Here is a 57,671-nt window from a genome sequence, read left to right on the forward strand (position 1 = left end):
GAGAGCTCAATACAAAGGAGTAATTCATGTCGGCAACAATCGGATATTTAGATACGTTAAAACGCGCTTTAAAACCAGCTCTTGGCTGTACTGAACCGCTGACCGTTGCGTTAGCCGCGGCCCATGCTCGTCATCATTGCCCCGGTGCGCTACTGTCGATGCAGATCTGTGTGAGTGCGAACCTGTTTAAAAATGCAGCCGGTGTATTTGTCCCTGGAACAGGCATGACAGGACTTGCCATTGCCGCTGCGACGGGATGGTTTTGTGGCAATAGCGAGGCTGGATTAGAAGTGCTTGCGAAGCTTTCCCCTGAGGGGTTGGATGCGGCCAAGCAATTGATCGACAAGCAACAGATCACACTCAACTATATCGATCATGACGATGTTTTTTATACTTGCCTTGAGGTGACAACTGATCAGTCAAAAGCAAAAGTGGTGATGGGGCAACAGCATGATGGTGTGCTAAGTATCGAAGTCGATGGACAGTGTTGCTATCAGGATGCATCGAACCGCTCAGCGGTATGCGAGCGCGTACCTGCTGAGGGGTGGTCAGTGCGGCAAATCGTTGAATTTATTACTCAAGTCGATCTTGCTGAACTGCATTTTATCGAGCAAAGCGCCACTTTAAACCAAGCGCTTAGCGATGTGGGGCTTACTGAGAAATTGGGACTTGCAGTTGGTGCATCCCTCTACCAGCAGCAGCAAGCAGGATGGTTGAGCGATGATTTAGCGAGTCGCGCGATGATCCTGAGTGCTTCAGCCAGTGATGCACGTATGGCTGGTGCGCCAATGGCTGCGATGAGTAACTCTGGAAGTGGTAACCAGGGAATTGCAGCAACCATGCCGGTGGTTGCGGTTGCACAAATATTACAGGTTAGCAATGAGCAGAGGTTACGCGCGCTGGCGATGAGTCATCTATTAGCAGTGTATATCAAAAAAATGCAGTCACCCTTGTCGGCTCTGTGCGCGGCGACAACTGCAGCGATGGGCTCAGCTGCTGCCATTAACTGGTTACTCGGTGGCGATGTGTCACAAATTGAGCAAACTATTCGCTATATGATCGGTGATATTAGTGGCATTTACTGTGATGGTGCCAAACCCGGCTGCGCATTGAAAGTCTCAACTGGAGCATCGGCAGCGGTTAAAGCTGCCCTGTTAGGCTTAAATGGTGGGAGTGCTCGCAGCGATGGTATGTTGGAAAGCTCTGTGGATGATTCATTAAGAAACCTTGGAGAGTTAACTTGGAAACCCCTTCAAGCGACCGATCAACAAATTGTCCGTTGGATTGCTGCGCGCCAATAACTCTATTGCATAAATAGCGCACTTTTTATCTTGCGATTGGCGCTGCTTTTTGGATAATGCGGCCATGATTTTCGACTGACCAGAGATAAGTGATGAGTGAAACAGACGAACAAGCGCCAACCGCAGATGGCAAAATCAAGCGACAGATCCGCAGTTTTGTTAAACGAGAAGGGCGCTTAAGTAATCGTCAGGCTCATGCGCTAGATAATTTGTTGCCTGTTTATGGATTGACACACCAATCCCAACCGTATGATCTAGACGCTATTTTTGGTCGTCAAGCGCCGCGGGTTGTAGAGATCGGCTTTGGTATGGGTAAATCCTTAGTGGAGATGGCACAATGCAATCCACAATGGGATTTTATCGGGATCGAAGTTCATCGCCCCGGAGTTGGCGCTTGTTTGGCCGATCTCTTTGATCTGCAACTGAGCAATTTGCGAGTGGTTGAACATGATGCTGTGGAAATTTTAAAGGATTGCATCAGCGATAATAGTTTGGATAAATTGCAGTTGTTTTTCCCAGATCCATGGCACAAAAAACGCCATCATAAGCGACGTATTGTACAACCTGATTTCGCTCAATTAGTACGGCGAAAGCTACATGTTGGTGGCATCTTCCATATGGCAACAGATTGGCAAAATTACGCCGAACAGATGCTAGAAGTGATGTCTCAAGCCGAAGGTTACCAGAACTTATCTGCCCATGGGGACTATGTTGAACGCCCGCAGTGGCGTCCGTTGACGAAGTTTGAAAACCGAGGCCAAAAGCTTGGCCTCGGCGTATGGGATTTAATGTTCGAAAACCGCGAACTATTCCACCAAAAATAGATCAAGTAGATCGTTTAAAAAGAGTCGACCATGCGCACTTACTTGCCAATGGTCCGTTGTGTTACTCATCAAACCCAGTTGTTGAGCGCGTTGTATTGCAGGTTCAACAAGGCTAAGCGGCTGGTCGGTGAGTGCACGAAATTCTGCTTTGGGGATCGCCTCATACAGTCGTAACCGATTTAAAAAATATTCAAAAGGGCGCTCTGATGTGGCAATTTCCCAGCTCTGGTCAAGTTTATTGCGATCCTTTTCTAAATAGCCTTTGGGGTGTTTGACCTTGACTCGACGTTTTAAGCTATTTTGTGTTAAATCGGTGAGCTTGCCATGGGCTCCGCAGCCAATCCCAATATAATCGCCAAAACGCCAGTAGTTTAAATTATGGCGCGCACGATCATCGCCTAAGCCATAAGCGGATACTTCATACTGTTGGTAGCCATGGTCGGCTAAACGCGCTTTACCAGCCGTTTCGATATCCCATAAGCGATCTTCATCGGGTAATGGCGGGGGTTTGCTGGCAAACGCAGTGTTGGCTTCAATGGTTAGTTGGTACCAACTGATATGCGTCGGTTCTAAGGCGATGGCCTGTGCTAAATCAGCTTGCGCTTGCTGAGCATTTTGATAAGGAAGGCCATGCATCAAGTCTAAATTAAGACGTTCAAATCCTGCTTGGCGCGCCATTTCTGCGGCTGCAATTGCTTGGCGGCTATCATGAATACGCCCTAAGCGGGTGAGTTGCGCGTCATCAAAGCTTTGTATTCCTAAAGACAATCGGTTCACGCCTGCGGCAAAGTAACCGGCAAAACGAGCCGCTTCAGCAGTACCTGGGTTGGCTTCCATGGTCACTTCCATATCACGCTCACAGATGAATCTAGCGCTGACTCCATCTAAGAGCCGAGCAATTGCTTGAGCACTCAATAAACTTGGGGTGCCACCGCCAATAAAAATACTGTGCAGCGCGCGTCCTTGCACCAAAGCCAATTCATCATCTAAATCTGCCAGCAGTGCGCTGATATAAGCTTGTTCGGGGATGTCACTTTTTTGTGCATGTGAGTTAAAGTCGCAATAAGGACATTTTTGCACGCACCATGGAATGTGAATATACAAGGACAGTTTGGGTAGCGCTAACATGCCACCTCCAAGTGTTGCAGTAACTGAGCGAGTGCTTGGCCGCGGTGACTAATCCGATTTTTTTCGCTAGCATCAAGCTGAGCGGCACTTTGCTGATAGCCTGCAGGGATGAATATTGGATCATAGCCAAAACCTTGTTCACCTTGAGCGCTGCGACTGATATGTCCCTGCCATTGCCCATGGCAGATCAGTGGGGTGGGATCATCATCACTTCGCATATAGACCAAAACACAGTGAAAGCAGGCTTGTCGTTTCTCGGCGGGCGTGTCATTGAGTGCTTCGAGTAATTTTGCAATGTTGCTCTGATCTGTGGCTGAGTCACCGCTGTAGCGCGCTGAATAGATACCGGGAGCACCGCCTAGCGCCTCAACGGCTAACCCTGAATCATCGGCAATCGCGGCCAGGCCCGTTTGGTGTGCAGCGTGGCGGGCTTTGATAATAGCGTTTTCAACAAAGGTTGTACCTGTTTCATCGGCGTCAACGAGAGCAAACTCGGACTGCGCAATGATGGTTAGGCCGCATTGCTGCAGTAGCGATTGCAGTTCGGCGACTTTGCCGCGATTCGAGGTTGCCAATACAATATTAGCCATAGAGGTATTTCCTGATAGATAAGCGTCTGCGGATCATAACTAAGTGCTCCGCAGATGCAACCTGTCTTAGAACGACGTGCGTTTATAGCGTCGGTATTCAGGGGTCCAGTAGTTGTTGTCAATCGATTGTTGAAGGTACTCATCGCTGACTCGCGGGGCTAACCCTTCATTGATAGCTTGTTTGGCAATCGAAAAAGCAATGGCTTTGCTGAGCTCTTTGATGTCGTTCAGTGGTGGCAATAAACTTCCTTTTCCATTGCGTACAACGGGTGAAAACTCCGCTAAAGTACGGCTGGCAGACATTAGCATTTCATCACTGATTCGCGTCACCTTCGCCGCGATCACTGCAAGACCAATACCTGGGAAAATATAACTGTTATTGCATTGGGCGATAGGGTAGCTCTGGTCGGCGAAATTAACGGGTGGAAATGGACTCCCTGTAGCGACTAAGGCTCGACCATCACTCCAGCGTAAAATGTCTTCAGGACGCGCTTCAACACGACTGGTTGGGTTGGACATTGGAAAAATGATCGGTCGTTTGCAATAGCTGCTCATACTGCGAATTGCTTCCTCGGTGAAGATACCGCCGACGCCCGATACACCGATAAGAATCGTCGGCTGAGCGTTATCAATCACATCTTGTAGCGAGATGTTATCGCTCTCAATTTGCCACTCTTGCGCTAGTGCCGAACTTTGGCTTAGTGGGGTTTGAAAGCTTTGCAAATTTGGCATGTTATCTTGCAGTAATCCCCAGCGGTCAATCATATAGATCTGGCGATGAGCTCTGTCTTTGTCAATCCCTTCGTCAACCATCGCGCGGATAATTGCTTGTGCGATACCGCAGCCCGCTGAGCCAGCACCCACAAAACAAACACGCTGGTCGCTTAATTTTTCATGATTGGCCTGACAGGCCGCAATCAATGATCCGACCGCTACCGAGGCGGTACCTTGAATATCATCATTAAAGCAGCAGTATTGGTTGCGGTAGCGGCTCAATATGGGATTGGCGTTAGCTTGCGCGAAATCTTCAAACTGGATCAGCGCGTCTGGCCAGCGGATATTCACTGCTTGCATAAATTGTTCGACAAAATCGTCGTAGTCAGTACCGCTAATACGCGGATGACGCCAGCCCATGTACATCGGATCGTCGAGTAAGTTTTGGTTATTGGTACCGACATCTAATACGATAGGCAAAGTGTAAGCGGGGCTAATTCCACCACAAGCCGTATAGAGCGCCAATTTACCAATTGGGATCCCCATTCCTCCAATTCCCTGATCGCCTAACCCTAAAATACGTTCACCATCGGTCACAACGATCACTTTGACAGTATGGCGCGTTGCGTTATTGAGAACCTCTTCGATGCGGTTTCTGTCAGGATAGCTGATAAATAACCCCCGTGAGCGCCGATATATATTGGAAAATTGCTCACAAGCCATCCCCACCGTTGGGGTATAAATGATAGGCATCATTTCTGCGATATTTTCGGTCACCAATTTGTAAAATAGGGTTTCATTAGTGTCTTGAATATTACGCAGAAAGATATGTTTGTTCATATCACTATGAAAACTGCGATATTGCTTTAATGCTCGCTGAGTTTGCTCTTCAATGTTTTCAATGGCTTGAGGAACCAGCCCTTCGAGGTTAAATTCTGTGCGTTCTTCTTCGGTAAAAGCGTTCCCTTTATTGAGTAAAGGTGTTTCAAGCAGAGCGGGGCCAGAGTAGGGAATATATAAAGGGCGTTTTGTATTTGTCATAAGGTATCCCATGGTTAAGGTTTTATCAGAAACAGGGTTATGAGGTTAAGCTATCATCAACTGATATATTGTGTTGATAGGCTCAGAGCATCATCGAAACATCAATATAGGTGGTTCGACAGGGACGCTTAGAACTTGAATATTGATCTGTCGGTAGACAGATGAGCATTATCATAACGCGTTCAGTTTAATAATAAAGAGGCAGGCAAATGATCTGGGCCGAGAGAAGGAATATAACCAGTTTATACAACGTATTGACCTGACTAACTGTTGATAAGCAAGTACAGGTTAAAAAGCCGCTCTTAATGAGCGGCCAGTGATCAGGTTAGCTTACATTAAGCGCCAATATGGGATCTGAGTGGTCAATAACATATTAACAAAATTAAGTATAATAAATAAAACCAAGACTGACAGGTCTAGTCCACCCATAGCTGGGATAATGCGTCGAATGGGGGCTAAAAATGGCTCAGTGAGTTGCATAAAAACATATTCAATAGGGCTTCGGCCTTGACTAATCCAGCTTAAGACAGCCCGTACCAGTAGGATCCAAAACAATAAACTGCCCGTTTGTTTAACAACGGTAAGTAGCGCAAATAGAGGGATAAAGCTCCAAGATATAGCACCTTGTGCTAATTGCATTACTGCAGCCCATTTGGCGGCTGCAACCAGCAGCGCCAACACAATGCCAGCACAATCAACACCCGCAAAACCGGGGATGATCCGCCGCAAGGGTTTGAGCAAAGGGTTGGTTGCCCTAACAACAAATTGACTAAACGGATTATAAAAATCAGCTCGGGCGAATTGCAGCCAGACACGCAAAATGATGACCATCAGATAGAGGTCAAACAATGTCGTTATTAAATAATTAAAAGCCATCATAAAATTAAACTTGTTCTCTGTTAAAGTTGATCTTCGAGTTGCTGACTGCGCTCAATGGCAGCTTGCATCGCTTTTTTAACCGTAGTGTGTATATCTGCTTGGTTAAACACTCGGACAGCTTCTGCGGTCGTTCCCCCTTTAACGGCCACATTCTGGCACATTTGGGCAAGAGTGGTACCCGGGTCGCTCATCGCCAATGTGGCGCTCCCAAGCGCAGTTTGGGTGACAATGTTCCTTGCATCTTTTTCACTAAATCCTAGTGATTGAGCATATTGCTGTATTGCATCCATAAACAGGAAGAAATAAGCAGGAGCACTACCCGCTGCGGCAATAATATGATTGATTCCTTCCTCTTTTTCTACCCAAATCACTGCTCCGACACATTCAAGTGTTTGCTCGGCAATTTTACGTAGCTCGGCATTGGTGTCGACACTGGCATAAAGTCCACTGACTCCCAGCCCTACTTTTGCGGGTAAATTTGGCATACAGCGCACGATCGGAACATCACCTAACCACTTTTTAAGATGGGAGCAGGTAATCCCAGCCGCAACGGATATGAACAATTTGCCAGAAACATCGCCATCTTGCTTGAGCGTTTCACACAAAGCTTGCATCACTTGAGGTTTGACTGCTAAAACAATGACATCGGCGGAGTTTAATGCGCTTAGGCTATCAGAATAAACTTGAATACCATAGTGAGATTGTAACTGTTCGAGTTTGGGTGGATTATGATCACAGGCGCCAATAAATGCGCTGTCCATACCTTGTTTAATCATTCCACCGATTAAACTCCCAGCCATGTGGCCGGCGCCAATAAAGACAATTCTAGGTGTTGCCATAAGTCTCCTATTGTTGTAACTAGATACTGACGAACATAACTAATGATGATAATCACGCTCACCAAATATTGCGCTACCGATACGTACTAATGTGCTGCCATATTGAATAGCTTGCGCCATATCGGCCGTCATGCCCATTGAGAGTGTATCGATTGCAGGATAATGCACTTTGAGTTTTTCAAAAATTTGTTGCATTAACGGAAATTCTTGTTGAGCGTTGCCAGGTGTCCCGATCGTCATCAATCCGCGGAGGCGCAACTGAGGAAGCGTACCAATGAGCTCAGCTAAAGACTCAACCTCAGTGAGTGCGATGCCTGATTTGCTGGCTTCACCGCTGATATTAATTTGGATACAGACATTCAAAGGGGGTTTATCAACAGGGCGCTGCTCGTTGAGGCGCTGCGCAATTTTAGCCCGATCAATAGTTTGAACCCAATCAAAGTGTTCCGCGACCAAACGACTTTTGTTCGATTGCAAAGGGCCAATAAAATGCCATTCAATGGGGGACTCTAACCATTGAGCTTGCTGACATGTGATGATCTTATCCACCCCTTCTTGGACATAGTTTTCGCCAAAAGCGCGCTGTCCGACTTGATAAGCTTGTTTAATGGCTAGTATCGGTTTGGTTTTGCTAACAGCGAGTAACGTCACTTGTCCGGTTCGCTGACAAGTGTGTTCCGCTGCAGCGATTTGCTGGCGAACTGTTTTAATCTGTTGGTCAATATCATTCATGGTGTAACAACTAACGTCAAATCACAAACACATACATGATAATTAGTGTAAAGCATAACGCTGAGGAACTACACCTTTTCTGATGATAGCAACACGTATCGATAAGGGGCATCTTAAGGTGTAAATCATGCGGATTCAGCATTGTTGGCTTATTGCGATGTATATGGATTGATTTTCAACGGGTGTTTCGTTCTCTGAATAAATGCTACGCGTAGACGTATCTTGGGTGATCTCTTTGCATCGATTAGACGTCACTGGTTTTGACAGGTACACTCAGAACAATAATAAAATACATAAGGACACGGGGATGTTAGCGGTTATTTCACCTGCGAAAAGTTTAGATTTTGCTACGCTTGCGCCTGATGGGGTGTATACCCAACCTCAATTGCTCGAGCACAGTCAATTACTTATTGATCGAGCCAAGCAGTTAACACCAGCGCAAATTGCATCGCTGATGAAAATTAGTGATAAATTAGCCGGGCTTAATGCGGCCCGTTTTGACCAATGGCAGGTACCATTTGAGGTCCCCAGTGCCAAAGCGGCACTCTATGCCTTTACGGGGGATGTTTATACAGGGCTGGATGCGGTTAGCCTAACTGATGACAATAGACATTATGCCAGCGCTCACCTGCGGATCTTGTCAGGGTTGTATGGGGTGATCCGACCGCTTGACTTGATTATGCCTTATCGATTGGAAATGGGGATCAAGTTGGATAATCCGCAGGGAAAAGATCTTTATACATTTTGGGGCGATCTGATAACTCAAGTCTTGAACCAAGCACTAGCAGATAATGGGGACAGATTTTTAATCAATCTAGCATCGAATGAGTACTTCAAAGCGGTGAAACCGAAGCAGTTGCAGGGAGAGATTATTACCCCTGTTTTTAAAGATTATAAAAACGGCCAATATAAAATAATAAGCTTTTATGCCAAAAAAGCCCGCGGCATGATGGTGCGTTATATGATTGATCAACGCTTAGATACACCGCAACAATTGCTTGGCTTTGACCAAGGTGGGTATTGTTATTGTGAAGCTGAATCAACGGCACTAAAACCTGTGTTTAAGCGCCGATTGGTTGATTAACATTAACTCACAAATATAGACAATCATCGAACCGTTCAAAGGTGTTATTCCTGATCTTGGTAGATATAGTCACGCGTAAGCGGCAATACATAGTGGCCTGCTTTGGTCGCAACCACTTGATGCAGTTCCACCCAGTTTTGATGGAAGGCATGGGCACAACCTGCTAGATACACTCGCCAGATCCGAAAATGGCGTTCATCGACCATGGTTTTCAGTTTTTCACTTTTAGCTTCAAAGCGCGCGGCCCAATGTTCTAAAGTCATCGCATAATGGCGACGTAAGTTTTCAATATCAGTCGCTTCTAAACCTGCTCGAGTCATTTGCTCTAGGACTAAACTAATGTGAGGGAGTTCGCCATTTGGAAAGACATATTTGTCGATAAATTCCCCGCCACCTGCTGGTGCACCACCTGAGTTAGGATCGCTTGAGGTGATCCCGTGATTGAGAATAATGCCCTCGTCACTAAGTAGAGAATTGAGTTTTGAAAAATAGGACTGAAGATTGTTAAGCCCAACATGTTCAAACATACCTACACTGGTGATGCGATCAAATTGGCCAGTAATATCTCGATAATCTTGAAAACGAACTTCGCAGCAATCATCGAGTCCTGCAGCGTGGATCCGTCGTTTGGCTTCCTCATATTGTTGTTCAGAGATGGTCACGCCCAGTGCTTTCGCACCATATTTTTGGGCCGCTCTGATAATCAGTGCTCCCCAACCACAGCCAACATCTAACAATGTTTGTCCTGGTTGCAAGCGGATTTTATTAAGAATATGATCGATTTTTTGTTCCTGAGCTTGCTCCAGTGTGTCATCGAGTGCGTGAAAATAGCCGCAGGAATAAACCATGTTTGTATCAAGCCATTCGCGATAAAAGTCATTTGATACATCATAATGATAAGCAATTGATTCAGCATCAATTTTGCGAGAGTGGCGAAACCGTTTCGATTTACTATGTTCTAAGGCACCCCCGGTTGACGCTTCTACAAGTTGGCTGGCAACATCGATGATATCGGTCACTGTGCCTTCTACTTGTAATTTACCTTCTACATAAGCTTCACCTAGTGAATTTAAAGTGGGTTTAATCAGATGTCGTAAGGATGCAACAGACGGTACTTCAACAATCACTTTGGGGCTTTCGGAAAGATCAATTTGTTTACCGTTCCATAAATGAATACCCATCGGTACTTGATGTTCCGATGACAGTTGTGTGACAAATTCATCGAGTTTTCGTTCCCAAAACATAGTCAACCTCCTTAGATAAATCGGATAGGGTCGGTGTGCTCTGATACCCTAACGCCTATCGACTTAGACCAATTACGCATCGTAAAAATCACGTGTTAGGAAATATCTATACATCCCCATATGTTCCGAAATTATCCTACTCCTTCTTAGAAAAAAGATCGATAGGTTGTAATAGGCAGCTAATTTTTATTGACATCCGCATATGATAATAGAATTAGGCATATGTTAATGACTATTTTCCACTGCGAGCGGCGTGGCTCATCGTTTTATGTTTTGCTGCTGGCGGTAAGATTTTCTAAAAAGATAAAGTGATCTGTATTTTTTGTGGGGCATTGCAACGCTAGGTAAATCAGTCAAAATATTGCAAATTTGTCACCTTTTTTGAAAGGATAAAACACCTTATATCGAGTTGAATCAAATCGATATAATATTTAGGTGACTCTCTATAAAAAGTGATTTTAATGAAAAGGTGGTTGAGCGAAAAAAGTATTTATCATGATAATAATTTTATAAAAGTCTTATAAAAGACTTATAAATTGATAGGTAAGAATATCAAAATTAGTTAGTATATGGCCGTTTTTACCTTCGTCTGATGATTTACTCCGCCTATAACAGATTTGTGACACAGCAAATTTAGGGCGTTGAGTGGGTTGTTTGACTATACTGATGAAACTATTTCTTATACATCGTGTACATATAATCAGTAAGATCGGTGAGGTGTTGGAGCATGCAATCACACCTGCATGTGGTGCTTGAAGCTTGAGGAGACAAGTTTTTTTTGCAAAACGGATTTTGATTCTGAGGTGGTCTACTTGACTGGTCGTTTCATGAATATTGGCGAGAATTTTCCCGCATTTGCCACTTGGTGGTCCTCTGTTGCCGTTGCCGCAATTTTTGCAATGGCATTGATGGTGAACAGTGGCTACAGTTATGGCGCATCGATGTTGCTTTTGGCCGCGCTGGTCATGTTAGTCACCCGTTTTCGGCATATAAATGTGTGCATTGATCGCGGCGATCGATGGTTATTACTGACTTTTGTTATTTATGGCGTGGTATTAATCGGTTGTCGCTTTATACACGTTTTTGAAATAATCGGTTTAGATAAGCCTTCGCGTTTTATTATTGGGGCATTGGTCTACTTATTTTTACGCCGCTATCCATTTAAGATTGTTTGGTTTTGGTATGGCTTAGCAGTGGGCGCTTTTATTGGTGTGCTTATCGCATTCTATCAGCGCTTTATACTTGATCTTGATCGAGCTAACGCGTGGATGCATCCTATCATGTTTGGTGATATAGGGATGTTAATGGGGATGTTGTGCCTAGTTGGCATTCTTTATTTTAAGGCGAAAGGGTCTTTGCCTTCCATGATGTTGATGGCTTTAGGGAGCGTGAGTGGGATTCTGGTATCTATTCTGTCAGGTTCTCGCGGTGGCTGGATAGCCATGCCGATGACGCTGTTTTATATTTTTTGGCAAGGCCGTGAATTTATTGGACTGTATTACGCCAAACGTTGTGTTGTCGCATTTATACTAGGGGCCGTTGTATTAGTCAGTGTGCCACAATTTGGAGTTAAGTCGCGCATTGAGACAACCATAACCAACGTTATAGCGTACCGTCAAGGAACCCATGTTGATACATCGATTGGAATGCGCTTTGAAATGTGGAAAGCGGCGCTGTATATGTTTTATGCGCATCCCGTTCTGGGGGTTGGCAAATATGACTTACATCAGTATAAACAGAAATTAGCCGATCGTGGGCTTATTGATCCATCAGTAATCCCTTTTGATCATGCCCATAATGAATATCTGACAAACTTAAGTGAGTATGGCATGAGTGGTTTTATCCTGCTGATACTTGTCTATTTTGTGCCGCTGCGGCTGTTCTCTGCTAAGGTAAAGCGCTATTCTGATGACTGGCCGATGAAGAGTTTGGCGATGGCGGGGGTACTAGTGCCAGTGTGTTATATGGATTTTGCCCTGAGCCAATCGATGTTTTCGCATAACTCTGGCGTGATGATGTATATTCTAACCATTTTGGTGATTTGGTCAGCTATTCGAGCATGCGAAGAGGCTGCAGTTAAGGACTAATTTTATGTTACAAGGGCAATTAGATAAGCTTGATTTAATCCAACCCATCGCGCCAAAGCTTGCGCAAATTTTACGTGAACTTTCAACGCAACTCGTCGCTGATGCGCCACTAGGGCGCTGTGACGTACGTGGGGAGCAGTTGTTTTATACTGTCTCGCTGGATACCACGGAGCCACAAACGCATCGGCGCTGTGAATTTCATCAAAGCTATTTAGACATTCAAGTCGTTTTAGATGGTGAAGAGCGCTATGGTTACGCGACGGTGCCACTGGTTGATATTGATGAGGATAAACTGCAAGCGTCTGATGTCGCCTTTGGTCAGCCTGTGAATGAGCGGTTCGTAACGTTGTCATCGGGAGATTTTATTGTGTTCGCACCATATTGTCCCCATCGACCATTGGTCGCTGTAGATGCGCCGCAAAAAGTGAAAAAAGCAGTGATCAAAGTACACCGCTCACTACTTGATTAAAACGCATGATCGTGTGTGATGAGCCCTCTTGCCAAGCAAAATCAATGGATGGTTTGGGGGACGTTTTAGTGAATAATAAGACGCTGTCCAGTCGTTGGGTCAAACAGTAGTATTCGCTCAGGGTCAACCATTAGGGCGAGTTGTTGGCCTACCTTTATGTCCGAATGAAGCGTCAATCTAGCTTTTATCTGCTGGTTTGCCCGCGTTACTGTGACTTCTTGATCAAAACCTAATTGCTCTATAAGTTCAACTAAGTAGTTACCCATGGGGTGTCGACTTGTGATTTGGTTTTGACGGGCATCTTCTAAAAACTCGGGTCGGATCCCTACCAGTAGTTGTTCTGGGATACTGTCTAATTGCGACTCCCATGAGTGGGGGAGTGTGATGCTGTACTGTTGGTCAAATACCAGATGATTTTTGCTGAGTTTTGCTGGCAGCAGATTAATCGCGGGTGAGCCAATAAAACTTGCAACAAATGTATTGGCAGGATAAAGATATAGCTCCATCGGGGAGCCAACTTGCTCTATTTTACCCTCTCGCATGACGATGACGCGATCGCCTAACGTCATTGCTTCGGTTTGATCATGAGTGACATAAAGTGCTGTCATTTGATATTGGTGTTGTAATCTAGCTATTTCGCTGCGCATATGGTGGCGTAGTTTTGCATCTAAGTTAGATAAGGGCTCATCAAATAAGTATAACTTGGCATCACGTGCCAGCGCTCTGCCCATGGCAACCCGCTGACGTTGACCACCAGAGAGCTCTGCCGGTCGACGCTCTAAATACTCGTTTAATTGCAGTACTTGGCTAACATTTTTCAATTGTGTTTGGATGAATGAAGTGCTGGCGCCTGATTTTTTAAGGCCAAAGCAGATATTCTCGCGCACACTCATATGTGGGTAGAGTGCATAGTTTTGAAAAACCATTGCAATATTGCGAAGATGTGGGGGGCGTTGTTCCATCGCTTGTCCGTCAATCATTACTTGCCCATGACTGATGGATTCAAGTCCTGCCACCATTCGCAATGTAGTGCTCTTTCCACAGCCACTTGGGCCTACGAGGACGACAAATTCACCATTATCAATGGTAAGATTAAAATCATCGACAACAGTGGTTTTGCCAAATTGTTTGCGTAAATGACTTAACTCAATATGACTCATCATGCTCCCTTACTCTTTGACGCCACCATCGGTTAACCCGCGACTGAGGTGGCGGCTAGCTAACATAAAACAGATAATAACAGGGATGAGCGTGAGGACCGATGCGGCCATAATTCGTCCCCAAATTGCATTCTTAGAGGTGAATAAGGACTGCAATGCTAATGGAATAGTCTGAAAATCCTGATACTGTCTTAAAAAGACCGACGCGAACAGGTACTCATTCCAAGCAATCACAAAGCAGTAGACAAATACAGTAAATAACATGGGTTTAGAAAGCGGCAAGATGATGACACGAAAGGCTTCAAATCGTGAACAGCCGTCGATCATTGCGGCTTCTTCCAATGCGACCGAGATGGTGCGAAAGTAGTTTCCTAACATATACATTGCAACGGGTAGTGTCTGCACTAAGTAAATAAGTAAAATACTCAATAGCGTGCCGGTTAGCGTGTGTGTTAAACCAACAGCAACACTCATTTGATATAATGGAACCATAAGCAGCACGCCACCAATCATATAGACAAATAGTACGCTGTTAGCAATCATGCTGCGTCCGACAAAGCGTAAGCGTGCTAAGGCGTAGGCTGCGCTAGCGGCGAATGCCGTAGAGAGTGTACTGGTGAGCAAGGCCAACAGTAAGCTGTTGAGCATATAACGACCGAAGGGGAAAATATCCTTGTCACGACTAAACTGTTGGCGAAGTTGTTGGCGCTGCACCTTGCTAAGTGCTGGATTATCCAGAAGCTGTTGGATACTCTGCGGAAGTTTTGTAGGGACTTTCGTTTTCAGACCCAGAAGCTCTTCATAGGCATCCCAGTGGATGACTTTAGGAATTAATGACGGATTGCCCCAATCAATGGGGTGTTTAAGTGATGTCGAGACGATTTGTGCAAATGGGAACAAACAAAAAACCAACAGGAGCGATACCGCGCTATAGATACCTACTAACTGACCTAACCGTCGAGCGATAGTCTTCATCTTGTCACCATTTTAGTATCTTCTTCACATAGAGCCAGATTAATCCCGTCAGGACCAACAGCTGGAGCATTGAGACGCTTGCCGCTAGCCCTTGATCTATGATCCCAGTAAAAGCGTGATAGTAGGTAAAAATAGGCAAAGTCTGCACGTTAGGAGCGAGTAGAAAAACGTCCTCAAAGCGGTTTAAATTCCAGATCATGCGCAGTAATACAACAGTTGCCAATACGAAGCGAAGCTGCGGTAAGGTAACATGAATAAAGCGGTACCAAGCATTACAGCCATCTATCGCGGCGGCTTCATAAAGGCTTTTCGGGATGCTTTGTAATCGCGCGAGCAGCAGTAGATAGGCAATGGGAAAATGTTTCCAAATATCAAATAAAATGACAACGGCAAGTGCACTTTGAGGGTCGCCAATCAGGTTGTAACGCATTGTTGACCAGTGCAAAATATCGACCACGATGTGATTATAGATCCCATTGACTGGATCAAAAATAAACTGCCAGCCAAACACGACTGAAATGACCGGTGCAAAATAAGGCAGCAAGATCAACATTCGCACCAAACTGCGCCCATAAAATGGCTCATTTAGTAGTAAGGCTACGGCAAGTCCCAGTAACGTTGTTCCTGCAACAGAGCCGATGAGGTAAAGTGTCGATACCCCAATTGAATGATAGAAGTTGTGGTCGCCCAGTAGTGTTTGGTAGTTGACTAACCCAACAAAATGTTTAGTCCCATTTAGTTGTACATCAAAAAAACTAAGATACCCATTAAATAGAATTGGATAAATGACCAGTAGCCCGATTAGGCCGACAGCTGGTAAAACCATCTTCCAAGCCAGAGACTGCTGTGAATAGTGATCCATCATTTGTTTTGCGCTTGACGCAATAATTGTTGTATCTGCGTGGTAGCAATATCCAGTGATTGCTTCGCTGGCATCTTCTCGATGGTCGTGCGATAGATCATTTTAGGAATGATCTGTTTGGCGAAGATGGTGCCTGATACAGGGATGGTTTTGCCATCAACAAGCGAAAAGGATCGAATATGAGACAACCCACCGAGTATTTGTGTCAATTGCTGGGGGTCATAAAGCTTCATAACTCCGTTCGGATCATTGAGAAACGATGCTTGATTGGCGATCCCCTGCAAAACAGGGTTCATTCCTCCTGGCGCCATGTGTAAAAAAGTGATGTAGCTCGCTGGTTGGTAGAGAAATTGGATAAATTGACGCGTTGCTGCGGCTTGTTGCGGCGTTGTTTTTAAAGCCACTAACCCTGACAATGTGCCATAAGAGGCCGCTGAACGATGATTGATGGTGGCGATAAACCCTGTGTTTTTTACTAAAGTTGGATCAAAACTACCCCCTCTAAGATCTTTGAAATGATCGGCACTAAGAGAGTTTTTAGCCACTTCAGCTAGCGCTAGGTCATCCATGATAAAGGTCGAGTAGAAAAACATACCCAATTTACCTTGTAGATAGTAGTCTCGGGCTCGCCAAGTTTGTGGCCCTGGCGGCGTATAAGCGGCTAATTGACGGTAAAACTTCAGTGTCTCGAGCATTGCTGGGCTATTAAAGACGAGTTGCCCCTTACTATTAAACTCTTGAGCGTTATTCGACAATGCTAGTTGGGTAAACACCTGCTCAGCATAGCTGTCAATTTTAGTCCCAACTAAAATCCCATAACGATTATCCTGCGGACGATTGAGTGCTTTGGCAGCGGCTAAAATATGTTGCCAATTATCAGGCGCGGCCAAATGGTGTTCTTTAAACCAATCTTTGCGATACCAGATCCCTTGTACCCAGCCATGAAACGGAATGCCAAATTGTTGCCGATGCCTGCCCTGCAACATGGTTACAACACCGGGTAAAAAACGTTTAAGACCAATTTGTTGCACAGACTGCTGCATGCTTTGGGTATCGCTGATCCCTTGTTGGCCGATTGCCATGATAATTTCAGAATTGACTTCAATCACTTGTGGCAGCGTCTTTGAAGCGCTTGCTGCGGCAAGTTGTTGTGCCATTTCATTTTCATCGACGGGAACGACGTGAATCGTTATGTTGGGGTGCAGAGCACTAAAGGTGCTGGTAAGTAGATGGATCGTATTTAAACGATCCGTTTGGGTTTGCGCTGTCCAAAATTCAATCGTAGTTGCTTGGGCGCTCATACTAGTTAGTGCTAGCAGCAAAATGAGCGAAGAAATACCACGGCAAACCATCGATAAAAAATATCGCATCAGCTATCCTCCATGAATGGCTTACAGCGACTAAATTGAAAGCTTCATTTAATCAAGCGCACATTAGTAATCTCTAAACGTTAGCGAAGAAAATGGGATCATTCGATAAAGATGGTTAAAAAATATTCTTTTTTGTGATGAGATTTAAGGTTGTAGATAAAATGAAGTGGATAAAAACAATGTGGCCTTACTATTGCTTCTTTCTTAAAAATAAACAAAAAAAAGCTAAGCCATAGGCTTAGCCAAGAAGCGATTTGACAGACAAGTCAAATGTACAGGATTTCAGTCGGCAAAAAACCGACTAATGCAAACACAACATCGCAACCAAGTAACCATTTCGTAAAATGGCCGGGCATTTCCGTAAAGCAGATGGAGCTCTGCTTCATGGTTGAGCCCCCGTTTGGTGCAGGTGCACTATATGAGTTCGCTGGATTGACGGCAACAGATAAATTATAATCCAGAAAGATTAGAAATTTTTATCCGTTAACAGGTTGTTAAATGGCTCGTCGTTTACCACCGCTCAATGCTTTAAAAGCTTTTGAAGCGGCTGCAAGGCATTTGAGTTTTACGCGCGCTGCCGAAGAGTTATTTGTGACTCAAGCAGCAGTCAGTCACCAAATTAAAGGGTTAGAAGAGTATCTTGGGCTTAAGTTGTTTCGTCGTAAGAATCGCTCATTACTCTTAACCGAAGAAGGACAAAGTTATTTCTTAGATATCAAAGATATTTTCAGTTCGCTCAGCGAGGCGACCGATCGGCTGCTTGCGCGAGGCGAAAAAGGCGCCATTTCTGTGAGTTTGCAACCAAGTTTTGCGATCCAATGGTTAGTGCCTCGATTATCTCAATTTAGTCAGCTTCATCCTGATATCGATGTGCGCATTAAGGCATTGGATATGAATGAGGGCTCATTAACTGATGATGTCGATGTGGCTGTCTATTACGGACGGGGGAACTGGAGTGGATTGCGAGCTGATAAACTTCATACTGAATATCTGATCCCTGTTTGTTCTCCGCTGTTGCTCAATGGAGACAAACCTTTAAGCCAGCCTGATGACCTGCGCTATCATACTTTATTGCATGATTCCTCTCGGCATGATTGGAAGGCTTGGTTTAAGCAGGTGGGGGTCAAGGTCGATGTTAATCAAGGGCCTATCTTCTCGCATTCCACCATGGTGCTTCAAGCGGCGATCTACGGTCAAGGGGTGGCACTTGGGCATTCAGTGTTAGCAAAACCTGAGATCGAAGCCGGACGTTTGGTCTGTCCATTTGAGCAGGTCTTGATGAGTCAAAATGCCTATTATTTGGTGTGCCATCCATCGCAAGCTGAACAGGGTAAAATCGTAGCGTTTCGTGAATGGATGATCCAGTTAGTTCAAGAGGAGCAGCGGGAGTTTGGTGCTGATGTCGTCGATTAATGAGTTGACTCAGTTTGATGGTCCTTCTGATGCGCCACTACTGATATTAGCGCATGGCGCAGGGGCTGGTATGGCGCATGAATTTTTTAACCAGCTAGTCGTTTTGCTCAGTGATGAGTTGGCAATTCTGCGTTTTAATTTTCCTTATATGCAGCGAATACTGGCTGAAAATAAGCGGCGAGTGCCGGATCGTCTGCCTACTTTAATCGCTGCCTATCAGGCTATTATTCCAAGCTGGCCTGCACCGGTTTTTATTGGCGGTAAGTCGATGGGTGGGCGAGTTGCCAGTCATGTCGCGTTAACTCGGCAAGATATTGCGGGCGTGGTGGCCTTAGGGTTTCCTTTTCACCCACCGGGCAAACCGGAACGCTCAAAAGGTGAGCATTTGCAGCAGTTAACTCAGCCTTTGCTGGTGTTGCAAGGTGAGCGTGATCCATTTGGCTGTTTGGATGAACAATCACAGCTGCAGCTTCCTGACACGGCTCGACTCGTGTGGGTCAAAGATGGTGACCATAGCTTTAAACCGCGGAGCAAAAGCGGGGTTACCCTTGCGCATAATATGCAGTTGGCCGCGGATCAAATTAAGGATTTTGTTCAATGTTATACACCCTAGGCTGGCGGGTTGCGCTGGCGCTTGGCGGATTATTATCTGTTGCCATGGGAGCTGGTGCTGCCCATGGTTTGTCACATTTATTACCCGAGCAATCGCTTTCTTGGATACACACGGGCGTCATGTATCAATTGATCCATCTTGGTTGTGCATTAGCCGTGGCACAAATTGCGCCGCGCAGTGGCAAATTTTGGATTGTTGGCAGTTGGTGTTTCTCGGGGAGTTTATATCTGTTGGCGGTATTGCCTGAGCCGATTCGAGCGACATGGGCGGCGGTGATTGGCCCGATTACTCCCATTGGAGGAATACTGCTCATGGTCGGTTGGATTATTTTAATTCGTGATAAACGGGCAGATCAGTGATGAATCATTCTTTATTACTGAGTTGTCGTAGTGGTTTTGAAAGTGATTGCGCCGCTGAGATCCAGCAACGCGCATCCCAATTGCAAGTGGCTGGGTTTGCACGTACGAAGCCTGAGCAAGGCTATGTTTTGTTTGAATGCTTTGGTGCAGATGATGCTGCGCGACTGCACCGAGAATTGGATTTTCGTCAACTAGTCTTTACTCGACAGTGGCAGGTCGTCACGGCACAATTAGATGTTGATCAAGGCGACCGAATTACACCAATCATACAAGCGTTAACCGAACTACCACCTTGCGCAAGATTGGCACAGGATTGGCCTGATACCAATGAGGGTAAACAAATGTCAGGCTTTTGTAAGAAGTTTTCCAGACCGTTAGAAAATGCACTGGGGGAAAAACTTCTCGCTAAAAGTGATTGTGTGCTGCAGTTATTTTGGTTAAATGGTACAACGTTGTATATCGGCTATCGACTTATTGCTAATAGCAGCCCCTATTCGATGGGAATTTTGCGATTGCGACAACCCTCTGAGGCACCTAGTCGTTCGACCCTTAAGCTGGATGAAGCCTTTTCTATTTTGCTGAATGAACAAGAGCGAGAGCTGTATGTGCAAAGTGGTCAACAAGCGGTTGATTTAGGAGCTTGTCCGGGTGGCTGGACCTACCAATTGGTGCGTCGAAGTATGTATGTTGCAGCCGTTGATAATGGCTTGATGGCAGAAAATCTGATGGCATCCGGTCAGGTACGGCATTACCGTGAAGATGGCTTTAAGTTTGAGCCCATTAAACATAATATTAGCTGGTTAGTGTGTGATATGGTTGAGAAGCCCTCTCGCGTGACCCAGTTGATGCTTAAATGGCTTACTCAAAGGTGGTGTCGTTACGCGATATTTAACCTGAAATTGCCAATGAAAAAGCGTTTTGCTGAAGTTGAACAAGATTTGCAGCAGCTCAAAAAAGGGTTAGCACAAACGGGACTGCATTTCGAAGTCCGGGCGAAACACCTTTATCATGACCGCGAAGAGATTACGGTATTTGCTTGTATTCATTCTTGATGAAAAGGGTTTTTCTATTGCTCCCCAATAACACCGGGTTATTGGGGAGTGTCTTATATTGATGTTTACAGGCGCTCAATAATAGCTTGAGTGAACTCATCGGTTGAACCGTTACCACCCAAATCGCGGGTGGTGCGATCGCCTTCAAGAATAGTCGTTTTAAGTGCCGCTAAAATATGGTTGGCTTGGTCATTCATTCCCAAATACTGCAGCATCTGGATGCTGGCTAGGATTATGGATGTTGGATTCGCAATATTTTTTCCTGCAATATCAGGTGCACTGCCATGGACAGCTTCAAAAATTGCTGCATGTTCGCCAATGTTGGCACCGGGTGCCATCCCTAAACCACCGACGAGGCCGGCGCATAAGTCAGAAATAATATCGCCAAATAAGTTAGTGGTAACAATGACATCAAAGCGTTCAGGATACATCACCAGATTCATGCAAGCGGCATCGATGATCATTTCTTCACTGATAATATCGTTGTATTCTTTAGCAATTTCGCGAGCTACTTCTAAAAAGAGTCCAGAGGTGGTTTTAAGAATGTTTGCTTTATGTAATGTAGTGACTTTTTTACGCCCTTCACGGCGAGCCATTTCATAAGCAAAACGGATGACTCGTTCAGAACCTTGACGTGTAATGACGCTTTTAGCTTCTGCATGGGTGCGTTCATCATTGATGATTTGTCCTTCGCCAGAATACATCCCTTCGGTGTTTTCCCGAATGGTCAGAATATCGATATCGCAGTAGCGTGCTTTGGTGCCAGCAAATGTACGAACAGGGCGAACATTGGCATATAGCTCAAAATGTTTGCGTAGGCTAACGTTAATAGAAGTAAAGCCTTTGCCAACGGGCGTTGTTAGCGGGCCTTTTAATGCCACTTTGTTGGCTTCAATCAGATCGAGCGTCTGCTGTGGAATCAGCTCACCTGTTGCATCTAACGCGCTCATCCCGGCGAGAGCATAATCATAGGTAAAATCACATCCGGCGTGGTCAAGAATTTGAATCGCACTTTTAACAATATCGGGGCCGATGCCATCACCTGGGATGATGGTTATTCTGGTTTTTGACATAGCTACTTCCTGAGACATAGGTTGTTTTCTAGTAGAGCCCTTGCTCCACCGTTCTTTTTACATTTATCTTACTCTTTTTACAAAAAAATTACACTTGGTCTGATAGGATCACGTCTAAAGATAGATCATTATATTGCGCGATACATAATGGTTGAACATACTATTTACCAGAGTGATAGCGAAGTTGCTTGAGGTTGAAGCCCAGTGGTAAATCGGTTAGCAATTGCATTAATTTGGCGGTGAGCTTGGCATCATCTTGGTGAGCGAGCACTTTGTCAACGCGCGTATTTTCCCCTTTAGCGCATTGTAGCAATGCGTTTAATGAGCCATATTGTCCAATCAGCTGAGCGGCTGTTTTCGCACCGATCCCAGGGACACCTTTGAGATTGACACTACTACTGCCAGTTAAAGCCCAATAATCAACTAGTTGCCTGCAATTGACTTGATAACGTTGCAAGACGCTATCAGGGGTTATCAATACTTTATTAAAATAATTATAAATGGTGAGCTGCGATTCACCAAGTAATTGCCAAAAACCATGATCAGTGGAAACAATAACGGTTGGTAAGTGGTGCTCTGTTGCTTTACTGGCAATAGTTGCGATCAAATCGTCGGCTTGAATGGCTGGATTTAACAGTGAATCAATTCCTTGAGTTAATAATGAGTCTTGAATTGTTGCCAGTCCATCAGCAAGATAGGTTGGCATAGGTTGACGATTGGCTTTGTAGTCACTGTAGAGTGTGTTACGCCAATCGGGTCCAGCCTGGTCAAATACGGCCACAATATGACTCGGTATAAAGCGCTTTATAAGCTTTTCAATTGCACTGAGGGTGCTGCTCAATGTGGCTTGAAAACGTGCTTCTGGTTGTTGGTGTTGTTTTTGTGATATTGCATCGAAGCGCCGGATCAAATTTAGCGCATCGATGATCAGTAGTTGATTAGCTGTCACTAGGTTGACCACTAATTACACGATAACAAGGTTCATAATGGCTACCCGGCAGTTTCATTCGATGTTGAGCGATAAAGTCTTCAAGCAAAGCATCAAGCAGCTGGGTGATATGGGAATCACCATGAATTAAAAACGGTCCGTGTTCTTCAATCGATTTTATTCCTTCATCTTTAACATTCCCAGCAACAATGGCTGAAAAGGCACGACGTAGATTTGCCGCAAGCAATTGTGGCGGCTGATTGGAATGCAAATTTAACTGGCTAACATTCTCATGCGTGGGTAAAAAAGGTTGTTGGAACAAAGGGTCAATCTGCAAACTCCAGTTAAATGAGTAAGCATCGCCCATAGCTCGGCGATAATCCTTCACTTTCGGCATGGCCTGTTTGATGATGCGAGCAACAGCACTCGCATCATCAATAATAATCTGATAGTGCTTGCGTGCTGTATCCCCGAGTGTTGCGGCGACAAACTGATCAATGGAGCGAAAGTAGTTTTCGCTACTTTTGGGTCCTGTTAGAATAATCGGAATGGGTTGACGCGTATTCACTGGGGTCATCATTACCCCTAGCAAGTAAAGTAGCTCTTCAGCTGTTCCCGCTCCGCCTGGAAAAATTACAATAGCATGCCCTAGACGCACAAATGCTTCGAGACGTTTTTCAATATCAGGCAAAATAACCAGTTCATTGACAATCGAGTTGGGGGGTTCAGCCGCGATAATGCTGGGCTCCGTTAAACCGATGTAACGACGATGATCAAAGCGTTGTTTGGCATGTCCAACTGTTGCGCCCTTCATCGGTCCTTCCATTGAGCCAGGCCCACAACCGGTACAGATGTTGAGCTCACGTAATCCGAGTTCTGAGCCAACTAGGTGGGTGTAATCATATTCTTCTTCACTAATTGAATGTCCGCCCCAACAGACCACTAGATTAGGATCCGCAGCTGAGTTAATTGTGCGAGCATTGCGTAAGATAGAAAAGATTAAATTGGTAATATGTGCTTGGCTGGTTGGATCAAAATAACTTTCTTGTTCTAATTGGCTGGAGACATAGAGAATATCACGTAATACGCTGAACAAATGTTCTTGAATACCGCGAATAATTTCACCATCGACAAAAGCCTCTTCAGGCGGATTGAGCAGTTCGAGTTTGACACCTCGTTCGCGACTTAACAGATTAATATCAAAGGTTTCACATCGATTTAAAATGTCACGACTGGAATCTGTTTGCGCTCCGGAATTGAGTACAGCAAGGCTGCAATTACGATATAACTGATAAAGTTCACTGGATGCAGTTCGAGTCAGTTGGCTGACTTCCAATTGGGAGAGTAAATTCATACTACCAACTGGATTAACATAGGTAATCATAACAACTCCGATTTAGCTCAATGCGTTGTACTGTTCAATCAACAGATTTTTTTCAAAGAATAATATTGGTGAGGTTTGGTTGTTTATTTTTTGCTTCATATAAGGCTTGGTCAGCTCGCTCAAACGCATCAAGTAACCGATCACTATCGCGAAATAATGTGGCTCCGATGGATGCGGTAATACTGACTTGCTGCTGTTTAAATCGAAAAGGTAGACTGCTAACATGATCTCGAATATGATCAAGCGGTAATAGCAGATCGTCCGCATTTATATTAGGCATCAGAATTACAAATTCTTCACCACCAAAACGGGCGAGAAAATCAGTATCGCGCAGTGAACTTTGCAATGCTCGAGCTATAACTTTAAGGGCTTTATCACCAGCAAGATAACCAAATTGTTGATTGATCGTGCGAAAATGATCAAGGTCGATAATGGCGATCCCTAAATCATACCCATAACGCCGCCAGCGTTTATACTCTAATTCCATCCGCTCATCTAATGCACAGCGATTATAGATTTGTGTCAGAGTATCAATAAAAAGTTGATGCTTTTGAGTGCTGACGTATTGCTCTTGCTGTTCAGATTGTTTGCGAACTTGTTCAAGTTGGCTTTCGAGATCATTTAAACGGTTAGTTAAATCTCCAATTTCCGTTTCTAACTGTTCATTATCTTTAAATAGAAGACCTAGCTGTACCATCCGTTGTTGAAGTAGCTTTTTCGCATGGTCAAGATCAGCGACGGTTTTAATCTCAACCCCTAAATTGACCACTTGGCGCTTTAATGACTTATGCTGGGTGGCGTAACGTTGCTGGATTAACTTGGCTGCTTCAACACTTAAATCAAATTGTTTATCCATCTGGCGCAAATCGGCATTGAGTGAAACCAGATACTCTTGAGTGACTTTGCGCTCTTCTCGAAGCCCATCTAGCATTAATTGAATCACCCGTTGACAGATACTGGGGATAAGTTCAGGAGCAATGCCGTCTAATAATTGACTCCTAATCTGGTTAAGTTCTTCGTTTGTTTTGGTTTGAAAGTCTAGCTCACTAATCATTCGCTGCAGTTCATCACAAATACGTTGATGTTGCTGTGTATCAAGAAGGCTGCGTTTAGGCGTGTGCTCAGGGGCGCTATCTTTAATGGTAAAACCGCCAGGTTTGTTGGCGACCGCCTGATGGTAAAACTCTAAAATTTCTGTGAGTCGGTCTAAATTTTCTTGATAACTATAGGGAATGGGTTGTTGTTTAAAATTCTTTAATTGTTGGCGTAGCTTTGGCGGCAATCCATTGACTTGACCTAATTGCTCTCCACTGTATTGGATCACCGATTGTAAGCGCAATAAATTGGTCTCATGACTACGATAATGTTGGTTCACTAGTCTAGATACCTGTTCAATCTGAGGTTGCAGCTGCGTGAGTGCAATCCCTTTGTCAAGTTGTCGACGCAGCTCTGCTAGACGGTTATCAAGCGCACGATCAACACCTCGACACATTAAGCACATATGGTTGATTAACTGATAGACACTCTGATAGTCGGGTACAGCTGAGGTCGATTTCGATCGCCCAGTTGAGGCTGAATCACTTCGACCTAACTGTTGTTGTACTTGCTCTAGTTGTTTGAGGACAGAATTGACATCATTCATAGGGTGTGCCGAGTGCCTCGCTTAATGATTTTTCGAGTATAGGAGCATACCATGAGGTCTAGGAGAGGAAAACAATTCATCTAACTAGAACGCGTGGATATATATGAATGTAGTTCATTGAGCTACATTCATTAATGTTTGGCTGATGTAGGTATGACTGAACTGATGATAGCTTTGTTGTCGGTCGATGAGACAACTTTCACCAAACCTTTATGGACTGCATCTTGAATATCCTGATTGATCTGTTCTGATTGAAAAAATGCAGCGGGCGAGCAAGACAACGCGCGTAACACCACCCATTGATGCAGCTTGCTATTAGCGGTCTGTGCAATCGCCATTTCAAGTGCCATATGTGCAATCTCCACGAGTCCTGAATCGCTGATAGCATCGGGTGATCGATTCAAAAAAGGGCTTAAACAGCAACCGATCGCGACTCGATATGGGAGTTGGCGAGTGTGGATAAACTGACTGACAATATCTAATAGTTGTTCGCATAGTTGCTCGGGTTCTTGCGCATCATAAGGGGTGATAAATAGATAACTCGTGCCACCTAAATGGCAAGCCAGATAGCGTTCCCCTAAGTGGTGATAGATATGATGGGCAAACGATGTTTCTAGCTGCTTGCGCTGTGCAAAGCCACTGTGTTGGTTTTGAAACATTTCACCGCACAGTCGCATCATTACAATCACATGACTAGAACTTGGAGATAAGCCGTTGTTCATTGGATAATGACCGAGTCGTCGCAACTGTTTAAGAGGTCGGTCAGCCGTTTCTAATGATGGCCAACCAGTCCGCGGGTTGTAATAGAGTCGGTCTATTAATTCTCGTCGCTGGGCGTAATTTTGTCGTAAACGCAATTTCGCTGTGAGCCAGAATATAAATAACACTAAGCACAAAACGATTAAAATGATAATAAGAAGACGCCGATCATTACTTTGCTGTTGTAGCCGCTGATTGGCTTGGAGTAGCTGGTTTACCTGTTGTTGTTGCTCAATAAACTGATAGTGATTGGCAAATTGTGTTTGGCTTATATGACGCTGCAACTGCTGATAATTTTGCATCAAATGATGGTAGAGCTTGTAGTGAATGAGTGCTTGCTCATACGCCCCACTTTGCTGATAGGCAATTGCCAATAGGTGTTCGATTTTATCTGCGTTAGTGCTTGAGGGAAGTTGCGTCGTGAGCTGTTCAGCTTTAGTTAATTGTAAAATCGCGAGCGCAGGCTCTTGGTTAGCAATATGAATTTCACTTAATAGAATCAGTGTTTTCACCAACCAGAGCGGCGCTATCGGGTTTTGAAAATAATGACGAGCGATATTTAGATGTTCTAATGCTTGTGTACTATTTTGATTAAGTAAATAGGTTTGCCCTAACCAAAAATCGATTTTGGCAACAAGGCGCCAACTCTGGCTTTGTCGCGCAATATCTTGAGCATTTAAATAATGCACCAGCGCTAAATCATAATTATGCATTTGTTGATAAATAAGAGCTATGTCAGCCACACTCCGAGCGATAAGCGCGGTATTTCCTAATTGCTCAGCAGCACCGATGGCATTTTGCTGGTAATGAATGGCCTTTGACCATTGAGGCTGCTGCTGATAAATCTGACTTAAATAATGATGTAAATGATTACGTAAAAAGCTTGCTGCCGGGCTTTGGGATGAAGCATAGCGAATCGCTTGTGTATAGTGTGTGAGTGCCTGTTCAAGTTGACCACTGTGTTGATAATAAAGCCCTAACCAAGTTTGCGCCCACCCTAATAAAATAGGATGGTGACTTTGCTTTGCTAACGATAATGCTTGATTAAATAAATTCTGAGCAATCACTTGGTGTTGCTGCTGAAGCTGTAAACGGGCGTCAGTTAGGATCATTTCAAAGTGGATTAATAAAGGAAGGGCTGTCAGTTGGCTGATAGCTTGCTGCGCTTTGACAAAAGCGATGCGAGCTTGATCGACTTGTGAATTAACCAATAATAGTTGGGTTTGAATGAGATAAGAACGCGCGCTAAGCTGCGGCGAATTTCCTTTTTGCTGGGTGATCGCCTCATGAATATGGGCCAATGCTCGGATAGGACTCCCGTTTAAGTTAGCGCATAAGGCCATCAGCTGATACATCACTATTGATGAGGAATCGCTCGATTGTTGGGTGACTTGGGATTGGCTTGATAGTGCGCTGAGGCGGTGGTTTAATTGCTGTTCACATTGCCCAGGATTTTGCAGCATTAATTGCTGATAGTTGCTTAAACTATTGGGTAAAGGTAGTACTCCAATGCCATAAGCTTGACAGGGAATGGCAACCAAATACTGAGCTAACAGTAAGAGGCCCCATCCTAACTTAACGTAATTGATGACCTTATTATTCATGCGTTATTGGCGGATGAGTCGGTGATGGCTGGTGTGCAGTTCGAAGTTACTACGAAACGGATTAATATCTAATCCGCCCCGACGGGTATAACGAGCTGAAACCGATAAGGTCTTAGGCTGACAATACTTCATAATATCGACAAAGATACGTTCGACGCATTGCTCATGAAACTCATTATGACGGCGAAATGAGATAATATATCGTAACAGTGCCTCATGATCGATTTGCGGGCCTTGATAGCGAATAGTTACGCTGCCCCAGTCAGGTTGGCTGGTCACCAAGCAATTTGATTTAAGTAAGTTGCTCGAAAGCGTTTCGTTTATCACCGCGCCAGTTGCTGCATTTTTTAGCAGTTCGGGATCAAATTCATAACGTTCAACACAGATATCTAAATCGTCAATTAATTGCCCTTCAGGTTGTTCGATATGAACGCTGTGATTCAGTTCAAAGAGTACAACGCTGACATCGCCTTGCACACACTGAATAAGATCTCGAGTGATGGTTTCTTGAACGCTCGACCAATTGTCGAACTGTGTCTGGTTAAAACTATTGAGATAGAGTTTAAATGACTTTGATTCAACCAAATTGACAGAAGCGACAGCAATTCTGACTTCACCAATGGCGACCACCGGTTTGCCTTTGCGATTAAGCCACGATAATTCATAGAGTGTCCAGCGATCATAACCATCAAAAGGAAGTTGGCCCGTAAGCTCAAGCTGGTCGCGATTGAGTTGTCTAGGTACGCCTTGCAGTAACTTAGCACTATAGTGCTCTATATAACGGCTATGTTGCCCCAATTGTAACTTTGAAAGTTCGGGTGCATTTTGATAATCAGATGATTCGGCCATAGTATTTGTCACTTGTCTACGATAGGCTTAAGTGTAACTGAATCAACGACGAAACTCATCTATGACAGACGTGCTTATTTATCAGCAGACAAGCAGCGCATTTGATCAATTGATTAAGCGTATTATTGAACATTGGCAAGACACTCGTTTTCCTCAGCAACCCTATGATCCACAATGGGTATCTCCCTGCCAAAAAGAGATTGATGAGAATGGCTTAGTCGCTTGGCAACCTGAATTACGAGAACATCCCTTAGATTTATCCGCGACCGAAGATGCGCTCGATCTGTGTTTTCATCCGAGTTTGAGTGTTTTTTATGGGCGCTACTATAGTGAAACGATAGATGTAACATTTACTAATAATCAATCTTTCGCATTTGTTCAGGTATGGAATGATGATGATGGCTTGCGCCTGCAGGAAAATATCATTGCGCATATTTTGATGCAGCGAAAGCTCAAACAAACAGAAACAGTCTTTATTGCCACGACAGAAGATGATTTCAAAGTAGTGAGTATGATTAATCACAGCGGCGAGATTGTGTTAGAAACGCTGGGTAAAGATCAACGCCAACATTTGAGTGATAATTTGGCCGAATTTTTGTCGCAGCTACAACCAGCTTAGTGGATATATCACAGTATTCAAAGCCACATATCCATTAAGCGCCCAGTGATGATGGGGAGTGTGGTGGTTACTTAAAATCCCAAGAGAGGTTTGAGACTAACAAACAGTTGTCGCAGCGAAAATCAAATAGATCATGCAACGGTTCATCTAAGTGCCAAGGGCCGCCACAGACAGGACAAAGACGCTGCTGTTCACTTTCAAGCGAAATACCGCCTACGCGATAGAGATACAGATATGTCGGCTTTTGGGTAAGGTAGTTGATGCGTCTCGCTAAGTCCCATCCGCGTTGAAATAGTCGGGTACCAGGCTCGGCTATTTCCTTAACGGCGGGGGCTTCTAGAATAGAGCCATTCATTTGTAATTGATCGCAGGCTCCCCAGTCCTCTTGCCATTTTATAATTTGGTTCTGATCGCCATTGGCAACAGGAGGAATGTGATACAACGGGACTGGTAAAAATCGCTCCATAGAACGTAAAGGCGAGCAACTATGGATGAAGCTAGTATAGAGAATGTAGGCATTTACTGGCTCACCGTTTTCACTGGTATCGGAAAAAAGTTCACGTCCAAGCTCTTTAATTTTGGGGCGTAAAATATTGGCCTCAGCGAGCTGTTCCATGGCGTGACGAACCTGTGGCGAGTGGAATTGCGAATGCAGTGATTCATTCTCTGGGGTGATGACATGGCTAATAAATGTTCCTTCAGCGAATGAGCAGGGAAATTCACGACCTAGAATTTGACCGTTATAGCGCAAGGCATCAAGCACTGCCATGATTGCTTGTTGAGCCGCGCTAATTGTGGTGTTATCGAAACATTCAAACGTTAATTGTTGTTGATACATGTCGATGCGTCAGATTTGTTGAGTTGATGAAGTTTTGCTTCCAGCTGATTGAGCCGCTGCATTAAGTGTTGCTGCGTGTTCTCTAATTGCTGAATTCGCTCTTGCAGTGAGTTTTCTTTATTGTTATTGCTCACCGGCGTGTCAGTTCCTTTTGGGAATTCAGCATCAGGGACATGCTGATAGCTTTTTAGCGCTTGGATTAACATCGGCAGTGGGTAAGATCGCGCAAGTCTTGCTTTAACGAGCGCAAGCGTTGGTTTCTTACCTTGCTGGTGGAGATGTTGGATGACCTGATAAATGAGTGTTAAATCGCTCATGTTTCCTCGTTAGGTGGCCCAATAACTGGGCGTGAATCAGCGATTGGCGCGTAATTAGTTAAAGATGGATCAGGATAAGGTTGAAGCTCAAAGCGATAGCACCGAGCCCCGATCAACAGTCTACCGCTAAAGCGTCGATTTGGCACATTCGTAAATTCAAACTGATATTGCCCAAACCATCGTGGCTTCTGATGGCGTTGATACCCCCATCCGGCATAATGGATATCTAATACTTGCAGCTCTAGCTGTTGGCAATGGCGATAAATTAATCCTCGCGCTTGTTCAGCTTGTTGGCGATGGCGCCAAAACAACCCCCCAATCAGGCATAATAAGAGTAATCCCCAGGTACTAACCATTGGTCTGTTGAATCAATTGACCAATAGCCGCAGCTAAGGTGTCAGAACGGTCAGGATCGCGCAAACGCATCAATACTTCATCACGCAGAGTAGGAATGGCGACTAAATCGGCGAACAGCTGGTTAAATAAAGATGCGTCAGCCAGCTTTGCCAGTTGTTCAAAAAATAGTTTGTTGAGTGTCGGATTGACTAAATCAAGCCAAAGCCTTGCGGCTATCGCAATAAATTGCTGTGGATCTTGAGCTTGTTGCAGTTGTGCCTGTAACGCTTTTTGGCGCAGTACGCTAAATGGACTGGACGCCATGGCTCGCAAGACAAGATTACTGAGCTGAGGGTGTGTTGCTAGCCATTGCTGATGCAATTCGACAAGCTTATGGGTTAAACGTTGATCCAACGGCTGATGTTCAAGTAGTTGCGCAAGATGAACCCACAGCGTTTCATTAATATGTGCCAATGCTTGGCTAAGTCGCAAGCTGTTTTGTTCTCTATCAAGCCTTGCTACAACGTCTGCTAGCCCTTGTAGTCCCACCGATGCCCAGTTTTCCCAGCCAATCTGGCCGCTGAGATAAGCTTGAGCATGTTCATAATACTTTGATGCGGGTAGTTCCAGATCCACTTTTAGGCGGGCATTAAAATAGGCTTGTTTTTCATCGTTTGGACGAAAAATACAAGGGTGACTTGCGAGCGCTTTGGAATGTGCTTCATCCGGTGTTTGACGAAGATCGTCGCCAAGTGTAGAAATGACCAGACGTAAAAATTGGTCACGGGCTGCAAGTTTTATAAAACCTAATTCATCTACTGGGAACTGCAAAAACCAGATGTACGGTTGTTCAGGCGTTTGCAACGACCAAAAACACAAAGCAAATCGAGCCTGTCCAGCAATTGGTGCAGGGTAGGGACGTGCGGCGGTTTCCATGGCATAAAATGACTGGGTATCAATGACACTGATACGTCGACCCATGTCATAAACTTTAAACTGGCTACCGGCAAGGGTAAGAATTTCACTTAATGTGGCAAGAGCTTTCATGAATAACCGAATGCGTAAGTATGAAAAAATTATGGCTATGCTAGCGTAACTTATCGTTGAGCAGGCACTTTATGCCAATTATAGAGATTAAATCTAACTTTGAATATAGAAAGGCTATGAAATCACCACGCCTTTATCTATCTGAAACTTGAGTCTACAGTAAAGTTCGCTATAGTAGCCATTTTTCAGCCTAGTTGCGGCTAGCAACGGAGACTTGGAATGCCATCACATTCATATTTGCGCCGACAATTGCAACGACTAGAGCAATCGTTGAGAGAGGCAAATCTTTGGCAAGCTTCACCACCTAGCTTGGAAGCTCTGACAAGCCAGCAGCCCTTTGCTGTGGATACTTTGCATCTTGAGCAGTGGTTACAGTTCATTTTTATTCCCCGGATGTCTGCACTGCTTGATGCCAAAGCGGCGTTGCCCCAATCGCTGGCAATTACCCCTTATGCGCAAGAAGCGTTCAAAAACTATCCGGCGACGGTCAATACGGTGCTCTGTTTACTAAAAGAACTTGATGAATATTTTCAATAAGTTGAACCAATTAGCGCTTTTTGAGCCGTTATTGATCTGTACAAGATAATCGCTGGTGGCGGACTATCCGCTACTGGGCTGATGCAAATGGTTCATAACCAGCTCAGGCTATATGTCGATCTTAGTCATTAATGAGATAAACCAACCTCAGCATTCTTTTTATGGCGCCATCATCAGTGGTTGCAGCCTTAATGAGGTACCTGTTTGTTACGGGCAAGTTGAAAAATAGCATGAAGCCATGGTGCGTGGATTCATTTGGAACGGATTAGTTATCCGGCTATCCGTTACTTACTGAGCCAGCGTTAGACATCTAGAAATGTAAAGCGATATGTGATTTGCAAAATTTGTGGGGCTAATTTTTGGCCCTAGATCGATGTTGAATAGCTGTTGCCACGGAGCGTTATCCAAGTTGCCGCTATTACCGGTTAGAATACTCCTAAATAAACAGTAAGCAGCCACTTCATATTATCGGTGATATGACTAGCTGTGAGCATCATCATCAAATTTCTGTCAACGGGGCGGTGTGGATACCAACTAAATGCTTGTGTCTCTGTCACCGGAACAGCAGTGATATTTGAGTGGGACTCATTTTGAGCGCCAACCATGATTAGGTGGCCGACTGTTTAGTGGTTATGGAGTATTACTGCTGGATTTGTCGTCAACCACTATCGTTGGGTCGGTATACTGCGGGCTAAATCATAGCGTTTTAGCCCCGCATAGTCAGAAAATGGCAGAGCAACGAGTTATAGTTTGTCTAAGTCTCGTTCGATCTCAGCAATTTTATTAGTAACGACTTTTTCTAAATGGCGAAGTTCGTTGAGAATCTTCTCTTTCGTATTTTGCTCACCATGATCTTTTTTGGCGAGTTGGTCGAGTTCCTCAACAAGATATCGCAGTTCAGGGCTTATTTCTGATATTTCCTTGTATTCTCCTTTCCCGCCGTTAATCAGAACGGTTTTATGCTGGCGTGGGAATTTAAATTTGACACTTTTCGCAAAAAAGTCGCCTTTCTCTTTGTAATAATAGATTTTTAAGATATCCGCAACGGCTTCCTGACGAAGGGAATAGCGTTCAATGCTCTCAGGGTGATTTACACCAATTGATTTAAGATTCTCATACATAACCCACTCCTTATTATATCTATTCAAAGGGTACAATCATCGTGCTTGGGCTAAGTTACACGAGATAACAAAACAGCGATAGTGTTTTCATTTTAGGGCATGTTGATGTTTTAGGGTTAAATTTTGCATACAAGAAGGAGATGATTGAACGTGAATTGCGATCGACTGCATGAGATTTTAAATCAATGTGTCCATCCATCATTTTTCGTCAAGGTATCAGCGCATATTGGCTCGTATTACCATGACGACCTATTAGATCAGTGAATGGCTAGGATTGTGTCATCACAGACCTTGTGGCCCGTGATGACTGTGTGAAGAAAGACTAGTTGTGTGCGTGCAGTTCACTATTGAGAACCACAGCGCTCTTATTGGTTAAGCATTCAATGGCACCCGATTGGCTATTCCGTCGAAATAACAGATCCGATTGCCCTGCGAGTTCACGAGCTTTGGCTGTGCCTACAGATTGTTTGGCATCATCGAGCAACGTCACTTTGGTACCCGCGGTAATATAAAGTCCTGACTCAATGGTGCAGCGATCGCCCAATGGGATACCCGTACCCGCATTAGCGCCTATCAAGCAGTTTTCACCAATTGAAATAATGACTTTGCCACCACCGCTTAATGTTCCCATTGTTGAGCAGCCGCCACCTAAATCAGAATTATTGCCGACAATGACGCCAGATGAAATGCGTCCTTCAACCATACTAACGCCCAGTGTGCCAGCGTTAAAGTTGCAAAATCCCTCATGCATGACGGTGGTGCCTTCACCTAAGTAAGCGCCTAAACGTACGCGCGATGTGGCTGCTATACGCACGCCTTTAGGGACCACGTAATCAGTCATTTTAGGGAATTTATCAATAGCTCGAATATTGAGCACTTCGCCACTTAAGCGGGCTTTAAGCTGATAATCGGCGACTTCGGCAGGGTCGATGGCCCCTTTATTAGTCCAAGCGACATTCGGGAGAACCGCAAAAATTCCTGTTAAGTTTGTGCTATGTGGCTTGACTAAGCGATGCGACAATAAATGAAGCTTCAAATATGCTTCTGGTGTACTTTGTGGCGCTAAATCGTTTTCAAGTACTGTCAGAACAACGGCTTTATCGGCGGCTTTTCGGTTCGCAAATTGCTGGGCCAGTGGCTTCCAAGTGCTGTCTTGAGGGGCTTGGTCTGCCATCGCATGTAATTGATTGTCGCTAAGTTCTAAGACTTGATTACCACCAGTATAACCTGCTGCGTTCAGTAGTTCTTGAATAGTCGATAATTCGACATTGATCTGCGGTACTGGATAAAAGACTTCTAACCATTGGTTTTGGCTATTTTTACTACCGATACCAAGGCCAAGGCTAAAAAGAGATGTACTCATCAAATACTCCATAGTCATGGTTTAATGGGTTTGCGCATGCACTTCTTGATCTAAGCGCTGCTCAAGCATAATTTTTAATTGTTGTTGTTCATGGTCATCTAACCGAGTACGATCTTCTCTGGATATAATAAAGAAGTCCTCGGCGCGCTCGCCAATGGTGGTGATTTTAGACCCTTGAATGATATAGTTCAGCGATTGCAATACCGCGCCTACGCTAGCTAACAAGCCGGGTCTGTCTAACGTCACAAGTTCCATTAATGTCCGATTACCACGGGTTGGTAAAAAGTCAACTTGGGTGGCCACTTTAAACTGGCGCACTTGGCGTGATAAGGGACGATGTTCTAGCGTTGCGGGGCGGCCAAAATGAAGCATCGTCATCAGGCTATCTTTAATCAATGATTGACGTTCTGGTGAAATAGGCTGTCCGTCAGGGTCGAGTACAATAAAAGTATCCAAAACATAACCATCGCGGCTCGACATGATCTGAGCGTCATGAATGTTGAGATTTTTCTGCTCCATCTCATTGGCTACCGAAGCAAACAGATGGGGGATATCTTTGCTATAGATAAAAATTTCTGTGCCGCCACGACTGGCGCGGCGGCTGATTAAGATCAATGGCTGAGCGTTGCTGTGGCCCCAGAGATACTCACTGTGCCAAGCGATCTGCTCTGGTGTATGGCGTAAAAAGTAATCGACTCGAAAACGTTGCCAGATGGTTTGCACTTGCAGCCCCGAGAAGCCTCGTTCAAGTAATAAATCCAAGGCATTGTGTTGTTTTTCTCGTACTAATCCGCGCAGGTCTACTGGGTTTTCTAAACCAAGACGCAATGCTTTTAAAGTCGATTGATAAAGTTCACGCATGAGTGTGCCTTTCCAGCTATTCCAAACGTCATCATTAGTGGCACAGATATCAGCGACGGTGAGACAAAACAGCATGTCGAGATGACGCTTATCGCGAACTAATTTGGCAAACTCAGTAATCACATCTGGGTCATAGATATCGCGTCGCTGCGCAGTAACCGACATGGATAGATGATGTTCAACTAACCAAGCTACTGTGCGGGCTGATGGTCGGCTAAAATTATGTCGTAGACAAAAATTTTCAGCTTCAATAGCGCCCAACTTAGAATGATCCCCCTTACGACCTTTAGCGATATCATGAAACAATGCGGCAAGCACCAGTAGATCGGGGCGTTCTAAACGCTCGTAGATCTCGCTGGCAAGCGGGTAATGCTGGCGTGATTCGCTTTGTGGGTATTCATTAATATGCTTAATCAGGCGATGCGTATGTTCATCAACCGTATAGGCGTGAAACAGATCAAACTGCATTTGTCCGACAATCTGGCTCCATGCCTGAAAATAGGCGGCAAGTACGCCATAACGATGCATTAATGTGATTGGTAATCCGGTGATCCGAGGGTGCTTAACAAGTTTGCGAAATTTTTGCCGACATAGTGGTGAATCTTCAAGGAACGTGGTTTGGCGACGCCGCGCTTCACGCAACTGGCGCAACGTTGATGAATAAACACCAGTAATTTGCTCATGTTCAGCAATCAGCAAAAACATATCTAAGATCTGTTCAGGCTGGCGAACAAAAAGGTCGCACGAAATAGTGTCAATTAAGGTACCACGAATAATAAAATCCGCGTTAAGCGGGCGTACATCCATGGCTGTATTGCCTAAGATCGCCTCATTGAAAAGCTGTAAGAGCATTTCGTTGAGTTCGCTCACTCGTCGAATTGTCTGGAAAAACTCTTTCATTAATTGTTCGACAGGTTCATTGCGCTGACCTTTATAACCCATGGTTTGCGCGACGGACAACTGCCGATCAAATAATAACCGGTTATCGGCCTTGATTAATTGTAAATGAAGTGCAAAACGTACGCGCCAAAGGAAATCTCGGCAATTTTCTAACTCTCTATATTCGGCGAGGGTTAAAAAACCATGTTCGGCCAAAGCGGCCAGATCACTCGAGCCAAAATGTTTGCCAGCAACCCAGGCAATGGTTTGAATGTCTCGCAATCCGCCAGGGTTGGCCTTGAGATCGGGCTCAAGTGAGTAGGCTGAATCTTTATAATGACGATGGCGATTTTGTTGTTCGGCTTGTTTAGCACGGAAAAAATCAGCAATAGGCCAAAATAACTCACTATTGACCTGTTCATTAAGCCTTTGATACAAAAAATGATTACCGCTAATTAGTCTTGATTCGATCAAGTTTGTCGCGATGGTAATATCTTGTTTACCGAGTTCAAGGCATTCACTGAGCGTTCGAACACTTTGCCCAACATCTAATTTGATATCCCACAAAAATGTAATGAAATCAGATAACTGTTGCTGGATTTCAGCATGCAATGTCGATGGGACTAAAATTAGAATATCAATATCTGATTTCGGATGCAGTTCACCGCGTCCGTATCCACCGACGGCAATCAGGCTGATATCTTGATATTGATGCAACTGAAAATGTTGCCATAGCTGCTGTAGAAGTTGATCGATTTGTTGGGCTTTTTTTTGCACCAACTGGGTTACAGGCACATGCTCATGAAATTGCTGTTGTAACCAGTTATGCTGTGCTTTTAGAAAGGCTTTACAACTACTGACCCCAATCAATTGTGGTAGTTGTGGAGCAACATCGACGGAACTACTTAACATTGGCAACACTCAATGATCTAATACGTAATGACTTAACTATGACTGATTTTACGTGGAAAGTCTTCATCACTGCGTAGCGTTAATACTTCAACACCATCGTCGGTGACTAGTAGCGTATGTTCCCACTGTGCTGAAGGTTGGCCATCGCGAGTTGTTGCTGTCCAACCATCTTTTTTATTGACTTTGCACTTGTACGTACCCGCATTGAGCATCGGTTCAATGGTAAATGTCATACCCGCTTGCAGCTCCATTCCGGTGCCAGGTAGACCATAGTGCAAAATTTGCGGTTCCTCATGAAAGCCCTCGCCAATTCCATGGCCACAAAAATCGCGAACAACCGAAAACCCCTGCGGCTCAGCGATTTGTTGGCAAGCTGCCCCAATATCACCGAGGCGTATTCCTGGGCGAACCAATTTAATGGCAGCATAAAGCGCATCTTGAGCCGCTTGGCATAACTTACGCTTGAGTGGGGTGGTATTACCGACGATAAACATTGCAGAACTATCCCCATGAACACCATCTTTAATGATTGTCACATCAATATTGAGAATATCCCCTTCACGAAGTTTTTTATGCGACGGAATACCATGACAAACCACTTCATTTAAGGAGATACATACAGACTTCGGATAGCCATGATAATTTAAGGGGGCAGGGATCGCTTGTTGCACATCCACCGTATAGTTGTGACAGAGCTGGTTGAGTTCATCAGTCGTTACCCCTTTTTGCACGTAAGGGGCGATCATTTCGAGCTGCTCTGCGGCAAGTCGGCCCGCGACTCGCATTTTCTCGATTTGCTCGGGAGTTTTAATTAAATTTGTCATTCCTTTTTGTACCACATAAACCTGAAATAATTGAATATCAACGCTGTTGATATGATGATTGAGCCAGTTTAACCGATGCGACAATTAAGTTATAGGGTTGTTGTATCGGTTATGCTGAAAGATTCAAAATTAGACGTGATATTATGATGTATTTAATACGATTTATAATCGATGTTGCCATAGAGTGCGTTTTAAATGAGCGCTAGTACTATGTTACCCATTGATTTGGGTTGCATTGGTGGCCCCAGAGCCGTTGACCCCACATAATTGAGATTGACCGAGCAGCGATTATTGGTGGATTTTCACTTTATCAAAGTAACAGAATATGGTATAAAACGCGCCGGGAAAGCATGGCTTGGCTGTCAATTCATGCGAAGACCCGAAACTATGTGTTTTTTAACTGATAACACACACACATCAACACCTGTGCCGGGGTGCTGCTTGGATTAAGCAGTCGGTTTAGCAGGGATGTGTGGAGGCCTAACCCCATAGAGGATAGAAAAATCATGGCAAAAGTATCAATGCGCGATATGTTGCAAGCTGGTGTTCACTTCGGTCACCAGACTCGTTATTGGAATCCAAAAATGAAACCATTCATCTTTGGTGCACGTAATAAAGTACATATCATCAACTTGGAAAAAACCCTGCCGTTATTTAATGATGCAATGGCTGTTTTAAACAACCTAGCGTCTAAAAAAGGCAAAATTCTGTTTGTCGGAACTAAACGTGCTGCGAGTGGTGCTGTGAAAGATGCAGCAGTTCGTTGTGACCAATTCTACGTTAACCATCGTTGGTTAGGTGGGATGTTGACTAACTGGAAAACAGTTCGTCAGTCAATCAAACGTCTTAAAGAGTTAGAAGCTCAAAGCCAAGATGGTACATTCGACAAACTGACCAAGAAAGAGGCGTTAACGCGCACTCGTGAACTGGAAAAACTAGAAAAAAGCTTGGGTGGTATCAAAGATATGGGTGGTTTGCCTGACGCATTATTTGTCGTCGATGCAGAGCACGAAAGTATCGCTATCCGTGAAGCGAATAACCTAGGTATTCCAGTTATTTCAATCGTTGATACAAACTCAGATCCAGATGGTATTACTTATATCATCCCTGGTAACGATGACGCGATTCGTGCTGTGAAATTGTACTTGGAAGCTGCAGCTGATGCAGTTCTGACTGGTCGTCAGGCTGATCTAGTCGTGCAGGCTGAAGAAGATGGTTTCGTCGAAGAAACTGTGGAGTAATAAGGAAGTTTAACCCCTTATTAACCAAACCCAACTTGTTGGTTAACAGGGGCCTAATTGGCCCCTGTGTTTTATCCGAAACGACAGAGGATTTAACAAATGGCAATTACTGCTGCTTTGGTAAAAGAACTGCGCGAACGTACTGCTGCAGGGATGATGGATTGTAAAAAAGCGCTGGTTGAAACTGATGGAGACATCGAACTGGCGATTGAAAATATGCGTAAATCAGGTCAAGCAAAAGCGGCTAAAAAAGCTGGTCGAGTTGCTGCTGAAGGCGCAATTTTTGCAAAAGTTGAAAACGGTGTGGGTACACTGGTTGAATTCAACTGTGAGACCGATTTTGTAGCACGCGATAAAAGCTTCGTTGCTCTTGGCCAAGAAATTGTTGCCGCTGCGCATGAAGCAAAACTTAACGATGTGAATGCATTATTGGAATCTGTGTTAGCGAGTGGTGAAACAGTTGAAACTACGCGTGCTAACTTGGTTGTTAAAATCGGTGAAAACATGACAGTTCGCCGTGTTGTAACAGTTGAAGGCGACAACTTGGGTGCTTATGTCCATGGTGGTCGTATTGGCGTTATCACTGTCCTTAAAGGTGGTGATGAAGAGCTGGCTAAAGATCTGGCAATGCATGTTGCCGCAGCGAGCCCTCAGTTCGTCAAACCTGAACAAGTCCCTGCTGAAGTTGTTGAGAAAGAAAAAGAAATTCAGATTGAAATTGCAATGAACAGCGGTAAACCTGCTGACATCGCTGAAAAAATGGTTGCTGGACGGATGAAGAAATTCACCGGTGAAATCAGCTTGACTGGGCAGCCTTTTGTGAAAGATCCTACTCAAAATGTCAGTGATTTGCTGAAAGCAAAAAGTGCTGATGTTGAAACCTTTATCCGTCTTGAAGTCGGTGAAGGTATTGAGAAAAAAGAAGAAGATTTTGCCGCTGAAGTTGCCGCTCAGATTGCAGCAGCTAAGCAGTAAATTTACTTTGAGTACCGGGTTGTAGCAGCTTTGTTGCTACAACCTTTTTTAAATTCCCCCATGAGAAAAGAGATACATAAGCCATGAGTATCAACCCAAAACCCGTATATCGACGCATTCTATTAAAACTTTCTGGTGAAGCCCTAATGGGTGATGAGGGGTTTGGTATTGATCCTTCCGTACTTGGACGGATGGCTTTAGAAATTAAAGAATTGGTTGAACTAGGTGTTCAGGTTGGTTTAGTGATAGGGGGCGGCAACTTGTTCCGCGGAGAAGGATTAGCTAAAGCGGGGATGAATCGAGTTGTTGGTGATCACATGGGGATGCTGGCAACGGTGATGAATGGCTTAGCAATGCGTGATGCTTTGCATCGAGCATTTGTTAATGCGCGTTTGATGTCAGCGATTGAACTCACTGGTGTATGTGATTCCTATAACTGGGCTGAGGCAATTAGTAACTTAAAAAGTGGTCGGGTTGTGATATTGTCTGCAGGAACAGGGAATCCATTTTTTACCACTGATTCAGCTGCTTGCTTGCGCGGTATTGAGATTGAAGCTGATGTTGTGCTAAAAGGGACTAAAGTTGACGGCGTCTATAATGATGATCCGGTCAAAAATCCTGAAGCGACCTTATATTCAGAACTATCATATACTGAAGTTTTGGATCAAGAACTTAAAGTGATGGATCTTGCAGCATTTACACTGGCGCGAGATCATGGTTTACCGATCCGGGTATTTAATATGAATAAGCCGGGTGCTCTTAAACGTGTTGTCATGGGGCAATCAGAAGGTACTGTCATCCATAAAATGGCCGATTCGCTTGGCGAGGAAAAATAACGTGATTAAAGATATTCAACAAGATGCGGCTCAACGCATGGAAAAAAGTATCGAGGCGCTGCGTAGTCAAATGGCTAAAATCCGCACAGGCCGGGCTCATCCTAGCTTACTCGATAGTATTATGGTGCCCTATTATGGAACCGATACACCGCTGAATCAGGTTGCCAACGTTGGAACTGAAGATTCGCGGACATTAACTGTGACTGTTTATGATCGTTCTGCGATTCAAGCTGTTGAAAAAGCGATTATGACCTCTGATTTAGGTTTGAATCCATCTTCTGCTGGCGCAGTAATCCGTATTCCATTGCCTGCTTTAACCGAAGAACGTCGTAAAGATCTGATCAAGTTAGTTCGAGCTGAAGCAGAGCAGGGCAAAGTGGCGATTCGTAATATTCGTCGTGATGCTAATGCGAGTGTTAAGAATTTACTAAAAGATAAAGCGATTAGCGAAGACGAAGACCGTCAAAGTCAAGATGCTGTACAAAAGTTGACTGATAAGTTCGTGGAAAAAGTTGATGAGTTTTTGGCAAATAAAGAAAAAGAGTTGATGGAAATATAAGCTTTTTTGCTAATGCCGCGTATCACGCGCGGCTTTTTTATTTATGGGGTACGCTTTATGGGCGCATGCGAGTCAGCCAACCACGTATCTGGAGCTCTTCCTCGTCATGTTGCGATTATCATGGATGGTAACGGCCGTTGGGCAAAACAACGGGGTCGAATCCGTGTATTAGGTCATCATGCTGGTGCTAAAGCGGTCCGCAAAGTGGTAAAAAATGCGGCAAAACTTGGTATCGAGCAACTTACATTATTTGCATTTAGTAGTGAAAATTGGCGCCGACCTGCAGAAGAAGTCAGTCAGTTAATGAAATTGTTTATGACTCTTCTTCAGCGAGAGGTCAAAATGTTGAATAAGCATAATATTAAGTTGCGGATCATCGGCAATCGGGGGGGCTTTACCCAATCGTTGCAGCAAAAGATTGCGAATGCTGAAGCGCTGACGGCGAATAATTCAGGATTATCATTGAATATTGCTGCTAACTATGGCGGGCGATGGGATATTACCCAACAGATTCGTTATTTTGCTGATAAAATCAGCCGTCAAGAGTTGACCGTAGAGCAAGTTGATGAAGCGATGATCAATAATGCGTTAAGCGATCATTCTGTCGGTGATGTTGATCTGATGATCCGTACCGGAGGTGAACATCGAATCAGCAATTTTTTGATTTGGCAGTTAGCCTATGCAGAATTGTATTTTACTAACCAGCTATGGCCTGATTTTGATGAGCAAGATTTTAGCGATGCTTTGGCATCATATGTTCAACGAGAACGCCGTTTTGGTTGTACCTCTGAGCAGATTCAGCAGATTATTCAGGCTGAATAACTCACAGGAACGGGGACTGATTTGTTAAGGCAACGGATTATCACGGCGTTATTATTAGCGCCTCTTGCAATTATTAGTATTTTCTTCTTACCGATGAAAGGATTGGCATTCATCTTAACTGCAATTGTCTTCATTGCCTGTTATGAATGGTCAGGATTCATTAGTTCTCACCGAAAAGCTCGCTTGGCGCTGAGCTCATCGCTCGGTTTTTTGTGGCTGCTTAGTTTCTGTGTATTCCCTCTTAATTCATTAGTACATGATGATGTGCTCTACTGGCTTTTTAATAGCGCTGCCTTCTTTTGGGTTGTTGCTTTGTTGTTGGTTTTAAGCTATCCGGTCAGTGCCCTGCTTTGGCGTCGTAGCCGTCTGCTAAAATGGATGGCAGGGGTGCTCGCATTGTTACCTTTTGGGTGGTCTATTTTAACACTACGCGGTGTTAATGAACTCCATCCTTGGGTCGGTGCAGGTTGGGTACTTTATGCCTTGCTGCTCGTTTGGTCAGCAGATAGTGGCGCTTACTTTGCTGGGCGCCGATTTGGTCGCAATAAACTGGCTGTGCGCGTGAGCCCTAAGAAAACAGTCGAAGGACTATTAGGTGGGTTAGTGGCCGCCATGTTGGTTTGCCTATTGCTCTTGGGGTTGATCCCCGCTGTTAGAGGGAATGCTTGGGTGATAGTCGGGGCGTCGTTACTCACAGCTTTAGCCTCTGTACTCGGTGACCTATTTGAGAGTATGCTCAAACGAGAAGCTGGAATTAAAGATAGTGGAGCATTGTTACCCGGTCACGGTGGCATTCTTGATCGCATTGATAGTTTAACTGCAGCACTTCCTGTCTTTACCCTCTGTTATTTATTGTGGATGTTTGTATGACTCCCCGTCAATTAGTGATCCTCGGTGCAACTGGTTCTATTGGTCGTAGTACCCTTAAAGTTGTTGCGCAAAATCCGCAGTTGTTTCAAATCCATGCCTTGACTGGGCATCGTAATGTGGCGCGGATGAGTGATTTAATTACGCGCTTTAAACCGCATTATGTGGTGATGTCGGATGAAATGGCTGCCAATGAACTTCGTGAGCAATGCGCCCATCAATGCGAAGTTTATGCAGGAGCTCAAGCGCTAGTTGATGCGAGCTGTGATTCTCAGGCTGATATGGTTATGGCTGCTATAGTTGGCGGGGCAGGCTTAAGCCCCACCTTAGCGGCTGTACGCGCAGGTAAAACGGTATTGCTAGCCAATAAAGAAGCGCTTGTTATGACAGGACTGTTATTAATGCAAGAAGCGCAAAAAAGTGGCGCGCAGATTTTACCGGTTGATAGTGAACACAATGCCATGTTTCAGTGTTTACCTGAAGTGGTGCAACAGCAACTTGGATTTTGTGATTTAGCCGCATCAGGGGTCAGCAAACTCTTGCTGACGGGCTCAGGAGGCCCCTTTCGAGACTATCCACTGGAGAGCCTGCGTGATGTGACCGTGGCGCAAGCAATCGCTCACCCCAATTGGTCGATGGGGGCTAAAATCTCGGTTGACTCAGCTACAATGATGAATAAAGGCCTTGAGTATATCGAAGCCAAACGACTTTTCCATACCAATCGCGACCAACTTGAGGTTATCATTCATCCTCAGTCGGTGATTCACTCAATGGTTCAATACCGAGATGGATCGGTGTTGGCACAACTGGGAGAACCCGATATGGCGACGCCTATTGCTTGTGCAATGGCTTATCCACAAAGAATTTCTTCAGGCGTGGAACCTCTGGACTTTTTAGCACTCAAAGAACTAACTTTTGCCGCACCTGATTATCAGCGCTACCCTTGTTTGGCGTTGGCAATTGATGCTTGTTATCAAAGCCAATTTGCGACAACTGCTTTAAATGCCGCTAATGAAATAGCTGTTGAGGCATTTTTAAACCAGCAGATCCGTTTTACTGATATTGCTCGTGTGGTTGAGTTTTGTTTGACTGCAATGAACGAGCAGCATCGATCATTGGATCTTGAAGAGTTACTCGCACTTGATGAACAAATCCGTCAAGATGCACACCAGTTTGTCCGGGATAGGTGCTAATGCAAAGTTTTATTTGGAACGCGTTTTTCTTCATTGTTGCTTTGGGACTTCTGGTCGCGATCCATGAATTTGGTCATTTTTGGGTTGCTCGCCGTTGTGGTGTTAGAGTTGAACGCTTTTCCATCGGTTTTGGCAAAAAGCTTTGGTCATGGGTCGGTCATGATGGCACTGAATATGTGTTGGCACTGATCCCTCTGGGGGGGTATGTTAAAATGCTTGATGAACGGGTTGAGCCCGTTCCAGCTGAATTAAAGCATTTAGCTTTTAATACTCAGCCTTTGTGGCAGCGTGCTTTGATCGTGGCGGCTGGTCCAATAGCTAACTTTTTGTTAGCTATTGTCGCATTTTGGCTCATGCTGATGGTTGGCATCCCTGGTGTAAAACCTATTCTTGGGGATATCCCAGCAGGTACTGTTGCTGCTCAATCAGGACTTCGTTCAGGCCAGCAAGTGATTGCGGTAAATGATCGGCCAGTGTCAGATTGGCATGCAGTGATGTTATCCTTGATATCGCAAGTCGGTGATTCAGCTGTCAGCGTCAAGGTAAAAACGTCAAATGGAGACATTCAAACACATACCTTAGATTTGTCGAATTGGCGCATTGGCAAAGAATCAGTCAATAGCAATCCACTTAAAAATATAGGGGTGGTTCAGTATCAGCCGAAGATACACTTACAAGTTGCGCAAACGGTTGCCAATAGCCCCGCCGCTAACAGTGGTCTACAAAAAGGTGATAAATTGATTGCTGTGAACCAAATCAAGCTAACAAGTTGGCAACAATTTACTGCACTTGTTCGTCATCATGCCGGCTCAGCTATTGAATTGACAATTGAGCGTGACGGCCTGCGACATTATATTAAAGTTGTTCCAGAAAAACGCCAGCATAATGGACAGGTGTATGGTTTTATGGGGGTTGCTCCTGAAGTTGAAGCATTTCCAGATGATTATTTGATTACCATGCAGTATGGGCCACTAGAGGCGCTGGTGAAGGGGACGGAGCGTACTTGGCAGATGACGCGAGTGACGCTTGATATGCTAGGCAAACTTGTGTCTGGTAAAGTTTCAGTTGAAAATTTGAGCGGACCAATTTCGATTGCAAAAGGAGCTGGCCAATCTGCTCACTATGGATTTATTTATTTTCTTGGCTTTTTAGCATTAGTCAGTGTTAACTTAGGCATCTTAAATTTAGTACCATTACCTATTTTAGATGGCGGGCATCTATTATTTTTTGCAATTGAAGCGGTTACTGGGCGGCCTGTCTCAGAACGTATCTTGGATGTTGGGATGCGAATTGGGGCATCGGTACTAGTGATTGTGATGATGTTTGCTCTGTTTAATGATTTAATGCGCTTATAATTAGGACCTCTTTCTTCTCTATGTATAAAAAGAAGTTTCTTGCAGCAGCATTGGCCGCATGTTGGTCAGGGATGAGTTTAGCTGCCCAGTCAGGTGATTTTAAAGTCAGTGATATTCATGTTGAAGGTTTACAACGTGTTTCGTTGGGTGCGGCATTGCTGCAACTACCGATTCGAGTTGGCGATGACGTGGATAGAGATGATATTAGCCAAAGTCTCAAAAGGCTATATCACAGTGGTGACTTTCAAAATGTGTCAGTTTATCGCGATCATAATGCGCTGATCTATAAAGTGAGAGAGCGCCCGATCATCAGTAGTTTAGAGTTTTCTGGTAACCATGATGTAAAAAAAGACAAACTTAAAGAAAGTTTGTCTGCACAAGGCATCAAAGTGGGAGAGCCATTAGACCGAACTAATTTAACTAATATCGAAAAGGGTCTAGAAGACTTTTATTACTCGGTGGGTAAATACAATGCGAGAGTGAAAGCGATTGTGACAACCCTGCCACGTAATCGAGTGGATTTGAAATTTTCCTTCCAAGAGGGAATTTCAGCCAAGATTAAACAGATCAATATTATTGGTAACTACCATTTTTCGAACCAAAAACTCATCGAACAACTGCAGTTGACCGATCATGTTCCTTGGTGGAACTTTATGGCAAGCCAAAAATATCAGAAACAGAAGTTAGCAGGTGACTTGGAAACGCTTCGCAGCTTTTATTTTGACCGTGGTTATGCCCGTTTTAAAATTACCTCAACACAAATCGAATTAACGCCAGATAAGCATCAAGTGTATATCACGATGAATATCCATGAAGGCGATATTTATACCATCAATAAAGTTGTCTTAGATGGTAATCTGTTAGGTAAGAAAGATCAGATGGAAAAGTTGATTCCAATTAAACCTGGATCAACTTATAACGGTTCTGACATTTCACAGATGCAAGACATTTTGGAGAAATTTTTAGGACGTGATGGCTATGCGTACCCGCAGATCCGAGTTTATCCAAAAATTGATGATAAAAGTAAAACTGTCACATTAAACGTTTCAGTTGATCCGGGCCAACGGATCTATGTGCGTCATATCAATGTGAGTGGAAACCTTGTGACTAATGAAGTGGTGGTCCGCCGTGAACTGCGTCAGATGGAAGGGACTTGGCTTTCTGGTCAAAATCTAGAACAGTCGAAAAAACGCTTGAATCGACTTGGCTTCTTCAAAAAAGTGGATAGTCAAACTCAGCGAGTTCCTGGTTCAAGCGACCAAGTTGATGTGGATATTGCAGTCCAAGAGCAGCCCACAGGTTCGGTAACCGCAGGGATTGGTTATGGGACAACCTCAAAAATTAGTTTAAACGCAGGTGTGACACAAAAGAACTTTCTAGGTACTGGGGACTCGGTGTCGATTAATGGAACTCGTAATACCTATTCTAAATCGCTCACGTTCTCCCATAATAACCCTTATTTTACTAAAGATGCGGTTAGCTTAGGTGAAGACCTATATTACAAAGATTTTAACGCTTCTAAAGCAAATCTTGTCAGTTATACCAATAGGACGATTGGTCTTAAAGGAACACTGGGCTTCCCTGTGAATGAAAATAATCGTTTATCAATTGGTCTAGGGGGTGAAATTAATAAAATTTCACAAGCAGATCCATATGAGCAAATTCGTCAGTTCTGGGATATATATAGCGGCTATAAAGATGCTAAAAATAACACCCTTAAATTCAAAAATGTCACAGTGACTTTAGGCTGGACTCGAAATACACTTGACTATGGCAAGTTTCCAACAGCAGGGTCAAACCAACAGTTTAATTTTGAATTCTCAGTCCCGGGATCTGATACGCAGTATTTTAAAACCAGTATTGACACGCGTAACTACTTCCCGCTGAGTAGTAGTCACAAATGGGTTTTGATGGCTCATGGCAAAGTTGGGTATGGTAATGGCTATGGTAAGGTCAATGGTAATGATCAGGTCCTGCCATTTTTTGATAATTTTTACGCGGGTGGCTGGGGAAGTATTCGTGGTTTCTCCTCCAACACTGTAGGGCCGCGGGCACTTTATCAAAATTACTCTGGTGGTAAAAATGAATATGTACCGGGTGGGGCAACCGGGGGTAATGGCTTAGCAGTGGGGAGTTTGGAATTAATTTTCCCAACCCCGTTCGTTAGTGAGGCATACGCTGGTTCGCTGCGCACCACGGCATTTGTTGATTTTGGCTCGGTGTGGGATACAGAATATGATACATCGGCTGCATTGGCTCAGTGTGTTCGTAACTGCGACCAAATTGGTGATTATAGTCATTTTGGTCGAGTCAGAGCAGCTGCTGGTATATCCTTGCAGTGGTGGTCACCAATTGGACCGGTTGTTTTTGCACTTGCAAAACCTATCAAAAAATATCCAGGTGATAATACCGAGTTCTTCTCATTTAATTTAGGCCAGACTTTTTAAGTAAACGATAGGAGTTTCCTGTGAGCAAATTGATTCAACGAGCATTGTTAACCGTAGCTTTAATGACTCCGGTTGGCGCAACATTTGCTGCGACTAAGATCGCAACGATTGATATGCGCGAGGTGTTTCAGCAATTACCACAACGTGAAGTGGTGATGAAAAAACTGCAACAAGATTTTGCGGGTCGGGTAAAAGAGCTAGAAGGGTTGCAAAGCAATATAAAAGCGCTTTATCAAAAACGCCAGAAGAATAAAGGGTTGATGAGTGATGCTGAACAAACGCAACTCAATCGTAAACTCGAAGAATTGCAAACTGAATTTCAACTCAAACGTAAAAATTATGAAGATGATCGCCGTCAGGAAAGTCAGCAAGAACAGCAAAAACTGATTGATAAAATTCAAAAGGCTGTTGCAACAATTGCTAAACAGAAAAACTTAGATCTTGTACTGCCAACTGATGCAACGGCTTATGCTAAACCAGGTATGGATATTTCTAAACAAGTGATCGATGCAGTCAGTAAAGAAAAATAAGTTGTAAAGTAAAAAGAGTAGAAACAATGACCGTTACATTAGAGCAAATTGCGCAGTGGGTTGGTGGGGAACTGCATGGGTCACATCAGGCTTCAATTGAAAAAATAGCCCCACTGCCCAAAGCAGGGCCCACAGATGCGACATTTTTAACTGATAGCCGCTATCGGGAACAGTTAGCAAGTTGTCAGGCTGGCGTCATCTTAATTTCTGCAGCCGATGCCAGATTTGCCAAAGGTGCGGTGATTGTGGTCAAAGATCCCTATCTAGCCTACGCTAAATTGGCTTATCACTTAGATACGACACCAGCCAGTGCGACATCTATCCACCCCTCAGCTGTAATAGCTGAGGATGTGGTTATGGGGAAAAATGTTTACGTGGGGGCCAATGCTGTTGTTGAATCGGGTGTCCAACTGGGCGATGAATGCCAGATTGGGGCAGGTTGCTTTGTCGGACAGCGAGCCCAAATTGGTCAACGCACTAAATTGTGGGCCAATGTTAGTATCTATCACGAGGTTCAAATTGGATATGATTGTTTAATCCAAGCGGGTGCCGTTATTGGTTCAGATGGGTTTGGTTATGCGAATGATCGCGGTCAGTGGATTAAAATTCCACAAACTGGCAGGGTGATTATTGGTAATCATGTCGAAATCGGTGCGGCGACATGTATTGATCGCGGTGCCTTAGAAGACACTATCATCCATGATGGCGTCATCATCGACAATTTGTGCCAGATTGCTCATAATGTCGAGATCGGTGAGAATACTGCAATTGCAGGTTGCACCACGATGGCTGGCAGCCTTAAAGTCGGTAAATATTGTGTCATTGGCGGTGCCAGTGTGTTCAATGGCCACATGGAAATATGTGACCAGGTCCACATTTCTGGTATGTCGATGGTGATGCGTCCAATTGATCAACCCGGGGTGTATTCCTCTGGTATCCCAGCGCAAAGTAATAAAGAATGGCGTAAAACAGCAGCTCGTGTGATGAAAATTGATGACATGAATAAGCGGTTACGTGAGTTGGAACACCAACTTAGTAAACTTAACGCTGATAATAACAAGTAATAACAGGAAATAAAATTTTGACTCAGGAACTTAATCGTCTAGAAATTCAAGATATTCTAGAGTTACTCCCGCACCGTTACCCTTTTTTATTGGTTGACCGAGTATTGGATTTTGAAGTAGGAAAATCAATTCACGCCATAAAAAATGTGAGCTTTAACGAACCGTTTTTTACTGGGCATTTTCCTGAACGTCCTGTCTTTCCAGGTGTGATGTTACTCGAAGCGATGGCGCAGGCAACTGGTATTTTGGCATTTAAATCAGCTGGAAAACCGCGTGAAAATGAGCTTTATTATTTCGCTGGGATCGATAAAGCACGCTTTAAACGTCCAGTCGGTCCTGGAGATGTTATTCATCTTGAAATTGACTATTTGCGTGATATGCGGGGCGTTGGCAAATTTAGTGGTGTCGCCAAAGTTGATGGTGAACTAGTCTGTTCTGCTACTATTATGTGTGCCCGAAGAGAATATAAATGATCGATTCAACTGCAATGATTCATCCAACCGCGCTTATCGGTGACAATGTCACTGTAAAAGCGGGTGTTCAGATTGGGGCCTACAGTGTACTGGAAGGCGATGTAACCATTGGAGAAAATAGCTGGATTGGTTCGCATGTTGTTATTAAAGGTCGCACGAGCATTGGTCAAAATAATCGTATTTTTCAATTTGCCTCAATTGGCGAAAATTGCCAAGATCTCAAGTATCTCGGCGAAGATACTGCACTGGTAATTGGTGATAACAACACGATTCGTGAAAGTGTCACCATGCATCGAGGAACCATTCAGGACCGTGGTATTACTCAAGTTGGGCACAATAATTTGTTCATGGTAAATGCCCATGTTGCCCATGATTGTATAATCGGTGATCATTGTATTTTTGCTAACAATGCCACCTTAGCTGGCCATGTGAGCATTGGTGATTATGTCATTTTTGGTGGGTTAGCTGCGATTCATCAATTTGGTAAGGTTGGGGCGCATGCCTTTATTGGTGGTTGTGCTGCTCTGAATAAAGATGTGCCTCCTTATGTTATGGCGGTGGGTAACTATGCTCGTCCTGTCACAATTAACAGTGAAGGATTGCTGCGTCGTGGTTTTAGTAAAGATGCTATCAAGGCACTGCGCCGTGCTTATAAAATCCTCTATAGAGAGGGAAATACCATTGAGCAAGCGATAGAGCTAATGAGCGAATTGAGCAAGCAATTTGTGGAAGTGAAGGCTTTTGTTGATTTCTTAAGTGATCATGGCCGAGGGATTATTCGGTGAATGTAGCTAAGCCGCATATGTCGCTATTACCGATTAAAATTGCCCTTGTCGCCGGAGAAGTCTCCGGCGATATTTTAGGTGCTGGTTTGATAGAGCAACTCAAGTTGCTCTATCCTCACGCCCAATTTTATGGAATTGCAGGCCCGCTCATGCAAGCGCAGGGCTGTGAAGCCTATTTCGAAATGGATGAGCTCGCTGTTATGGGAATTGTTGAGGTGCTGGAGAAATTACCACGTATCTTAAGCGTTCGCAGACAACTGCTAAAGCGCTTAATAGCGCAAAAGCCTGATGTATTTATTGGTATCGATGCTCCTGATTTTAACTTAGGTGTCGAGCAAAAACTTCATAATGCGGGAATAAAAACGGTCCACTATGTGAGTCCTTCAGTTTGGGCTTGGAAGCAAAAACGCGTGTTTAAAATCAAACGCGCTTGTGATCTATTGTTAGCATTTTTGCCCTTTGAAAAAGCATTTTATGATAGTTTTAATGTACCTTGTGAGTTTGTTGGACACACTATGGCTGATGCTATCGCCTTGAATGTTGCTAAAGAACCGGCTCGCCAGGTATTGCAACTGGCTCCTCAAGGCCCGCTATTGGCACTATTACCGGGGAGTCGAAAGGCAGAAGTTGAACTGTTGAGCCGACCTTTTATTGATACGGTTAATCGAATAGCTCAGGAGTTACCCGCTTTAGAAGTCGTAGTGCCGCTCGTTAACGATAATCGCCGAGCGCAATTTGAAGCAATTTTAGCTGAGCATCCATGCCATGTGCGGATGCATCTAGTCGATGGGCAGGCTCGGCAAGTAATGGCCGCTAGTGATGCGATCTTACTGGCATCGGGAACGGCTGCTCTTGAAGCTATGCTGGTTAATCGCCCCATGGTGGTTGGCTATAAGCTTAAACCGTTGACCTACTGGATTGCCCAGCGATTGGTTAAAACGCCTTATGTATCGCTGCCCAACTTACTCGCCGATGAATTACTTGTGCCCGAGTGTATTCAAGAACAATGTGAGCCAGCGGTTCTTGCGGATGCCTTATTACCGTTGCTGCGCGATGAGCAGCAAGCGCTTCACACTCGGTTTAGTTATTTACACCAACAGATCCGTTGCCAGGCTGATGTAAAAGCGGCAGCGGCGATTAAACGGGTGATCGAATCATGACTTTTAATTATCCCCAAGGTTTTCGTTATATTGCTGGCGTTGATGAAGTCGGGCGAGGCCCTTTGGTCGGTGATGTAGTAACAGCTGCGGTGATTCTCGACCCGTCTAAGCCAATTATCGGATTGAATGATTCAAAGAAATTATCTGAGAAAAAACGTCAGGCGCTATATGAGCAAATTACGGCGGATGCACTGTGTTGGGCGATTGGCTACGCATCTCCCCAAGAGATTGATTCCCTAAATATTCTTCACGCGACCATGTTAGCTATGAGCCGTGCTGTTGAGGGGTTAAGCATCGTCCCTGATTTTGTCCTTGTTGACGGTAATAGAACACCGAAATTTCACTGCCCCAGTGACGCGATTATTAAAGGTGATGGTTTAGTCGCTGAAATTAGTGCCGCCTCAATTTTGGCGAAAGTCACTCGCGATCAACAGATGTATGAACTTGATAAATTATATCCCCACTATCAATTTGCCCAACACAAAGGTTACCCGACGAAACTGCATCTTGAACGATTGACTCAATATGGCCTTATCGATGGTTATCGACGTAGTTTTAAGCCTGTCCAACGTTTAGTTGAGTTAATGGAGGCAAAGTATGAGTGCTGAACCTCGGTTTGTGCATCTGCGCATTCATAGCGACTACTCTATGGTCGATGGCCTAAAAAAGGTTAAACCGATTGTAGCCGCGGTTGCCAGTCAGCAGATGCCGGCGATGGCTTTAACTGACCAGACAAATTTTTGTGGAGTGGTAAAATTTTATGGTGAAGCCCACAATAAAGGGGTTAAGCCAATCATCGGTGCTGATTTTTGGATGCAAAGTGATGTACTTGGTGATGAGCAAACCCGGTTAGTAATTTTAGCGAAAGACAATGTTGGCTATCAAAATATTACTCAGTTGATTTCTAAAGCCTATCTACGTGGTCATATCAAAGGCCGCCCCGTTATTGATCGCGATTGGTTAGTGGAGCATCGCCAAGGAATTATTATTCTCTCGGGAGGGCGTGAGGGGGATATCGGACGGGCTCTACTCAAAGGTAATCGCGCCATGCTCGAAGAGATGGTCGCCTTTTATCAGCACTATTTTAGTGGTCATTATTTTCTTGAGTTGATTCGCACTCAGCGCCCTGATGAAGAAACCTATTTGCATCTGGCCATTAGTTTAGCCGATGAGTTTCAGTTACCCGTGGTGGCGACTAATGAGGTCGTGTTTCTTAATGAGGATGAATTTGAAGCTCATGAAATTCGTGTTGCTATTCACGATGGTTATACGCTAGCTGATCGTAATCGCCCTAAACTCTATAGCCGTGAACAGTATCTGCGCAGCGAACAACAGATGTGTGAGCTATTTGAGGACATTCCTGAAGCGCTGGCTAATTCTGTCGAAATTGCGAAGCGATGTAATGTGACTATTCGTCTAGGTGAATATTTTTTACCTGAATTTCCAACGGGCGGGCAAGAGATTAATGCCTTCTTTTGTGAAAAAGCGCATCACGGCTTAGAAGATCGGCTGAAATTTTTGTTCCCTGACCCGCAAGTTCGCACAGAGCGCCGAGGGGAATATGATGCGCGCTTGAAACGTGAACTCGATGTCATTACACAAATGGGCTTTCCTGGCTACTTTCTGATTGTAATGGAGTTTATCCAGTGGAGTAAAGATAATCAGATACCGGTTGGGCCTGGACGTGGTTCTGGAGCGGGTTCGGTCGTGGCTTATGCATTAAAGATTACCGATCTAGATCCGCTCGCTTTTGATCTGCTATTCGAACGATTTTTAAACCCCGAACGGGTTTCCATGCCTGATTTTGACGTCGATTTTTGTATGGATCGGCGCGATGAGGTGATTGAACATGTTGGTGATCTGTATGGTCATGATGCAGTCTCGCAGATCATTACCTTTGGAACTATGGCCGCCAAAGCGGTGATCCGAGATGTGGGTCGGGTACTAGGACATCCTTACGGATTTGTTGATCGTATTTCAAAAATGATCCCACCTGATCCGGGAATGACACTCGCTAAAGCGTTTGAGGTTGAACCCCGCTTAGGCGAGCTCTATGAACAAGATGATGAAGTACGCGAACTTATCGATATGGCGCGTATTCTTGAAGGAGTGGTTCGTAATGCCGGCAAACATGCCGGTGGTGTGGTTATCTCGCCGACGACCATTACCGATTTTGCACCGCTTTATTGCGATGACCAAGGCCATCATCCAGTTACACAGTTTGATAAAAGTGATGTTGAATATGCGGGCTTGGTGAAGTTTGACTTCCTTGGCCTTCGTACATTAACCATCATTCAGTGGGCTGTGGATATGGCCAACGAGAAGTTACTCAAACAAGACAAAGATCCCATTGATATTGCGGCTATTCCACTTGATGATCAGCCTTCCTTTGAGATATTAAAAGCCTATAAAACCACTGCTGTGTTTCAGTTAGAATCCCGTGGTATGAAGGATCTAATAAAGCGTCTGCAGCCAGACTGCTTTGAGGATATGATCGCGTTAGTGGCTTTATTTCGCCCTGGACCGCTGCAATCAGGGATGGTTGATAACTTTATCGAACGTAAGCATGGTCGTGAAGAAGTTTCTTATCCTGATGTAACCTGGCAGCATGAAAGTCTCAAACCAATCCTAGAGCCAACCTATGGTATTATTCTTTACCAAGAACAAGTGATGCAAATTGCTCAGGTGCTTGCGGGGTACACTCTGGGTGGCGCTGACTTGTTGCGTCGCGCTATGGGGAAAAAGAAACTCGAAGAGATGGCTAAGCAGCGCGCCGTCTTTAAAAAAGGCGCCATAGAGAATGGTGTCGATGGCGAGCTGGCGATGAAAATTTTTGACTTAGTCGAAAAATTCGCTGGCTATGGGTTTAACAAATCTCATTCTGCAGCGTATGCTTTGGTCTCTTATCAGACCTTATGGATGAAGACCCACTACGCGTCATTTTTCATGGCAGCGGTGATGTCTGCGGATATGGACAACACCGATAAGATCGTGACCTTAGTGGACGAATGTGCCAATTTAGGACTGAAGATTATTCCACCAGATGTTAACAGTGGGGTATATCGCTTCTCGGTTAATGATGCCAATGAGATTGTTTACGGGATTGGAGCTATCAAAGGCGTTGGTGAAGGTCCGATTGAAACGATCCTAGAAGCTCGTCAGCAAGACGGTGAATTTCGAGATTTGTTTGATTTTTGCTGCCGAGTTGATTTGAAAAAAATTAATAAACGCGTGATCGAAAAGTTGATTCTTTCCGGTGCGATGGATAAGCTCGGTCCTCATCGAGCCGCATTAATGGCAACCCTTGAGCTGGCAATTAAAGCCGCTAGTCAACAAGCCAATGCCCGAGCTTTTGGGCAAAAGGATCTATTCGGTGAGTTGATGCTTGAGGCCGATGTGAGTCGCCCACAATTTGTTGATGTGGCTCGTTGGAGCGATAAAGTTTGGTTGGAAGGGGAAAAAGAAACGCTAGGGTTGTATTTAACTGGCCACCCAATTAACCATTACTTAAGCGAATTCAAACAATTTGTTTCTGGACGTTTGGCTGAATTGCGTCCAACTGATAGAGACACAACGACCACCGCAGCAGGATTAGTGCTTTCAGCTCGTGTGATGATCACTAAACGAGGTTCCAAAATGGGGATCTTACAGCTGGATGATCGCAGTGGCCGTTTAGATGTAATGCTTTTCTCTGAAGCATTTGAAAAATATCAGGATTTAATAGAAAAAGATCGGATTTTGGTCGTGCAGGGGCATGTTGGTTTTGACGATTTCTCAGGTGGAATTAAAATGACCGCTCGGGATGTCATGGATATCAGTCAAGCCCGTGAGCGTTGGGCAAGCCGCCTGCAGTTGGTGGTTCAAAAGAAACAAGCTGACGAGTCGTTCTGGCAACAATTTGTTTCTAAGCTTGACCCCTATCGTAATGGCACATGTCCGGTTACAATTCACTATATCGGTGAACATGAACAAGGCACCTACCAGCTAGGGACAGATTGGCGGGTTACTCCCGATGATGAATTACTAGAAGGTCTTAGCGGACTTCTAGGTCATCAACAAGTTTCACTGGAATATAACTGACAGTAAAGAGATTATGAGTTTAAACTTTTTAGATTTTGAACAGCCAGTAGCTGAACTACAGGCTCAAATAGAAGAGCTACGATTGGTCAATAGCGAATCGGGCATGAATGTTGACCTGGCCGAAGAGATTGCTCAGTTAGAGAAAAAACAGTTGGATCTGACTCGAAAAATTTTTGGTGATCTGAATTCTTGGCAGATTTCTCAACTTGCTCGTCACCCTCTGCGTCCCTATACATTAGATTATATCGAACGGGTGTTTAGTGAATTTGATGAGTTGTGCGGGGATCGGGCATATGCTGATGATCAGGCGATTGTTGGTGGTATTGCGCGATTAAATGAGCAACCGGTGATGGTGATAGGCCATCAAAAAGGGCGTGAAACCAAAGAAAAAATTAAGCGTAATTTTGGGATGCCACGTCCTGAAGGGTATCGTAAAGCACTGCGTTTGATGCAAATGGCCGAACGCTTCAAGATGCCTATTATTACCTTCATTGATACTCCAGGGGCTTACCCGGGTGTTGGTGCTGAAGAACGAGGTCAAAGTGAAGCGATTGCGCGTAACTTGTTGGTGATGTCTGAACTTAAAGTTCCTACTATCTGTACGGTGATCGGTGAAGGCGGTTCGGGCGGTGCGTTAGCTATCGGTGTTGGTGAT

The 57,671-nt window shown here is 44.4% G+C and carries 53 protein-coding genes (1 of these 53 only partly in view); 28 read left to right on the forward strand and 25 right to left on the reverse strand.

The features are described 5' to 3' along the window. Nucleotides 1-26 precede the first annotated feature (26 nt). Entirely contained in the window at nucleotides 27-1,301 is a 1,275-nt protein-coding gene (locus ABUE30_RS12220; protein ID WP_408624061.1) for an L-cysteine desulfidase family protein, read from the forward strand. A 92-nt stretch (nucleotides 1,302-1,393) separates the two neighbouring features. Continuing rightward, the gene (trmB, locus tag ABUE30_RS12225; RefSeq protein WP_408624062.1) at nucleotides 1,394-2,125 is read left to right on the forward strand and encodes a tRNA (guanosine(46)-N7)-methyltransferase TrmB; all 732 of its coding nucleotides are present in this window, start codon (nucleotides 1,394-1,396) and stop codon (nucleotides 2,123-2,125) included. On the opposite strand, the gene hemW is transcribed toward trmB, so the two are convergent. The 6 genes from hemW to ABUE30_RS12255 form a co-directional block, all read right to left on the reverse strand. Further along, nucleotides 2,108-3,253: a radical SAM family heme chaperone HemW gene (gene hemW / locus ABUE30_RS12230; protein WP_408624063.1), complete on the reverse strand. Its 1,146-nt coding sequence runs from the start codon at nucleotides 3,251-3,253 to the stop codon at nucleotides 2,108-2,110. The two genes, trmB and hemW, sit on opposite strands and share 18 nt — an antisense overlap. Further along, nucleotides 3,247-3,843 carry an RdgB/HAM1 family non-canonical purine NTP pyrophosphatase gene (gene rdgB / locus ABUE30_RS12235; RefSeq protein ID WP_408624064.1) on the reverse strand — a complete coding sequence of 199 codons (597 nt, stop codon included), beginning with the start codon at nucleotides 3,841-3,843 and terminating at the stop codon, nucleotides 3,247-3,249. The genes hemW and rdgB overlap by 7 nt, the downstream gene beginning before the upstream one ends. A 66-nt stretch (nucleotides 3,844-3,909) precedes the next feature. Then, on the reverse strand, nucleotides 3,910-5,598 hold the full coding sequence (locus tag ABUE30_RS12240; RefSeq protein WP_408624065.1) for an NAD-dependent malic enzyme: 1,689 nt from the start codon (nucleotides 5,596-5,598) through the stop codon (nucleotides 3,910-3,912). A 330-nt stretch (nucleotides 5,599-5,928) separates the two neighbouring features. Next, nucleotides 5,929-6,477, reverse strand: coding sequence for a YggT family protein (locus ABUE30_RS12245; protein WP_408624066.1), 549 nt, complete (start codon nucleotides 6,475-6,477; stop codon nucleotides 5,929-5,931). 20 nt (nucleotides 6,478-6,497) lie between these two features. Next, nucleotides 6,498-7,316 carry a pyrroline-5-carboxylate reductase gene (proC, locus tag ABUE30_RS12250; protein WP_408624067.1) on the reverse strand — a complete coding sequence of 273 codons (819 nt, stop codon included), beginning with the start codon at nucleotides 7,314-7,316 and terminating at the stop codon, nucleotides 6,498-6,500. 39 nt (nucleotides 7,317-7,355) lie between these two features. Then, nucleotides 7,356-8,048 carry a YggS family pyridoxal phosphate-dependent enzyme gene (locus ABUE30_RS12255; RefSeq protein ID WP_408624068.1) on the reverse strand — a complete coding sequence of 231 codons (693 nt, stop codon included), beginning with the start codon at nucleotides 8,046-8,048 and terminating at the stop codon, nucleotides 7,356-7,358. 307 nt (nucleotides 8,049-8,355) lie between these two features. Here ABUE30_RS12255 and yaaA point away from each other — a divergent pair, with 307 nt between their 5' ends. Next, the gene (yaaA, locus tag ABUE30_RS12260; RefSeq protein WP_408624069.1) at nucleotides 8,356-9,132 is read left to right on the forward strand and encodes a peroxide stress protein YaaA; all 777 of its coding nucleotides are present in this window, start codon (nucleotides 8,356-8,358) and stop codon (nucleotides 9,130-9,132) included. 44 nt (nucleotides 9,133-9,176) lie between these two features. Here the strand turns inward: yaaA and ABUE30_RS12265 are convergent, their stop codons facing one another. Next, nucleotides 9,177-10,376: a class I SAM-dependent methyltransferase gene (locus tag ABUE30_RS12265; protein ID WP_408624070.1), complete on the reverse strand. Its 1,200-nt coding sequence runs from the start codon at nucleotides 10,374-10,376 to the stop codon at nucleotides 9,177-9,179. An 812-nt stretch (nucleotides 10,377-11,188) separates the two neighbouring features. On the opposite strand from ABUE30_RS12265, the gene ABUE30_RS12270 reads away from it, so the two are divergent. Beyond that, nucleotides 11,189-12,463: an O-antigen ligase family protein gene (locus tag ABUE30_RS12270; protein ID WP_408624072.1), complete on the forward strand. Its 1,275-nt coding sequence runs from the start codon at nucleotides 11,189-11,191 to the stop codon at nucleotides 12,461-12,463. Between the two features lie 4 nt (nucleotides 12,464-12,467). After that, nucleotides 12,468-12,932: a YhcH/YjgK/YiaL family protein gene (locus ABUE30_RS12275; RefSeq protein WP_408624073.1), complete on the forward strand. Its 465-nt coding sequence runs from the start codon at nucleotides 12,468-12,470 to the stop codon at nucleotides 12,930-12,932. A gap of 65 nt (nucleotides 12,933-12,997) precedes the next feature. Here the strand turns inward: ABUE30_RS12275 and ABUE30_RS12280 are convergent, their stop codons facing one another. From ABUE30_RS12280 to ABUE30_RS12295, 4 genes are read right to left on the reverse strand one after another with little or no spacing between them, the layout of a single operon-like run. Continuing rightward, entirely contained in the window at nucleotides 12,998-14,092 is a 1,095-nt protein-coding gene (locus ABUE30_RS12280; protein WP_408624074.1) for an ABC transporter ATP-binding protein, read from the reverse strand. A 9-nt stretch (nucleotides 14,093-14,101) separates the two neighbouring features. Next, a complete protein-coding gene (locus ABUE30_RS12285) occupies nucleotides 14,102-15,067 on the reverse strand; it encodes a carbohydrate ABC transporter permease (protein ID WP_408624075.1) in 966 nt (321 codons plus the stop codon). A 4-nt stretch (nucleotides 15,068-15,071) separates the two neighbouring features. After that, nucleotides 15,072-15,929 (reverse strand): carbohydrate ABC transporter permease, encoded by an 858-nt coding sequence (locus tag ABUE30_RS12290; protein ID WP_408624076.1) that lies wholly within the window; start codon nucleotides 15,927-15,929, stop codon nucleotides 15,072-15,074. Further along, nucleotides 15,929-17,299, reverse strand: a complete 1,371-nt coding sequence (locus ABUE30_RS12295) for an ABC transporter substrate-binding protein (RefSeq protein WP_408624077.1) — start codon at nucleotides 17,297-17,299, stop codon at nucleotides 15,929-15,931. The genes ABUE30_RS12290 and ABUE30_RS12295 overlap by 1 nt, the downstream gene beginning before the upstream one ends. A 498-nt stretch (nucleotides 17,300-17,797) precedes the next feature. Here ABUE30_RS12295 and ABUE30_RS12300 point away from each other — a divergent pair, with 498 nt between their 5' ends. From ABUE30_RS12300 to rlmM, 4 genes are read left to right on the forward strand one after another with little or no spacing between them, the layout of a single operon-like run. Next, on the forward strand, nucleotides 17,798-18,712 hold the full coding sequence (locus ABUE30_RS12300; protein ID WP_408624078.1) for a transcriptional regulator GcvA: 915 nt from the start codon (nucleotides 17,798-17,800) through the stop codon (nucleotides 18,710-18,712). After that, nucleotides 18,699-19,325, forward strand: coding sequence for an alpha/beta family hydrolase (locus ABUE30_RS12305; RefSeq protein ID WP_408624079.1), 627 nt, complete (start codon nucleotides 18,699-18,701; stop codon nucleotides 19,323-19,325). Before ABUE30_RS12300 ends, ABUE30_RS12305 begins: the two co-directional genes overlap by 14 nt. Continuing rightward, nucleotides 19,310-19,684, forward strand: a complete 375-nt coding sequence (locus tag ABUE30_RS12310) for a DUF423 domain-containing protein (RefSeq protein ID WP_408624080.1) — start codon at nucleotides 19,310-19,312, stop codon at nucleotides 19,682-19,684. Before ABUE30_RS12305 ends, ABUE30_RS12310 begins: the two co-directional genes overlap by 16 nt. Continuing rightward, entirely contained in the window at nucleotides 19,684-20,736 is a 1,053-nt protein-coding gene (gene rlmM / locus ABUE30_RS12315; RefSeq protein WP_408624081.1) for a 23S rRNA (cytidine(2498)-2'-O)-methyltransferase RlmM, read from the forward strand. Before ABUE30_RS12310 ends, rlmM begins: the two co-directional genes overlap by 1 nt. A gap of 65 nt (nucleotides 20,737-20,801) precedes the next feature. Here rlmM and ABUE30_RS12320 read toward each other — a convergent pair whose 3' ends face one another. The 6 genes from ABUE30_RS12320 to queF all read right to left on the reverse strand — a co-directional run bounded on the left by ABUE30_RS12320 (nucleotide 20,802) and on the right by queF (nucleotide 28,975). Beyond that, nucleotides 20,802-21,809: an isocitrate dehydrogenase gene (locus ABUE30_RS12320; RefSeq protein WP_408624082.1), complete on the reverse strand. Its 1,008-nt coding sequence runs from the start codon at nucleotides 21,807-21,809 to the stop codon at nucleotides 20,802-20,804. Nucleotides 21,810-21,969: 160 nt separating this feature from the next. Continuing rightward, nucleotides 21,970-22,758 (reverse strand): 5'-3' exonuclease H3TH domain-containing protein, encoded by a 789-nt coding sequence (locus ABUE30_RS12325; RefSeq protein ID WP_408624083.1) that lies wholly within the window; start codon nucleotides 22,756-22,758, stop codon nucleotides 21,970-21,972. Next, nucleotides 22,748-24,121, reverse strand: a complete 1,374-nt coding sequence (gene ppnN, locus ABUE30_RS12330; protein ID WP_408624084.1) for a nucleotide 5'-monophosphate nucleosidase PpnN — start codon at nucleotides 24,119-24,121, stop codon at nucleotides 22,748-22,750. The genes ABUE30_RS12325 and ppnN overlap by 11 nt, the downstream gene beginning before the upstream one ends. 52 nt (nucleotides 24,122-24,173) lie before the next feature. Beyond that, the gene (locus ABUE30_RS12335; protein ID WP_408624085.1) at nucleotides 24,174-25,763 is read right to left on the reverse strand and encodes a diguanylate cyclase; all 1,590 of its coding nucleotides are present in this window, start codon (nucleotides 25,761-25,763) and stop codon (nucleotides 24,174-24,176) included. 131 nt (nucleotides 25,764-25,894) lie between these two features. Further along, nucleotides 25,895-28,126 (reverse strand): tetratricopeptide repeat protein, encoded by a 2,232-nt coding sequence (locus ABUE30_RS12340; protein WP_408624086.1) that lies wholly within the window; start codon nucleotides 28,124-28,126, stop codon nucleotides 25,895-25,897. A 3-nt stretch (nucleotides 28,127-28,129) separates the two neighbouring features. Further along, nucleotides 28,130-28,975 (reverse strand): NADPH-dependent 7-cyano-7-deazaguanine reductase QueF, encoded by an 846-nt coding sequence (queF, locus tag ABUE30_RS12345; RefSeq protein WP_408624087.1) that lies wholly within the window; start codon nucleotides 28,973-28,975, stop codon nucleotides 28,130-28,132. A 61-nt stretch (nucleotides 28,976-29,036) separates the two neighbouring features. Between queF and syd the strand changes: the two genes are divergently transcribed. Next, nucleotides 29,037-29,594: a SecY-interacting protein gene (gene syd, locus ABUE30_RS12350; protein ID WP_408624088.1), complete on the forward strand. Its 558-nt coding sequence runs from the start codon at nucleotides 29,037-29,039 to the stop codon at nucleotides 29,592-29,594. A 67-nt stretch (nucleotides 29,595-29,661) separates the two neighbouring features. Here syd and ABUE30_RS12355 read toward each other — a convergent pair whose 3' ends face one another. From ABUE30_RS12355 to ABUE30_RS12370, 4 genes are read right to left on the reverse strand one after another with little or no spacing between them, the layout of a single operon-like run. Continuing rightward, nucleotides 29,662-30,432 carry a Zn-ribbon-containing protein gene (locus ABUE30_RS12355; RefSeq protein ID WP_408624089.1) on the reverse strand — a complete coding sequence of 257 codons (771 nt, stop codon included), beginning with the start codon at nucleotides 30,430-30,432 and terminating at the stop codon, nucleotides 29,662-29,664. Further along, nucleotides 30,414-30,749, reverse strand: coding sequence for a hypothetical protein (locus ABUE30_RS12360; RefSeq protein WP_408624090.1), 336 nt, complete (start codon nucleotides 30,747-30,749; stop codon nucleotides 30,414-30,416). The genes ABUE30_RS12355 and ABUE30_RS12360 overlap by 19 nt, the downstream gene beginning before the upstream one ends. Then, nucleotides 30,746-31,105: a DUF3301 domain-containing protein gene (locus tag ABUE30_RS12365; RefSeq protein ID WP_408624091.1), complete on the reverse strand. Its 360-nt coding sequence runs from the start codon at nucleotides 31,103-31,105 to the stop codon at nucleotides 30,746-30,748. The genes ABUE30_RS12360 and ABUE30_RS12365 overlap by 4 nt, the downstream gene beginning before the upstream one ends. Then, the gene (locus tag ABUE30_RS12370) at nucleotides 31,098-32,132 is read right to left on the reverse strand and encodes a DUF3549 family protein (protein WP_408624092.1); all 1,035 of its coding nucleotides are present in this window, start codon (nucleotides 32,130-32,132) and stop codon (nucleotides 31,098-31,100) included. Before ABUE30_RS12370 ends, ABUE30_RS12365 begins: the two co-directional genes overlap by 8 nt. A gap of 219 nt (nucleotides 32,133-32,351) precedes the next feature. Here ABUE30_RS12370 and ABUE30_RS12375 point away from each other — a divergent pair, with 219 nt between their 5' ends. Further along, nucleotides 32,352-32,669, forward strand: a complete 318-nt coding sequence (locus ABUE30_RS12375; RefSeq protein ID WP_408624093.1) for a YqcC family protein — start codon at nucleotides 32,352-32,354, stop codon at nucleotides 32,667-32,669. A gap of 743 nt (nucleotides 32,670-33,412) precedes the next feature. Here the strand turns inward: ABUE30_RS12375 and ABUE30_RS12380 are convergent. The 4 genes from ABUE30_RS12380 to map form a co-directional block, all read right to left on the reverse strand. After that, nucleotides 33,413-33,790 carry a DUF3461 family protein gene (locus ABUE30_RS12380; protein ID WP_408624094.1) on the reverse strand — a complete coding sequence of 126 codons (378 nt, stop codon included), beginning with the start codon at nucleotides 33,788-33,790 and terminating at the stop codon, nucleotides 33,413-33,415. 322 nt (nucleotides 33,791-34,112) lie between these two features. Then, on the reverse strand, nucleotides 34,113-35,153 hold the full coding sequence (gene dapD / locus ABUE30_RS12385; RefSeq protein ID WP_408624095.1) for a 2,3,4,5-tetrahydropyridine-2,6-dicarboxylate N-succinyltransferase: 1,041 nt from the start codon (nucleotides 35,151-35,153) through the stop codon (nucleotides 34,113-34,115). A gap of 21 nt (nucleotides 35,154-35,174) precedes the next feature. Continuing rightward, nucleotides 35,175-37,805, reverse strand: coding sequence for a bifunctional uridylyltransferase/uridylyl-removing protein GlnD (gene glnD, locus ABUE30_RS12390; RefSeq protein ID WP_408624096.1), 2,631 nt, complete (start codon nucleotides 37,803-37,805; stop codon nucleotides 35,175-35,177). Between the two features lie 32 nt (nucleotides 37,806-37,837). Next, nucleotides 37,838-38,644: a type I methionyl aminopeptidase gene (map, locus tag ABUE30_RS12395; protein WP_408624131.1), complete on the reverse strand. Its 807-nt coding sequence runs from the start codon at nucleotides 38,642-38,644 to the stop codon at nucleotides 37,838-37,840. Nucleotides 38,645-39,135: 491 nt separating this feature from the next. Here map and rpsB point away from each other — a divergent pair, with 491 nt between their 5' ends. The 17 genes from rpsB to accA form a co-directional block, all read left to right on the forward strand. After that, a complete protein-coding gene (gene rpsB / locus ABUE30_RS12400) occupies nucleotides 39,136-39,870 on the forward strand; it encodes a 30S ribosomal protein S2 (RefSeq protein ID WP_408624097.1) in 735 nt (244 codons plus the stop codon). 99 nt (nucleotides 39,871-39,969) lie between these two features. Then, nucleotides 39,970-40,845, forward strand: a complete 876-nt coding sequence (gene tsf / locus ABUE30_RS12405) for a translation elongation factor Ts (protein ID WP_408624099.1) — start codon at nucleotides 39,970-39,972, stop codon at nucleotides 40,843-40,845. Between the two features lie 83 nt (nucleotides 40,846-40,928). After that, a complete protein-coding gene (gene pyrH, locus ABUE30_RS12410) occupies nucleotides 40,929-41,681 on the forward strand; it encodes a UMP kinase (RefSeq protein WP_408624100.1) in 753 nt (250 codons plus the stop codon). A gap of 37 nt (nucleotides 41,682-41,718) precedes the next feature. Then, nucleotides 41,719-42,240: a ribosome recycling factor gene (gene frr / locus ABUE30_RS12415; protein ID WP_408624132.1), complete on the forward strand. Its 522-nt coding sequence runs from the start codon at nucleotides 41,719-41,721 to the stop codon at nucleotides 42,238-42,240. A gap of 57 nt (nucleotides 42,241-42,297) precedes the next feature. Continuing rightward, nucleotides 42,298-43,062 (forward strand): isoprenyl transferase, encoded by a 765-nt coding sequence (locus ABUE30_RS12420; protein WP_408624133.1) that lies wholly within the window; start codon nucleotides 42,298-42,300, stop codon nucleotides 43,060-43,062. Nucleotides 43,063-43,083: 21 nt separating this feature from the next. Continuing rightward, nucleotides 43,084-43,932 (forward strand): phosphatidate cytidylyltransferase, encoded by an 849-nt coding sequence (locus ABUE30_RS12425; protein WP_408624101.1) that lies wholly within the window; start codon nucleotides 43,084-43,086, stop codon nucleotides 43,930-43,932. Then, complete coding sequence (ispC, locus tag ABUE30_RS12430; RefSeq protein WP_408624102.1) at nucleotides 43,929-45,122, forward strand: 1-deoxy-D-xylulose-5-phosphate reductoisomerase; 1,194 nt, start codon at nucleotides 43,929-43,931, stop codon at nucleotides 45,120-45,122. The genes ABUE30_RS12425 and ispC overlap by 4 nt, the downstream gene beginning before the upstream one ends. Beyond that, entirely contained in the window at nucleotides 45,122-46,477 is a 1,356-nt protein-coding gene (gene rseP, locus ABUE30_RS12435; protein ID WP_408624103.1) for a sigma E protease regulator RseP, read from the forward strand. Before ispC ends, rseP begins: the two co-directional genes overlap by 1 nt. Before the next feature lie 20 nt (nucleotides 46,478-46,497). Next, nucleotides 46,498-48,924 (forward strand): outer membrane protein assembly factor BamA, encoded by a 2,427-nt coding sequence (gene bamA / locus ABUE30_RS12440; RefSeq protein WP_408624104.1) that lies wholly within the window; start codon nucleotides 46,498-46,500, stop codon nucleotides 48,922-48,924. A gap of 20 nt (nucleotides 48,925-48,944) precedes the next feature. Then, entirely contained in the window at nucleotides 48,945-49,454 is a 510-nt protein-coding gene (locus ABUE30_RS12445) for an OmpH family outer membrane protein (protein WP_408624105.1), read from the forward strand. 26 nt (nucleotides 49,455-49,480) lie between these two features. Continuing rightward, nucleotides 49,481-50,518, forward strand: a complete 1,038-nt coding sequence (lpxD, locus tag ABUE30_RS12450; protein WP_408624106.1) for a UDP-3-O-(3-hydroxymyristoyl)glucosamine N-acyltransferase — start codon at nucleotides 49,481-49,483, stop codon at nucleotides 50,516-50,518. A gap of 17 nt (nucleotides 50,519-50,535) precedes the next feature. Further along, nucleotides 50,536-50,991, forward strand: a complete 456-nt coding sequence (gene fabZ / locus ABUE30_RS12455; RefSeq protein WP_408624108.1) for a 3-hydroxyacyl-ACP dehydratase FabZ — start codon at nucleotides 50,536-50,538, stop codon at nucleotides 50,989-50,991. Beyond that, entirely contained in the window at nucleotides 50,988-51,776 is a 789-nt protein-coding gene (gene lpxA / locus ABUE30_RS12460) for an acyl-ACP--UDP-N-acetylglucosamine O-acyltransferase (RefSeq protein ID WP_408624110.1), read from the forward strand. Before fabZ ends, lpxA begins: the two co-directional genes overlap by 4 nt. Before the next feature lie 17 nt (nucleotides 51,777-51,793). After that, nucleotides 51,794-52,936: a lipid-A-disaccharide synthase gene (lpxB, locus tag ABUE30_RS12465; protein WP_408624134.1), complete on the forward strand. Its 1,143-nt coding sequence runs from the start codon at nucleotides 51,794-51,796 to the stop codon at nucleotides 52,934-52,936. Continuing rightward, a complete protein-coding gene (gene rnhB, locus ABUE30_RS12470) occupies nucleotides 52,933-53,544 on the forward strand; it encodes a ribonuclease HII (protein WP_408624111.1) in 612 nt (203 codons plus the stop codon). Before lpxB ends, rnhB begins: the two co-directional genes overlap by 4 nt. After that, complete coding sequence (gene dnaE, locus ABUE30_RS12475; protein WP_408624112.1) at nucleotides 53,534-57,016, forward strand: DNA polymerase III subunit alpha; 3,483 nt, start codon at nucleotides 53,534-53,536, stop codon at nucleotides 57,014-57,016. Before rnhB ends, dnaE begins: the two co-directional genes overlap by 11 nt. A 13-nt stretch (nucleotides 57,017-57,029) precedes the next feature. Beyond that, nucleotides 57,030-57,671 carry the 5' portion of an acetyl-CoA carboxylase carboxyl transferase subunit alpha gene (accA, locus tag ABUE30_RS12480; protein ID WP_408624113.1) on the forward strand. 315 nt of this gene lie beyond the right edge of the window, so 642 of the gene's 957 nt are visible here — the first part of the coding sequence; it begins with the start codon at nucleotides 57,030-57,032; its stop codon lies beyond the right edge, outside the window.

It is taken from the genome of Celerinatantimonas yamalensis (assembly GCF_046054155.1).
GTDB lineage: Bacteria > Pseudomonadota > Gammaproteobacteria > Enterobacterales > Celerinatantimonadaceae > Celerinatantimonas > Celerinatantimonas yamalensis.

Coding starts and splice junctions, on each gene's coding strand:
- ABUE30_RS12220 (WP_408624061.1), top strand. CDS start 27: ATGTCGGCAACAATCGGATATTTAGATACGTTAAAACGCGCTTTAAAA.
- trmB (WP_408624062.1), top strand. CDS start 1,394: ATGAGTGAAACAGACGAACAAGCGCCAACCGCAGATGGCAAAATCAAG.
- hemW (WP_408624063.1), bottom strand. CDS start 3,253: ATGTTAGCGCTACCCAAACTGTCCTTGTATATTCACATTCCATGGTGC.
- rdgB (WP_408624064.1), bottom strand. CDS start 3,843: ATGGCTAATATTGTATTGGCAACCTCGAATCGCGGCAAAGTCGCCGAA.
- ABUE30_RS12240 (WP_408624065.1), bottom strand. CDS start 5,598: ATGACAAATACAAAACGCCCTTTATATATTCCCTACTCTGGCCCCGCT.
- ABUE30_RS12245 (WP_408624066.1), bottom strand. CDS start 6,477: ATGATGGCTTTTAATTATTTAATAACGACATTGTTTGACCTCTATCTG.
- proC (WP_408624067.1), bottom strand. CDS start 7,316: ATGGCAACACCTAGAATTGTCTTTATTGGCGCCGGCCACATGGCTGGG.
- ABUE30_RS12255 (WP_408624068.1), bottom strand. CDS start 8,048: ATGAATGATATTGACCAACAGATTAAAACAGTTCGCCAGCAAATCGCT.
- yaaA (WP_408624069.1), top strand. CDS start 8,356: ATGTTAGCGGTTATTTCACCTGCGAAAAGTTTAGATTTTGCTACGCTT.
- ABUE30_RS12265 (WP_408624070.1), bottom strand. CDS start 10,376: ATGTTTTGGGAACGAAAACTCGATGAATTTGTCACACAACTGTCATCG.
- ABUE30_RS12275 (WP_408624073.1), top strand. CDS start 12,468: ATGTTACAAGGGCAATTAGATAAGCTTGATTTAATCCAACCCATCGCG.
- ABUE30_RS12280 (WP_408624074.1), bottom strand. CDS start 14,092: ATGAGTCATATTGAGTTAAGTCATTTACGCAAACAATTTGGCAAAACC.
- ABUE30_RS12285 (WP_408624075.1), bottom strand. CDS start 15,067: ATGAAGACTATCGCTCGACGGTTAGGTCAGTTAGTAGGTATCTATAGC.
- ABUE30_RS12290 (WP_408624076.1), bottom strand. CDS start 15,929: ATGGATCACTATTCACAGCAGTCTCTGGCTTGGAAGATGGTTTTACCA.
- ABUE30_RS12295 (WP_408624077.1), bottom strand. CDS start 17,299: ATGCGATATTTTTTATCGATGGTTTGCCGTGGTATTTCTTCGCTCATT.
- ABUE30_RS12300 (WP_408624078.1), top strand. CDS start 17,798: ATGGCTCGTCGTTTACCACCGCTCAATGCTTTAAAAGCTTTTGAAGCG.
- ABUE30_RS12305 (WP_408624079.1), top strand. CDS start 18,699: ATGTCGTCGATTAATGAGTTGACTCAGTTTGATGGTCCTTCTGATGCG.
- ABUE30_RS12310 (WP_408624080.1), top strand. CDS start 19,310: ATGTTATACACCCTAGGCTGGCGGGTTGCGCTGGCGCTTGGCGGATTA.
- rlmM (WP_408624081.1), top strand. CDS start 19,684: ATGAATCATTCTTTATTACTGAGTTGTCGTAGTGGTTTTGAAAGTGAT.
- ABUE30_RS12320 (WP_408624082.1), bottom strand. CDS start 21,809: ATGTCAAAAACCAGAATAACCATCATCCCAGGTGATGGCATCGGCCCC.
- ppnN (WP_408624084.1), bottom strand. CDS start 24,121: ATGATTACCTATGTTAATCCAGTTGGTAGTATGAATTTACTCTCCCAA.
- ABUE30_RS12335 (WP_408624085.1), bottom strand. CDS start 25,763: ATGAATGATGTCAATTCTGTCCTCAAACAACTAGAGCAAGTACAACAA.
- ABUE30_RS12340 (WP_408624086.1), bottom strand. CDS start 28,126: ATGAATAATAAGGTCATCAATTACGTTAAGTTAGGATGGGGCCTCTTA.
- queF (WP_408624087.1), bottom strand. CDS start 28,975: ATGGCCGAATCATCTGATTATCAAAATGCACCCGAACTTTCAAAGTTA.
- syd (WP_408624088.1), top strand. CDS start 29,037: ATGACAGACGTGCTTATTTATCAGCAGACAAGCAGCGCATTTGATCAA.
- ABUE30_RS12355 (WP_408624089.1), bottom strand. CDS start 30,432: ATGTATCAACAACAATTAACGTTTGAATGTTTCGATAACACCACAATT.
- ABUE30_RS12360 (WP_408624090.1), bottom strand. CDS start 30,749: ATGAGCGATTTAACACTCATTTATCAGGTCATCCAACATCTCCACCAG.
- ABUE30_RS12365 (WP_408624091.1), bottom strand. CDS start 31,105: ATGGTTAGTACCTGGGGATTACTCTTATTATGCCTGATTGGGGGGTTG.
- ABUE30_RS12370 (WP_408624092.1), bottom strand. CDS start 32,132: ATGAAAGCTCTTGCCACATTAAGTGAAATTCTTACCCTTGCCGGTAGC.
- ABUE30_RS12375 (WP_408624093.1), top strand. CDS start 32,352: ATGCCATCACATTCATATTTGCGCCGACAATTGCAACGACTAGAGCAA.
- ABUE30_RS12380 (WP_408624094.1), bottom strand. CDS start 33,790: ATGTATGAGAATCTTAAATCAATTGGTGTAAATCACCCTGAGAGCATT.
- dapD (WP_408624095.1), bottom strand. CDS start 35,153: ATGAGTACATCTCTTTTTAGCCTTGGCCTTGGTATCGGTAGTAAAAAT.
- glnD (WP_408624096.1), bottom strand. CDS start 37,805: ATGTTAAGTAGTTCCGTCGATGTTGCTCCACAACTACCACAATTGATT.
- rpsB (WP_408624097.1), top strand. CDS start 39,136: ATGGCAAAAGTATCAATGCGCGATATGTTGCAAGCTGGTGTTCACTTC.
- tsf (WP_408624099.1), top strand. CDS start 39,970: ATGGCAATTACTGCTGCTTTGGTAAAAGAACTGCGCGAACGTACTGCT.
- pyrH (WP_408624100.1), top strand. CDS start 40,929: ATGAGTATCAACCCAAAACCCGTATATCGACGCATTCTATTAAAACTT.
- frr (WP_408624132.1), top strand. CDS start 41,719: ATGGAAAAAAGTATCGAGGCGCTGCGTAGTCAAATGGCTAAAATCCGC.
- ABUE30_RS12420 (WP_408624133.1), top strand. CDS start 42,298: ATGGGCGCATGCGAGTCAGCCAACCACGTATCTGGAGCTCTTCCTCGT.
- ispC (WP_408624102.1), top strand. CDS start 43,929: ATGACTCCCCGTCAATTAGTGATCCTCGGTGCAACTGGTTCTATTGGT.
- rseP (WP_408624103.1), top strand. CDS start 45,122: ATGCAAAGTTTTATTTGGAACGCGTTTTTCTTCATTGTTGCTTTGGGA.
- bamA (WP_408624104.1), top strand. CDS start 46,498: ATGTATAAAAAGAAGTTTCTTGCAGCAGCATTGGCCGCATGTTGGTCA.
- lpxD (WP_408624106.1), top strand. CDS start 49,481: ATGACCGTTACATTAGAGCAAATTGCGCAGTGGGTTGGTGGGGAACTG.
- lpxA (WP_408624110.1), top strand. CDS start 50,988: ATGATCGATTCAACTGCAATGATTCATCCAACCGCGCTTATCGGTGAC.
- lpxB (WP_408624134.1), top strand. CDS start 51,794: ATGTCGCTATTACCGATTAAAATTGCCCTTGTCGCCGGAGAAGTCTCC.
- rnhB (WP_408624111.1), top strand. CDS start 52,933: ATGACTTTTAATTATCCCCAAGGTTTTCGTTATATTGCTGGCGTTGAT.
- dnaE (WP_408624112.1), top strand. CDS start 53,534: ATGAGTGCTGAACCTCGGTTTGTGCATCTGCGCATTCATAGCGACTAC.